The organism is Saccharopolyspora sp. NPDC003752, assembly GCF_053605825.1.
Genome location: NZ_JBSGJZ010000001.1, coordinates 479,642 through 537,312 on the forward strand (window position 1 = coordinate 479,642; position 57,671 = coordinate 537,312).

Below are 57,671 nucleotides of genomic sequence, written 5' to 3' on the forward strand. Positions count from 1 at the left end.
CTCCTCGCCGGACGGCCCGGGCTCCAGCAGCCACTCCGGGGGCGGGTCCACCGGATCGCCCAGCGGTGGGCACGCGCCGGACAGCCACAACACCGCTTTCTCCGGCGACCTCTCCGGCAGCCCCAGCGGCGGCTCCAGCCCGCACGGTGGAGGCTCCAGTCCCGACACGGGTGGCTCGCCGAGCGGCGGCTCCGGCCCGCACGGCGGCGGCATGCCCGGTGGCGGCGGGACGCACGGCGGTGGCTCCGGTGGTGGCGGCAGCCACTCGCCGTCGTCCTTCGACCGGCCGAGCAACCCGTCCGGCACGAGCTCGTCCAGTGTGGATGCTCCGGCAGCTCCGCAGACCGCACCATCGCCCAACGCTCCCCGCACCGATCAGCCGAGCGCCGGAGCCCCGGCGGGCGGCGCGATGGGCGGTGGCGCGCACGGCGGTGGGGCCGGCGGCGGTGGCGCCAGCCCGAGCGGCGGCGGAAGCCGTCCGGGTTCCGGAGGCGGCTGGACCGGCACACCGGGCAGCCCCGGCGCGGCCGGACGCCCACCGTCCACTCCGGACGCTGCGCCGCGCCCCACTGCGGCGCCCCGTGGATCGGCGGGACCGGACGCACCGCCCCGCCCGAACGGCGGACCGACCGGCTCTCCCCGCCCGACGGGCCCCGACGGCCGCGGGCCGGGAGGCCCCGGCGCGCCGCGCACCGACGCGCCGAACCAGCGCCCCACCGGCCCGAACGGCGGTCCGAGCCAACGCCCCGACGCAGGCGGGCCCGGCTCGAAGCCGGACACCACGAAGACCCCGGACACCACAAAGGCACCGGACACCACAAAGGCGCCAGACACCACGAAGGCACCGGACTCGTCCAAGAGCCCGGACCCGACGAAGTCCCCGGACGGCACCAAGTCGCCGGACACGTCCAACCAGCCGGACTCGAAGGGTCCGGACGCGGACAAGCCGAAGGACGGCGCGGACTCCCAACGCGAGCCCGACACGACGGAGAAGCCGAAGGACGGCACCGACTCCCCGCAGGAACCGGACGGGCCGGACAAGCCGAAGGACGACGCGGACAAGCCGCACGAGCCGGACGCCGACAAGCCGGAGCCGGGCACGCCCGAGTACGACCAGAAGATCAACGACGGCGCCGACACCCTCGACAACAACCGCACCGATGCGGGGACTTCCGGCCACACCGACCCGAACATGCAGGACCTGGCGCACCGGGTTCCGGACGACGGCAAGCACTTCACCGTCGACGCGCACATGGGTCCGGACGGCCGGATCGACATCGGCGGGCGCAGCTACTCGCCGGACGAGTTCGCCGACGTGCTGCGCCGCTCGGGCTGGGACGGCCAGAGCCCGGTCCGCCTGGTCAGCTGCAACTCCAGCGACTTCGCCGGCGACCTGGCGAAGAAGCTCGGCGTGGACGTCACGGCCCCGCGCGGCCTGGCCTGGACGGACACCAACGGCAACGTCTTCGCCGGCAGCCGAGCCTCGGACGGCGGCCCTACCTGGCCGCCGGACGGCGGCTGGGACACCCACCATCCGGACGGCACCAACTCCCCGGCCAGCGACGACGCCTTCCACCCGTCCCGCGACGGCGAAGACATCGGCGACCGCCCCGACGACGCCGAAGCGCGCGGGAACCGGGAGAAGCTCAGCGAAGAGGAGATCGACAAGCGCAAGGCGGCCCTGGACAAACCTCCCCACGACAACAAGTACTACCTCTACGGCGGTGGGCACGAAGCACGTCTGCGCGATGGCCAAAGCGGACCGCCGCTGCGATGGGACGAGAACTCCAACGACTGGGTCCAGCGCGAAGGCACGCTCGAACCGACGCCCGACACGCCTGATCACCTCAGGGACGACCACACGTACATGCGCTGGGTCTACGAGGGTGACCGCCCGGCCATCTCGGATGCGACCAAGCAGAGCGTCTACCAGAACACCGAGATGAACCCCGATGGTTCGTACAAGTGCGCAGCGTCCGGCAAGCCCATCCCGGTGGCCGAGGACGGCGCCGGAAAGCCGCAGTTCTACGAACGCACCGGGACGCCGCCGCAGCTCAAGGAAACGACCCCGCCGGACTGGTACACGCGCGGGGAGGAGCCTCCGTCGCCACCGCACGACAAGTTCACCGTCCCGAAGCAGGAAGAGGTGGACGGCAAGGTCCGAAGCGTGGCGGACATGGGCCACCAGCCGGAGTACGAGTACTGGCGGCAGCGGGAGTTCGCGATCCACCACGACGTGACCCGCGACCAGTACAAGTCGATGTACGACCACCCCGACCACTACCGCCTCGAACTCAAGTCGGAGAACCAGAAGCACAGCCACGAATCGACGGCGCCGGGCTTCGGCAAGTACCCGCAACTGTTCGAGAGGCATTTCGGCGACCAGCAGCTGCGACCGATCTCCGCCACTCCCGTCGATCCGCAAACGATCGTCAAGGGAGGACAGAAGCTCGGGGACCCCCGCCGCTGATACGGTCCTGAAACGCTCGCCGGGAAAGCCGCATAATTCCAGGAAGAACGATCGGAGCACCTGTGACGAACGCCCAGCAGCCCCCCGAGCTGCTCGACCACCTCGAGCAGCGCCTCGGGCAGGTTCAACGGATCGAGTCGGCGCAGTCGGACCGCGGCAACCGCGGCTACGACCTGACCTTCTACCAGAACGAGGAGCCGCCGGTCACCACCGTGGTCACCAACGGCCTGCGGTTCCAGAAGGTCACCTCGATGCTCCCCGAGGAGCTGGTCTGCTCGCTGCGTTCCGACCAGCAGCACATCGCGCACTACCTCACCGACTCGATCGCCTCGTTGATCATCAAGAACGAGCGGGGCATGGAGTACGGATCGGTTTTCGAGAACGACCAGCCGATCATCGAGGGCACCGAGATCGTCGGCGTGATCGCGCACACCAGCCCGATGTTCGACGAAGCGTTCAACCTCTACCCGGACAGCACCACGCCCCAGCTGCAGATCATCACCCTGGTTCCGGTCACCAAACCCGAAATCAATTTCGTGGGGCGAGAAGGCGCCGACATGCTCTTCGAGGTCTTCCACCTGAACAGGACGAACATCCTGGACGTGCATCGCGAATCGGCCGTCTAGCCACGGCCCTGCGATCAACGAGGTCGCCCATCCGGCCCGGCAACCCTCGGCCACTCGCAGCGACCGAGGGAGCCCTCAGGGCCGGACTACGCCGTCCTGCCCAGGTGGTCGGCCGTTCGGGTCGTTTCCGGCAGGCGGTACTCCGGTGACAGGCGGAGCACCAGGTCGCAGGCCCCGTCGAGGGTGTAGCGGTGGCCGACGGAGACGAACACCGGCTTGACGCCCCGCTGCGTCCGCAGCGCCCGGCCGACGACTTCGTCGTCCATCTTCAGCGGCGACCACGCCCCGCGCGCCTCGCCCGGCGGCTCGTAGCGGCCCATCCCCGTCTTGCCGACCCCGATGCTCGGGAGGTCGGTCAGCACGCCCAGGTGGCAGGCCAGCCCGAAGCGGCGCGGGTGAGCGAGGCCCTGCCCGTCGCACACCAGGACGTCCGGCACCACCGACAGCTCGGACAAGGCCCGGAGCAACGACGGCGCTTCGCGAAACGCGAACAGTCCTGGAACATAAGGAAAATCGGCCTCACCGCGCACGACGACACTGTCCACAACGGACAGCGTCGCCACGTCGACGACCGTTACCGCCGCGACCAGGCGCTCCGAGTCGTCGCGGTAGGCGACGTCCAGGCCCGCCGCCGTGCGCACCTCCGCGGGCTCGCCGTCGAAGCGCACGAGCGGGCGCAGCTTCTCCTGGATCGCAATGGCCTCGGCTTCCGTCGAGGGCCACGGGTGCGGCTCACGAACTCGGATCACGCACCCGATGCTAAGCCTGGGACCCGTGAGCGCTTCGGGGTGCTATGACGCCCCGAAACACTCACGGGTCCCTGGCCGTCAGCGTTGGATGGACTTGGTTTCGAGGAACTCCTCGATGCCGTGGCGGCCGAACTCGCGGCCGTTGCCCGACTGCTTGTAGCCGCCGAACGGGGCGTTGGGGTTGAAGCGGCCGCCGTTGACGTCGACCTGACCCGTCCGCAGCCGCCGGGCCACCGCCAGGGCCCGCTCGTCCGAACCGAACACCGCGCCCGCCAGGCCGTAGTCGGTGCCGTTGGCGATCCGCACGGCCTCGTCCTCGTCCCGGTACGGCAGGATCGACAGCACCGGGCCGAAGATCTCCTCCTGCGCGATGGTCATCTCCGGCGTCACCCCGGCGAACACCGTCGGCCGCACGAAGAAGCCCTTCTCCAGGCCCTCCGGGCGCTCCGGCCCGCCGGCGACGAGCTTCGCGCCTTCCTCGATGCCCTTGCGGATGTAGTCCACGACGCGGTCCCGCTGCGCCTCCGAAACCATCGGCCCGATCCGGGTGGACTCGTCGGTGGGGTCGCCGACGGTGTACTTCGCGGCCGCCGCGACGGCCAGCTCCACCGCCTCGGCCAGCCGCGACTCCGGCACCAGCATGCGGCTCAGCGCGTTGCAGCTCTGGCCGCCGTTCGGGAAGCAGCCGGCGACGCCGAGCTTCACCGCCTTGGCCAGGTCGGCGTCGTCGAGCACCACGTTCGCCGACTTGCCGCCGAGTTCCAGCGCCACCCGCTTCACCGTCTGCGCGGCCACCTCCGACACGCGCCGGCCGGCCCGGGTGGAGCCGGTGAAGGACACCATGTCGACGCCCGGGTGCGCCGCCAGCGCCTCGCCGACCACCGGCCCGGTGCCGTGCACCAGGTTGAACACGCCCGCCGGCACGCCCGCGTCCGCGACGATCTCGGCGAAGATCGCGGCCGTCAGCGGCGCCACCTCGCTGGGCTTGAGCACCACGGTGCAGCCGACCGCCAGCGCGGGCACCACCTTGGCGACGATCTGGTGCAGCGGGTAGTTCCACGGCGTGATCGCGGCGACCACGCCGATCGGCTCCCGCACGATCAGCGAGTTGCCGACCTCCTCGGTCCAGGCGAAGCCGTTCTCCAGCACGTCGGCGATCCCGGCCGAGGTCGCCACCGGGACGCTCGCGTGCACCTGGGTGGCGAACTTGATCGGCGAGCCCATCTCGGCGGTCACCGTCGCGGCGATCTCATCGCGGCGCTCGGCGATCCCCGCGGAGATCCGCCGGGCCACCGCGATGCGCTCCGCGAGCGGCGTGCCCGACCAGCCGTCGAAGGCGGCCCGGGCCGCGGCCACCGCGGCGTCCACATCGGACGGCGTGCCGGCCGGTACCGAGCCGATCACCTCCTCGGTGGCCGGGTTGAGCACCTCGATCCGCGCCTCGCCGCCCTCGATGTGAGCACCGCCGATGATGTGGCCGGTGTGCGCCATGAAGCCTCCCTGATCCAACGCAGCAGACGTCACGGCGAGCCTGTCACAACGAACGAACCCCGGGAAACCCGCGAAAGTTTCAAAGTCCCGGCTCGTTTTGCGCAGCGGTGCGGGTAGCGGCCCCCTGCGGGAGCTGCCGCGGCCTTCTCGCTGTGGGATCCCCGACTCATGAATGACCAATTCACCACGTCGGGGCTGTTCTCGCGAGAAGACCCCTGAGACCCCGCGGCGGTGCAAGCGGCGAGGGTGGGCCAAGCGGCTTCGCCGCTTCAAAGACGAGCCCACCTGCGGTGATCAGTCGAACCTGGGCGACTCGGTGCGGGTCCGCTTGAGCTCGAAGAAGTACGGGTAGCTGGCCAGCGCGAGCGCCCCGTCGAACAGCTTCGCCGCCTCCTCGCCGCGCGGGATGCGCGTGATCACCGGGCCGAAGAACGCCACGCCATCGACGTGGATGGTCGGAGTGCCGACCTCGTCGCCCACCGGGTCCATGCCCGCGTGGTGGCTGGCGCGCAGTTCCTCGTCGTACTCGGTGCTGCCGGCCGCCCCGGCCAGCGACGCGGGCAGGCCGACCTCCGCCAGCGATTCGGCGATCACCTGGTCGAAATCCTTGTTGCCCTGGTCGTGCAGCCGGGTGCCCATCGCGCTGTAGAGCGGCGACAGCACCTCGTCGCCGTGGTGCTTGGCCGCGGCGATGGCCACCCGCACCGGGCCCCACGCCGTGTCCAGCAGCTCCCGGTACTCCTCCGGCAGGTCGCGACCCTCGTTGAGCACCGACAGGCTCATCACGCGGAAGTTCAGGTCGATGTCGCGGACCTCGGCGACCTCCAGGATCCAGCGCGAGGACACCCAGGCGAACGGGCACACCGGGTCGAAGTAGAAGTCGACCCTGGGTCGGGCAGCGGCGGTCATCAAGCCTCCAACGTTCGAAGTAGCCCGCGGGCGCGTTCCAGCGCACCCCGTCATGGGTACCAACCCCGGTAGAGCCGTTTGTCTTCCCGCCCTGACCGACACGCCGACGGGGGAGCCTGACCCGCCCGGCGGCACGCCCGCACGCGGACGTGATTTGATGCCTGCGCCAGGTACGCCAGGCGTGCCTGGCCTGACGAGTCCCCGACGAGCAACGAGGTGATCCGTGGCCCCGCCGAACCTCACCCGCGAACAGGCCGAGCAGCGCGCGGCCCTGCTGGAGGTCCAGTCGTACGTGATCGAACTGGATCTCACTGCCGGCGCGGGTGGGCCGGACGTGGAGACGTTCGGTTCCACCACAACGGTGCGGTTCCGCAGCAACCAGGCGGGCGCCGACAGCTGGATCGACCTGGTGGCCGACCGGGTCCGCAGCGCCGTCCTCAACGGAGTCGAGCTCGACGTCTCCGACTACGACGAGTCCACCGGCATCCGGCTGCCGAACCTGGCCGCCGACAACGAGCTCGTGGTGCGCGCCGACTGCGCCTACACCAACACGGGCGAGGGCCTGCACCGCTTCATCGACCCGGTCGACGGCGGCGTGTACCTCTACAGCCAGTTCGAAACCGCCGACGCGAAGCGGATGTTCACCTGCTTCGACCAGCCCGACCTGAAGGCCACCTACCAGATCACGGTGGACGCCCCGGAGTCGTGGAAGGTCATCTCCAACGCCACCGCCGAGGTCACCGGCTCGGCGAACGGCAAGCGGCACGAATTCGCCACCACCAAACCGATGTCGACCTACCTGGTGGCGCTGGTGGCCGGGCCGTACGCCGAGTGGCGCGACGTCTTCCCCGGCGGCGACGGCCAGGACGAGATCCCGCTGGGCATCTACTGCCGCGCCTCGCTGGCCGAGCACCTCGACGCGGAGCGGCTGTTCACCGAGACCAAGCAGGGCTTCGGCTTCTTCCACAAGGCGTTCGGGGTGCCCTACCCGTTCGGCAAGTACGACCAGTGCTTCGTGCCGGAGTTCAACGCGGGCGCGATGGAGAACGCCGGCTGCGTGACGTTCCTGGAGGACTACGTCTTCCGGTCGAAGGTCACCGGCTACCTCTACGAGCGGCGCTGCGAGACGGTGCTGCACGAGATGGCGCACATGTGGTTCGGCGACCTGGTCACCATGCGCTGGTGGGACGACCTGTGGCTCAACGAGTCGTTCGCGACCTGGGCCAGCGTCCTCGCGCAGGTCGGCGCGACCCAGTACGACCACGCCTGGACCACGTTCGCCAGCGTGGAGAAGTCCTGGGCGTACCGCCAGGACCAGCTGCCGTCGACCCACCCGGTGGCCGCCGACATCCAGGACCTGCAGGCCGTGGAGGTCAACTTCGACGGCATCACCTACGCCAAGGGCGCCTCGGTCCTCAAGCAGCTGGTCGCATACGTGGGCCTGGACAACTTCCTGGCCGGGCTGCGGGTCTACTTCAACCGGCACGCCTGGGGCAACGCGACCCTCAACGACCTGCTGCGGGCGCTGGAGGAGGCCTCCGGCCGCGACCTGTCGTGGTGGAGCGCGCAGTGGCTGGAGACCACCGGCCTGAACATGCTGCGGCCGCGGTTCACCACCGACGACGAGGGCCGGTTCACCTCGTTCGAGGTCGTGCAGAACGGCGCCCGGCCCGGCGCGGGCGAGCTGCGCACGCACCGGCTGGCGATCGGCATCTACGACGACGAGGGCGGCAAGCTGGTGCGCAAGCACCGCGTCGAGCTCGACGTCACCGGCGAGCGCACCGAGGTCCCCGACCTGGTCGGCGTGCACCGGGGCAAGCTCGTGCTGGTCAACGACGACGACCTGACCTACTGCTCGCTGCGCTTCGACCCGGAGTCGCTGGCCTCGCTGATCGACCGGATCGGCGACATCGACGAGTCGCTGCCGCGGGCGCTGTGCTGGTCCACCGCCTGGGAGATGACCCGCGAGGCGGAGCTGAAGGCGCGCGACTTCGTGACGCTGGTGCTGGGCGCGTCCGTGGACGGCGGCATCGGCGCCGAGAGCGAGATCGGCGTGGTGCAGCGGGTGCTGCTGCAGACCCAGACTGCGCTCGCGTCCTATGTGGACCCGTCGTGGCAGGGCGAGGGCTGGCGGCGGTTCTCCGGCCGGCTCTTCGAGCTGGCCCGCGCGGCCGAGCCCGGCTCGGACCACCAGCTGGCGTTCGTCAACTCGCTGGCCGGCTCGGTGCTCTCCGCCGAGCAGGTCGCCGAGCTGCGCGGCTGGCTGGACGGCTCGGCGCCGCTGGCCGGGCTGGCCGTCGACACCGACCTGCGCTGGCAGCTGCTGCAGGCGCTGGTCGCGCACGGCGCGGCCGGTGAGGCCGAGATCGACGCGGAGCTGGAGAAGGACCAGACCGCGACGGGCCGGCGGCGCGCGGAGCGGGCGCGGGCGCTGATCCCGACCGCCGAGTCCAAGGAGAAGGCCTGGCAGCGGGCCGTCCACGACGACCAGCTGCCGAACGCGGTCAGCGACTCGATCATCGCGGGCTTCCAGCACCCGGCCCAGCGCGAGCTGCTGGCGCCGTACGTGCGGCGCTACTTCGACGAGATCGACGAGGTCTGGCAGCGCCGCTCCAGCGAGCGGGCCCAGCCGACGGTGATCGGGCTGTTCCCGTCGTGGGCGGTCACCGACGACACGGTCGCGGCCTCGGACGCCTGGCTGGCCGGCGAGCACCCGTCGGCGTTGCACCGCCTGGTCTCGGAGGGCCGCGCGGGCATCGTGCGCGCACTGGCGGCCCGGGAGTTCGACCGCTCCTGAGCTGATCGGTCGAGGGGCACCGGCGACTCGGTTCGCCGGTGCCCCTTTCGCGTTGGGCGAGCTTCCGTTCCGGGCGAACACGAATCGTGTCGAAATGGACACGGCGAGTAAGATTTCGTTGTTCTGCCCGACGTGAGGGGGCGTCGATGCCCGAGCTGATCACCGCCATCGCCCAGCTGCTGTGGCCGTTGATCGCGCTGCTGGCGATCGTGGTGTTCCGGCGCGCCATCGGGCGGGTGCTGCGCACCGCCGAGAAGCGGGAGCTGGAGTTCGAGATCGGCGGCCAGAAGCTCACCATGCACGAGCTCAACGATCAGCAGACCGAGATGATCCAGGACCTGCAGCGGCAGCTGAGCATGCTCAGCAAGGAGCTGGCGGACCGCGACCGGATCGGCATCCCGGCGGAAACCCCGCAGCCGCTCCCGGTTCCGGCCCTGCCCGAGGCGCCCGAGATCTCCGGCAACGGCGACGGCCACATCGAGGACGAGGTGCCGCCGGTGGGTTCGGAACCGCTCGCGGTGCTGTGGGTCTCGGAGAAGCCGGAGGCGCACGCGATCCTGGCGGAGCAGCTGAGGGACAACGGCGTGCGGGTGACGATGACGACGAACAACGACGCGGCGCTGGCGGAGCTCTCGCAACGCCAGTACCGGTTGATCGTGGAGGACATGGGCCGCAAGGAGAACGGCCGGTGGCGCCCCGACGCGGGCCTCGCGCTGCTGCGCGAACTGCGCGACCTGGGCGTGGACACCCCGGTGATCGTGTACAGCACCCAGCGCGCCCAGCAGCAGTACGGCGACCAAGCGCGACGGCTGGGAGCGGTCGGCACGACGTCGTCGGCCTACGAGATGTTCCAGAACCTCCAGAGCTTCGACCTGCTCTGAGCCTTCACCGGACAACGGGACGGCGAACCCTTCGTGCCCTCTATCGGTGCAGTGAACGGCCTGTTCACCTCACCTATCGGGACGAACGGGCCGTTCACTCCACACCGGATGGTGCCCACCGGCATCGGGTGGATGAAGTGAACGGCCTGTTCACCTCACCTATCGAGGCGAACAGGCCGTTCACTCCACACCAAGCATCGCGCCCTGCGGGACTCGCGGCCCCGTGCTTGGGGCTCCGCGAGCGCGGCGTCGAGTCTGGGGAAACGGGCCCTAGTGGCGGGCTCGGGACTCTTGGTAGCTGGTGCCTGCCGTGTCGGCCAGCATGCGGAGGGCTCCGATGAGGCCGTCGATCAGCTCGCCCTCCTTGAAGGACGCCACCATGCTCATCGCCGCGAGCTGGCAGCTGCGGTCCGGGATCCGCCGGTGCGCTTCCTCGCCGGTGACGATCTCGAACTTCTGCTGGCCGGGCGACACCGCGATCAGCACGCCGTCCCCGGCCTGCGAGCCGAGGTTCGCGTGCAGTTCCTCCGCCTGCTTGCGGGTGTCCTCGCCGAGGTCGCCGAGGTAGATCGCGAACTCCAGCCCGGTGCTGCGACTGGACAGCGTCAGCGCCTCGTCGAGCCGCGCGAGCTGGCCCGGGCCGAACGGCAGCCGCGGGCGGTCCGGTTCGACGTGGCGCGCGATGGACAGCCGACCGGTGGCCATCATCGCTTCGCCGACGCCGAGCTCACCAGCGTCCACGGCGGATCGCTCCGCGATCTCACCAGTTGCCACGTGCGCCTCCCCGAGCGGTGCTCGGCCGCGCGTCTACCGGCGCGGCCTCCGAATCCACGTCTGCCACCGGCACAGCGGTGTTCACGCCCACCGGGTTGGCCACCCAGTACACCGGCGCGAAATCCCACTCCTGCCCCGCGCGGTAACGCGGACGGGTGAGCCTGGGCCACATCGCGATGAGCACGATCAGGCCGTAGAGGGCCGCTGGGATCACCGCCAGGTAGAGAACAGTCTCCGCCACAGTCACGCGAGTACGGTATCCGATGACCGCCGCTCCGTGCGCCCGACCTGTGGCGCGCATGATCGGCGTCGGTAACCGTCGTCGACCCCCGGCCCGGACACGTTCGAGTGATCCGAAGGCCGCCGCGAGCGCCCCGAGCGCGGTTCCCGCTGGTGGAGAGCGAATCGGGCGACGCCAGGAACTACGTACGGTTACTAGTCAAGAGTGTTATGCATCACTTAAGGTAACTCGTTCAGAGTAACTAGTGCCCCCGAATGGGGTCCAACCAGACGGTTGCAATGCACGGCGACTTGGCGGCTTGTCCCTGAGGGTTCCTGCTCCTAGTTTTTCACCTGTATGGGTCTTGCATATTTGATCACATGCGTTCAAAGCGTCATTTGAATGCGGGAGGCACACTATGTCGATCATCGAAACCGCCACTCAGAGCAGCGCCATCACCCTTCCGACGATTGACCGGCCACTGCTCGAACACGGCGTCCGGATCAGCGGCCGAGACTGCGGCGTGCGCATCAGTGGACAGCAGGGCGTGCGGATTTCCAACGGGGTGCGGATCAGCCGCGGGGTGCGGATCAGTGGTCGACAGGGCGTTCGGATCAGCGCGCGGCACGGCGTCCGGATCAGCCGCGAATCCGGCGTTCGGATCAGCGCGCAGCATGGCGTTCGGATCAGCGCATGCGTTCAGGGCGTTCACATCAGCAACCAAAGCGGAGTCCGCATCAGCAACCAGAGCGGGGTGCGGATCAGCGGGCGGCAGCAGGGCGTGCGGATTTCCAACGGGGTGCGGATCAGCCGCGGGGTGCGCATCAGCGGGCGGAGCGGAGTCCGCATCAGCGGGCTGCAGCAAGGCGTGCGCATCAGCAGCCAAAGCGGTGTGCGCATCAGCGGGCGACAGCAGGGCGTGCGGATTTCCAACGGGGTGCGGATCAGCGGGCGGCAGGGCGTGCGGATCAGCTGATCAGGCTCACCGCGGCGGAACCGCCCGCCACCTCGCGGCACCGCAGCGCGACGGCCGGCCGGACCGGCGCGTCAGGCCGCGGGCTCACCGAGGTACGGCAACCACAGCGGGTCCGTTTCGGACAGACCCGCCAGCAGCCGCCAATGCCGCCCGCGCGGCGCGTGCGGCGCCACCGGCAGGCGCCAGCCCAGCTCGCTCAGCGTCTTGTCCGCCTTGCGGTGGTTGCACTTGGTGCAGCAGGCGACGCAGTTCTCCCAAGTGTGCGGCCCCCCGCGACTGCGCGGGACGACATGATCTATCGTTTCGGCGCGAGCACCGCAGTACACGCACCGGTAGTTGTCCCGCAGCATCAGCGCGGCACGGGTCAACGGCACGCGGCCGCGGTACGGCACTCGCACGAAGTTGCTCAGCCTGATCACGGACGGGACCTCGACGCTGGCGGTGGCGGAGTGCAGCACCATGCCTGCGGAGTCACCGTGCACGACCTCGGCCTTGCCGCAGACCAGCAGCACGATCGCCCGGCGCAGCGGGAGCGCGGTCAGCGGTTCGAAGGTGGTGTTGAGCAGCAGCACCCGGCGTTTTCGCCAGGACGACGCGTGACCGGGAGGCCGGTCGGCCTGCGGCGGCGACGTGCCGGCGCGGCTCGGCGGGCACAGCGGAGCCCGCGGCGCGAGGCTCGTGGCCTTCAGCGCCGGTTGTCGGGTCGGTTGTCGGTCGGGCACGCGACCACCTCCACCGGTGTCGGGCATAGTCGAACATAGAACCCCGCCCGAACGCACGTGTGATTCGACACTCGACGTCGAGTGATCGATTACCGCCATCATTCCCGATCATGCGCCCGTAGAACAACGCTGATCGTTCCGGGTGATTCGATCGGCGTTTCCGGGGAAATGATCACTCCGAGATCGACGAACGGTCGGCGGGTGCACGTATCGTCGCTGCCGTGACCGACGTGCAAGCAGCGCAGCTGACCTACCCCGGCGCCGACCGCGACGACATCGTCGAAGACCTGCACGGCCACCAGGTGGCCGACCCGTACCGGTGGCTGGAAGACCCGGCCGAGCCGCGCACCGAGGCGTGGTCGGCGGCGCAGGACGCGCTCGCCCGGACCTGGTTGGACGCGTTGCCCGGCCGGGAGGCGATCGCGGAGCGGATGCGGTCACTGCTGGCGTCCGGTTCCGTCTCGGCGCCGGCGTGGCGCGCAGGCCGGGCGTTCTTCACCCGCCGGGAGCCCGAGCAGGAGTTCCCGGTGCTGTACGTGCGCGAGGCCGACGGCACCGAACGGGTGCTGCTGGACGTCACCGAGCTGGACCCGTCCGGGCTGACCACCTTGGACAGCTGGACCCCGAGCCTGGAGGGCGACCGGCTGGCCTACCAGATCTCCGTCGGCGGCGACGAGGAGTCGCTGCTGCACGTGCTGGACGTCGCCACCGGCGAACTCGTCGAGGGCCCGATCGACCGGTGCCGCTACTCGACGATCTCGTGGCTGCCCGGCGGCGAGGAGTTCTTCTACATCCGGCGGCTGGCGCCGGAACTGGTGCCCGACGGCGAGGAGCAGTTCCACCGCCGGGTCTGGCGGCACCGGGTCGGTTCCGACCCCGACCAGGACCTGCTGGTGCACGGCGAGGGCCTGGACCACACCTTCTACTACGGCACCCGGGTGTCGCGGGACGGCCGCTGGCTGGTCATCGAGGGCAGCCCGGGCACCGCGCGGCGGGATTCGGTGTGGATCGCCGATCTCGCGGCCGGCGACGTCCCCGAGCTCCGGCAGGTCGTGGACACCTCCGACGGCTACCGCGTCGGCGCCTGGGTGGAGCGCGACGGCCGGCTGTACGTGATGACCACGCTGGACGCGCCGCGCTGGCGGCTGTGCGTGGCCGACCCGGCCCGGCCGGAGCCGGCCAACTGGACGGAGCTGATCGCCGAGGAGCCCGACTCGGTGCTGGAGGCGGTGCGCTGGTTCGACACCGGCGACGGTGACCCGCAGCTGGTCGTGCTCCGCACCCGGCACGCCGTGTCCGAGGTGACGCTGCACGACCCGGCGACCGGGCGGCGGACCGCCGAGGTCCCGCTGCCGAGCACCGGCCAGGTCACCTCTCTGACCACTGTGGACGAATCCACCGACCGCGACCGGGACCGGCTGTGGATCGGCTGGACCGACTTCGCCACCCCGCCCTGCGTGCACGCCTACTCGCGCCGCACCGGGACCACCGAGCTGGACCAGCAGGCGCCGGGCACCGTCGAGCTGCCCGCGGTGCACACCCAGCAGGTCACCTACCGCTCGCTGGACGGCACCCCGGTGCGGATGTTCCTGCTGAGCGCGAACGCCGAACCGGACCGTCCGCGGCCGGTGTTCATGACCGGCTACGGCGGCTTCTCGCTGTCCCGCGAGCCCGGCTACACGCCGTCCGCGCTGGCGTGGGTCGCCGCCGGCGGCGTCTGGGCGCTGCCCTCGCTGCGCGGTGGCGGCGAAGAGGGCGAGGAATGGCACGTCGCGGGCATGCGCGAGCAGAAGCAGCACACCTTCGACGACTTGCACGCGGCGGCGCAGCACCTGATCGACGAGGGCTGGACGACGTCCGAGCAGCTGGCGATCTCCGGCGGCTCCAACGGCGGCCTGCTGGTCGGGGCGGCGCTGACGCAGCGCCCGGACCTCTACCGGGCGGTGGTGTGCTCGGCGCCGCTGCTGGACATGGTCCGCTACGAGCAGTTCCTGCTGGGCCGGACCTGGAACGACGAGTACGGCACCGCCGACGACCCGGAGGAGCTGGGCTGGCTGCTGTCCTACTCGCCGTACCACAACGTGGCCGACCAGACCGACTACCCGTCCGTGCTGTTCACCGTCTTCGAGTCGGACTCCCGGGTCGATCCGAACCACGCCCGCAAGATGTGCGCGGCGCTGCAGCAGGCCACCAGCTCGGACCCGGCGAAGCGGCCGATCCTGCTGCGCAGGGAGACCGAGGTCGGCCATGCCGCGCGCTCGGTGTCCCGTACCGTGGGGCTTGCGACCGACCAGCTCGCCTTCCTCGCGGAGGCCACCGGACTCGCCCTGGACTGAGCCCCGAACTCGGTCCCGGCGGTCAGCTGTTCGGGTCTCGTGCGCAGCGGGGTGCGCACGATGCTCGAGTCCGTCGGTTGCCCACCCGGTGATGTCGCCCCAAAGCACCGGCACCCCCGTGCCGGGTAACCACCGCGGGCCCTGAACGACAGCATGGAGACCCCCGACCCATGGATCTGCCGCTTATGACCCAACCGACCTGTGCCCAGGACTCGTTCTGGTGCGAAACGATCTCCCAGTGGACCGGCAACCAGTGGCTGGCTTCCTACGCCGAGCTGCTCATCGCCAAACCCCTGAACATCCTCCTCATCCTGGTCGTCGCGTTCATCGTGCGATGGCTGGTGCACCGCACCATCAACCGCCTCACGCAGGGCAACGGCCAGCCCCCGAAGCTGCTGACCCCGCTGCGGGAGCGCCGCGCGGACACGCTGACCGCCGAGCTGCTGTCGGAACGCCGCCTCCAGCGGGCGCGGACGATCGGCTCGGTGCTCAAGTCGATCGCCTCGCTGGTGATCTACGGCCTGGCCGTGATCTACGTGCTGCAGGTGCTGAGCATCCAGATCGCGCCGGTGCTGGCGTCCGCCGGTGTGCTCGGTGTCGCCGTCGCCTTCGGCGCGCAGAACCTCGTCCGGGACTTCCTGTCCGGCATGTTCATGCTGGTCGAGGACCAGTACGGCGTCGGTGACGTGGTGGACCTCGGCGAGGCCAGCGGCACCGTCGAGGCGGTGGGCCTGCGCGTCACCACGCTGCGCGACATCAACGGCACCGTCTGGTACGTCCGCAACGGCGAGATCCTGCGGGTCGGCAACTCCAGCCAGGGCTTCGCCGTGGCCGTGGTGGACTTCCCCATCTCGCACACCAGCGATGTGCAGAAGGCCATCGAGGTCGCCGCGAAGGTGGCCACCGAGGCGACGTCGCGGGAGCCGCTGTCCAAGGACGTGCTGAACCCGCCGGAGATGCTCGGCGTGGACCAGATCACCTCGGACACCATCACGCTGCGGCTGACGACCAAGGTCCGGCCGGGCCGGCAGTGGTCGGTGCAGCGGCGGCTGCGCGCGGAGATCAAGCGCGCTTACGACGAGCAGGACATCGAGCCGCCGTACCCGTACGGCCGCCCGCTGCCGCCCTCGCCGGTGGTCTGATCTCAACCGCCGGTCACCGGGGTCGTGCGCACCGTCCATCGGGCCCACGGCCCCGGTGTGAGGCGTTCGGCCACAGGGCCGCCCAAAATCGAAGCCGCCCCTGAGAGGATGGAGCCGTGACTTCCGTGGAGACCTTCTACCAGCAGGTCGGCGGCGAGGCGACCTTCCACCGGATCGTGGCGCGGTTCTACGAGGAGGTGGCCAAGGACGAGCTGCTGCGGCCCCTCTACCCGGAGGAGGACCTCGGGCCCGCCGAGGAGCGGCTGCGGCTGTTCCTGATCCAGTACTGGGGCGGCCCGCACACCTACTCCGACCGGCGCGGGCATCCGCGGCTGCGGATGCGCCACGCGCCGTTCAAGATCGGCCCGGCGGAGCGCGACGCGTGGCTGCGCTGCATGCGGATCGCGGTCGACGAGGTCGATCTCCGGCCGGAGCACCGCGACCAGCTGTGGCAGTACATGGAAATGGCCGCCAACAGCATGATCAATTCGTGGTTCTGAGCAGAAGGACCTGGTGATGCGGCGGGCAGACGCGCTGGCGGGCCACGGCGAGCGGCCGTGGTGGTGGGATGCGGTGTGCTACCAGGTCGACGTCGGCTCGTTCGCCGACGGCGATGGTGACGGGATCGGCGACCTCGCCGGGCTGGCCGGGCGGCTCGGCTACCTGGAACTGCTCGAGGTCGACGCGATCGTGCTGGCCGGCGCGGCCGGGCTGGATCCGGCGGCGGGTCCCTTCGCCGAGCTGCTCGGCGAGGCGCACGACTCCGGGATGCGGGTGATGCTCTCGCTCGACGTGGATCCCGCGCGCGGCGACCCGGCAGCGGTGTTGTTGCCGTGGCTGGAGCACGGGGCCGATGGTTTCCACCTGGCCCCGCGCCCCGATCCGGCCGATGCCATCGGCGCCGCGCTGGCCGGTCACCGGGATCGCGTGGTGATCGGCAGCGGCCCTGGCGACTGGCACCTGTCGTTCAACCTCGACCTGGCCGTCGCCGGTTTCGACGCCGACCAGGTCCGCAAGGCGATCACGGACGTGCTCGCCGCCCCCGGGCCGCGCCCGGCGTGGGCGATGGCCAGCCGCGACACCCGGCAGAGCCGGGACGACGCGGCGCTGACGCCGGTGCGCGCGATGGCGTTGGTGCAGTTGGCGCTGCCCGGCGCGGTCTGCCTGCGGCACGGCGAGGAGCTCGGCCTGCCCGGGACGCAGCGCGTCCGGATGCCGTGGGAAGGCGAGCAGCCGCCGTTCGGCTTCTCCGCCGCCGCCGCCGACTGGTCGTCGATCCCGGCGGATTGGGTGTCCTTCACCGTGGAGGCTCAGCTGGAGGACGAGGCGTCCACGCTGTCGCTGTACCGGCACGCGCTGGAGACCCGGGGCACGCATCCGGCGTTCGCCGGCGACGAGGTCGAGTGGTTCGGCGCGCCGGCGGGATGCTTCGCGTTCCGGCGCACCGGCACCACCCTGATCTGCGCGTTGAACACTTCGCCGGAGCCGGTGCCGCTGCCGCCGGGCGAGGTGCTGCTGTCGTCGCGACCGGTGGGCCCCGGGGAGTTGCCGCCGGGCACCGCGGCCTGGCTGGTGTGAGTCTGGCCTCCAAAGGCGACCGGGCGCGAGTGGGCCGGAACGGGTGGCGGTAAATTTTGGTAAAACCATCCCGCTGACACCCACTGGATGCTATGACTGCCGTCGCGCCAGCGCTGAGCTCTCATCGGACGGAACGCACCCGTCGGCTGGTCGGCATCGACATCGCCAGGTTCTTCGCGGTGTTCGGGATGTTCTGCATCCACTTCGGCGTGCCGTTCGCGCACGGCGACGTGGAGGTGTGGATCGCGCAGTTCTCCAGCGGCCGGTCGACCGCGCTGTTCACCCTGCTGGCCGGGGTGTCGCTGGCGATGATGACCGGGCGCAGCGAGCCGCCGACCGGAGAGGCGCTGCGGCGGGCCCGCATCCGGATCGCGGTGCGCGCGTTGCTGTTGCTGGTGGTCGGCCTCGCGCTGGCGAAGGCGACCGCGGCGACGGGTTTCCTGCTCACCGTGATCATCCCGTTCTACGGGCTGTACTTCCTGCTCGCGGTGCCGTTCATCCGGTTGCGGGCGCGCGGGCTGCTGATCGCCGCGGTGGTCGCGGCCGCGGTCGGCCCGCAGCTGTCGTTCGTGCTGCGGACCTGGATCGCCGGGGACACTCCGATGCGCGCGATCGTCGACGCGGTCGACCTGGTCGACCCGGCACACCTGATCGCCGACGCCGGGCTGTTCGACCTGCTGCTGCTCGGCTTCTACCCGGCCGCGTCGTACCTGCCGCTGGTGCTGGCGGGGATGGCCGTCGGGCGGCTGGACCTGCAGTCGACCAAGGTGCGGTGCTGGCTGGCCGCGACCGGGCTGGCGGTGACGACGGTCGGCTACCAGGTGTCGAGCTGGCTGGTGAAGACCGTCGGCGGGGTGCCGCAGGGGCAGATCGAGGGCACCGTCCCGATCGAGCACCCGGAGTGGCTGGTGGCCGCCGCCGCGCACAGCGGCACGACGTTCGAGCTGCTCGACTCCGGCGGCATCGCGCTGGTGTTCGTCGCGGTGTGCCTGGAGCTGGCCGATCGGACGGGGCGGCTGCTGAAACCGCTGGCCGCGGCCGGTTCGATGGCGTTGACGCTGTACGCGATCCACGCGCTGGTGCTGGCCTGGCAGATCGTCGTCGGCGGCTGGCCGCTCAGCGGCGTGCCGGACACCCTGGCGCAGCTGGCCAGCATGGGCCCGGCGCTGCCCACGGACGTCCCGAACATGCCGGCGTTCCCGCGCGACGGCCACCACCCGGACGGCGTGGTGGCGTTCGTGAACACCTACATGCCCGAGGTGTTCCTGATCTTCTCGATCGTCTTCCCGCTGATCTGGCGGCGGTTCTTCCGCCGCGGGCCGCTGGAGGCGGCTGTCAGCGAGAGCGTCCGGCACATCACCGATCACCTGTTCCGGCGGCGCTGAGCCCGGTTTCGGCACCGGAGGGACTTTCGCCTCTTAACAGCCGCGCGGCGCGCATCGTTGCGTGGACGGATGGCGTCGCTCATCCGGAGGTGATCTCGAATGAATTTCCGGCACCGGACCGACAACGCATCGGACGCGGTCGGAATCCCACCCGCGCTCGGCAAGGCCATGGCCAACTACCGCTCCCTGCTCGACGAGCTGGAGGCGGGCAGCATCGACGACTCGACCTTCCGCCGCCGCGCGCTGGGCATCGGGCTGATCGTGCGCGAGCACGACGCCTGGATCCTGGACCTCTCGACCGAGCGGTGGTGGCGCTACGACGGTGTGGCGCTGTCGAGCATTCGGTTCGGGGAAGCCGAGGACTGAGCCATGTCCAAGCCGACCGACCCGGCGATCCTCCGGGAACGCCTCGACCACCTGGCCGGCCTGGTGCGCGAGGCGGCCTTGCCGGCCGAGATGGCCGGACCGCTGTCGACCAGCCCGCTCCCGGTGGCGGCGCTGCAGGACCACCTGGGCAATGCGACGACGTGGCTCGGCCGGGTGTGGGCCGGGTTCGCGCGGGACGGCGCCGCGGTGCGGCGGTGGCTGGTGGACGAACCGCTGGCCTCGCCCGTTCCGGGCGAGGCGCTCCGCCCCCTGCCGTTGCGGAGGCAGTTCCGCCTCTCGCTGGCGACGGCGGCGTTCGGGGCCGCGGTGGCGGCGGCCAGCTACACGCTGACGGCGCCGTTCCCGGACCCGTTCCTCGGCCTGATCCCGCCGGGCCTGCTGGACCGGCTTCCGCCGTTCGCCGAGAGCACCGCGCCGGAAGCACCCCGGTACTCGCCCGACGCGGCGACCCCGGAACTGCCGCTGGCCGGCCAGGTCCCGGGCACTCCCCCGCCGCCCCCGCCGTCGGGTGCTCAGCAGCCGCTGGCCGCGCCGCTCACGCCGGGCACACCGGGCACGCCGGGGACCCCGGGGACGCCGGGGACGCCGGGGATCGGCACGTCGGGCGTCAGCCCGGGCACTCAGGGCACGAGCGGATCGGACGAGACGGTGACCAAGGTGCCGGTGCAGGCTCCGGGAACGACCGAGGACACCGCTGCGCCTCCGGCGAAGCCCGTGGCCCCGGGACCGGTCGCCCCTGCGCCGATCACCGAGACCACCACGGTGCCGACCACCACGACGAACCCGACGACCACCGATCCGCCGACGACCACGACGCAGGAACCGACGACGGAGCCGACGACGACCGGAACGCGTCCGACCACGACCGAGCCCACCACCACGGCGACGCCCACCACCACCGGCGAGCCGACGGGCACCACCGGTCCCGGCACGCCTTCGGAGCCGCCCAGCAGCGACTAAATCGTGAAACAATCTCAGGTATTGGGAAGTTCCGGCCGGAACCTTGCCGCCGGGCACTGTGATCGTCTTCACTCCCTACTCATTGGTAGGCGAATGGTGGAGGCGCTCAGATGGGTCGGTCCGGGCTTGCACGCAGAGCTGGTGCGATCGCGTTGTCGGCATTGACGGGCCTATCGCTCGGCGCCGCCCCGGCGACCGCCGAGCCCGGGTACCGGCACTACGTAGCCCTCGGCGACTCCTTCACCTCCGCCCCGCTGGTCCCGTGGATGCGCCTCGACCCGCTGCTGTGCGGGCGCTCGACGAACAACTACCCGGCGCTGCTGGCCCGCGAGATCGGGCCGGCCGAGTTCACCGACGTCAGCTGCGGCGGCGCCGACACCACGGACATGCTCCGGGCCCAGGACTGGTACTCCGGGCCGCAGTTCGACGCCCTCGACGAGGACACGGACCTCGTCACGCTGGGCATCGGCGGCAACGACCTGGGCGTCTTCGGCGACACCATCGCCACCTGCACGGCCCTGCGCGCCGCGGACCCGACGGGATCGCCGTGCCGCGACCACTTCGCCGATGACGACGGTGACGACCTGCTCCGCCGCATCGAGATCACCGGACACCGGGTCGCGGACGTCGTCGAGGGCGTCCAGGAGCGCTCGCCGGGCGCGAAAATCCTGGTCATCGGCTATCCGCGCATCGTGCCGGAGACGGGCTACTGCCCGGACGTCCTCCCGCTGGCCGACGGCGACTACCGCTACGCCGACGAGATCGAGCAGGCGCTCAACGCCGCCATCGAGGGCGCTGCCGAGCGAACCGGCGCAACGTTCGTCGACACCTACGGGCCGTCGCTGGGCCACGACGCCTGCGCCACCGGCGGGGCAGCCTGGATCAACGGCCGGCAGCTGCGGCCGGACGCGGCGCCGTACCACCCGTTCGCATCGGCGATGGCCGCGGAAGCCAGCATCATCGCGAAGGTCCTCAATGGACAACTGCCCGATGTCGCGGAAGCCGAACGAGCCGCGACCCGAGCCGCCGAAGAGGCCGAGGCAGAAGCGGAACAGGCCGGACCGCAGGAGAAAGCGGCCCGGGCCCAGGTCGCCGAGCACCTGGCGACGTTCGAGCGCTGAGGTGTCGTGAGTACTGGAACGGCGATCGCTGACGCGCTCCCCGCAGGCCGCCTCCACACGCTCGACGGCCACCCGCACGACGCCGCCCCGGAGGTCCTCGGGCAGTTCTTCAGCGGGGATCCGGCGGTAGGTGGACCGTCATGATCAGGTTGCAGGTTTCGGTGCCCGCGCCGCGGTAGGCGTGCGGGGCGTCGCCGTCGAACGTCGCGGTCTGCCCGGCTTCGACGGAGTGCTCCTCGCCGTCCACCACCAGGGTCATCCGGCCGGCGGTGACGCTGATGGTTTCCACGACTCCGGCCTGGTGCGGGTGGCTGGGGTACTCCTCGCCCGGCTCCAGACGCCAGCGCCAGACCTCGACGGGGGCCGGGCCCGAGGTCGTCAGGACGAGCCGGGCCTCACCGCCCCGCTCCCCGGTCCACAGCGGCGCCACGTCGCCGGAGGCCACGACGCGGACGCGGCCCTCGGGCGGCCCCTGCATCAGGGCGGACACCGAGATGCCGAGGGTGTCGGCCAGCCGGACCAGGGTGGCGAGGTTGGGGTTGCCCTGGGCCTTCTCCAGTCCCACCAGGGCGCCCTTGCTGACCTGGGCACGCCTGCCGAGCTCCTCCAGGGACAGACCCGCGCGGACGCGGGCCGCCCGGACGTTGTGCGCGACCGTCCGCAGGGCTGCGGCCGTCTCGGTCATCTGAGCACCATCCTCGGGACTGGACCATTCCAATGAACTTCGCGGTCGGTCGATTGAGCTCGACGATCAATCCGTTGTACCGTGTAGTCGTTCCAATGAAATGATAGGGGATTCGTCGTGTTCGCTCTGCTGCTGGCCGTCGGCAGCTCGCTCGCTTACGGGTGCGCCGATTTCCTCGGCGGCCTCGGCGCCCGCAAGGCTCATGTGCTGCGCACCGTGATGATCGCGGCCCCGGCCAGCCTCGCGGTCGAACTGCTGCTGTGGCCGCTGCTCGGCGCGTCGTTCGGCACCGCGACCTTCGCCTGGGGCGCGGCCTCGGGGGTCGCCTCGGCCGCCGCGTTCGCCCTGCTCTACCGCACCCTGGCGATCGGCCCGATGAACGTGCTGTCGCCCGTGACCGCGCTGGTGTCGGCCGCGTTGCCCGTCGGCGTGGGGCTGCTGCAGGGCGAGCACCTGGCCGCCGCCGGAATGGTCGGCCTGCCGCTCGCGCTGGTGGCGGTCGTGCTGGTCAGCGCTGGGCACGGCGCGAGGTCGTCACGCCCTTCGCGCACTGCGCTGCTGCTGGCTTTCGGCGCGGGCACCGCCATTGCGCTCCAGCTGGTCTTCTTGCACCAGGCACCATCCGACAGCGGGGTGGCTCCGCTGCTCGTGGGGCGGGCGGTCTCGTCGGCCGTCGTCCTGGCCGCGGCGGCGCTGATGCGCCGCAGGCTGGGGCCGGAGCGGCCCGCGTACGCGATATCGGCGGCCGCGGGCGCGCTGGACTCGGTGGCGAACCTGCTGTTCCTGCTGGCCGCGCGGAGCGGCGACCTCGCCGTCGTCGCGGTGATCGTCGCCCTCTACCCCGCCGGCACGATCCTGCTCGCCCGCGGCGTGGTCGCCGAGCGGATCCACCGCGGCCAGCTCGTCGGCCTGGGCACCGCAGCGCTGGCCGTCAGCCTCCTCGCCCTGACCTGACCACCCACCCTGTCGACGAGATGATCCCGCCGATCACCTCCGCGACCGATTCACCCGGCGATCGCGAGGACCAGCGATGCGACGGCCATGGCGAGGAAGACTCCCGGGGCCGCGATGGTGTTGATCTGCCGGGCGCGCACGTGGGCGATGATCGCGCCCACGTAGAACGCGACGAGCCCGATCGCGGCCGCGACGCCGATGGCCTGGAATCCGAGCAGGCCCAGCAGGAGCCCCACCGCGCCGGCCGCCTTGAGCGTTCCCAGCACCGGCAGCCACGATCGCGGGACGTCCACCTTGGCCGAGTTGGCGAGGACGAAGTCCGCCTTCGCCAGGTCCGCGACGGCGATCCCGGCGTTCGCCGCGATGGTGACGACCGTGACGACGACGTAGGTGATGACCATGGTTTCTCCTCGCTAGTCGGTGATGCGCAGCCGGGCGAGGCGGGCGGGATCCCCGACGACGTCGTAGTGGACGATTCGCCCGGCCGCGATGCGGAAGAGCAACGCGATGCGCGGGCCGTGATCGGCCATGACCGCGATTCCGGGCCGCCCGTTGATCGACACCACGCGCGCTTGCCGGGCGTTGGCCCGCAACGCCCGCGTCTCGTCGACGACGGTTCGAGCGCCCCGCACCCGCAGCTCCGCGCCGGGCGGAAGCGCCTGCGGATCGGCCGTTCTCGTCACCTCGGGGTGCAGGACCCCTACGAGACCGTCGATGTCGCCCTGCTGCGCCGCTTTCAGGAAGGCGGCCACGACGGGCCGCGCGGCGCCGGGATCGGCGTCCGCCGCACCGGCCGGCCGCACCCGCGCCCGCGCGCGGCTGGCCAGCTTCTTGGCCGACCCGGGCGTCGTGCCCAGCACGTGCGCCACCTCGTCGAACGGCGTGCCGAACACGTCGTGCAGGATCAGCGCGACCCGTTGCGGCGGCGTCAACTGGTCGAGCAAGATCGCGATGGCCTCGCTCAGGTCTCCCGCGAGGAGCGCGACCTCCTCCGGGCCACCGACTGGGTCCGCCGGTTCCGGCATGTCGGCCGGCTCCTGCGGAAACTCCCGCGATCGGCGCAGGAGGTCCAGGCACAGCCGGGTCACCACGGTGGTCAGCCAGGCGGGCAGGTTCTCGATGCCATCGACATCGGCCCGCAGATACCTGATCCACGCCTCCTGCACGACGTCCTGGGCATCGGCATCCGACCCGAGGAGGCGGAACGCCACCGCGAGCAGGTGCGGTCGCTCGCGGTGGAACACCTCGTCCCCGCCCGACGCCGTTTCGAACCCGAACATGCGTTCTCCGCCTCCCGCCACGCACAGCTCCTACCCTTCTGACGGGCGAGCGGCGCAAAAGGTGACTCACCCACGCGGGGCGTCGTGGAACGGTGCTCAGCCCTGGGTCTGGGTGCTGGAGACGGCGCAGGAGTCGCACCAGAAGCCGAAGAGCAGCTCTTCGAAACCCATCCGGCCGAACGGCGTCGGGCCACCTTCGATGGACACCAGGAACGGCATGAAGTTGCCGCACACCGGGCAGATCGGGTGCGTCTCCGGCGACGGCCAGCGCGGCAGCCCGCCCACCTGGTGCTTCGTCCTCGGCAACGCCGGGAGGCTCACGCCGTGCTGGTTGGGGTGCGGCTCCAGGACCAGCGACCGCTCCCCCGGGATCAGGCGGGATTCGCCGCTGCTCGGCCCCTGGGGGTTGAAATAGACCTCCGGGCCCGCCGGGGTGAAGCGCACGGTGATGCGATCCACTTCGGCGCAGTCGCAGGTGAACCAGTAGAACGACGGGTCCCGGCTCAGCGCGTTCGGCATCGCCTCGGCGGAAAGGGTCAGGATCCGTTCTGCGGGCATCCGGCAGTCCGCGCAGAGCGGAACATCCCCGCCGGGGTCTCCGCCCATGACGTGGGCGCTCTCGCCCGCATCCGCCACGAATCCCAGGAAAGCGGGCGGGAAACCCGCCGGCTTCCGGGTGTCCGGCAGGCGGCCGGCCAGCGGCATCAGCCAGTCCCAGTCGTTCGGATCCGCGACCTCGTCCACCACGGACTCGATGAGATCGGCGGCGTGCGGGGTGCGGATCAGCGCGAGCGTCCAGAGGTCGTTCAGATCCTGCTCCGCTCGCCACCTCTCCAGCAGCGAGTCGGCGAACTCGTCGGGCGCGCCGGACAGCAGACTCCGCTTCATCGCAGCGCTTTCGACGCGGTCGGCGTAGGGCCGGAGGCGTTCCGGGCGGTGCATCGCGATGGTGAAGACGACGCTGGACACCGCAGAATTCGGGTCCGGCGACGCCAGGTGGTCCTGGATGAACGCGTCGATCAGGGCATCCGGCATCCAGGGCACGAGCCTCGCCGCCGACGCCGCGACTTCACCGGCACCGCGCAACCTCTCCGCCACGCGCGCCTTCTCCTCGCGCGCCCCGTGGATCAGCTCCAGGTAGGCGGCGACGAACTCGGAGACGCGGTGATCGGAGGTCGTCATGAGGCACTCGACGGCCGCCAGCACCCCGCGATCTTCCGACTGGGCCAGGAAGGCGATGATGCGCTCGTCCTTCTCCGGCACCGACAGAGCCGGATCCAGCGCGATCCGCTCGATCTCCTCGGTCGCGCCCATGCCCGCCCCACTTCGCCACGTCTGATCGGCATCGAGTCTAGGTCCCCGGTTCACCGGTCACGTTCTCCCTTCGCCAGGTGTCGACGTGGTGGAGCACTTCGAGCGATTCGGGAGGCGGTCTGTGGACGTGTACGAAGCGGTCCGGAGTCGACGGGCAGTGCGGGGATTCACCGACGAGCCGGTGCCGAAAGAGCTGCTTGCGCGCGTCCTCGCCGCTGCTGCCCGTGCGCCGTCCGGAGGGAATCTCCAGCCGTGGAAGGCTTTCGTGCTGACGGGCGCAGCGCTGGCCGAGGTGAAGAAGCGAACCGCCGAGCGCCTGGCCTCGGGAGATCCCGGCGACGAGCGCGAGTTCGAGATGTATCCGCCCGATCTGAAATCCGCCTACCGCGAACGCCGGATCGCCGCCGGTGAGCAGCGCTACGCCGCGCTCGGCATCTCGCGGCGGGACGAGCAGGCGCGACGGGAAGCCGTTGCCGCGAACTGGAATTGCTTCGGGGCTCCGGCCGCGCTGTTCTGCTACATCGACCGCGGCATGGGCTCGGCGCAGTGGGCCGACATGGGCATGTACCTGCAGACCGTCATGCTGCTGCTCCGCGCCGAAGGACTGCACAGCTGCCCGCAGATGGCGTGGTCGGTCTACCGCCGAACCGTCGCGGAAGTCGTTTCGCCGCCGGACGAACTCGTGCTGTTCTGCGGCATGTCGATCGGATTCGAGGACATCTCGGTGAAACACGCCCGCACCGACCGCGCCCCGCTCGCCGAGACCGTCACCTTCCTCGACTGAGGACGGACGCGGATTCCGCCGCACCGCACCGAGAACTGGCATGAACCTGCCTCGCCGGTGTCCAGGACGAAGGCGTGGACGCCACCGTCCAACGCCACGTTGACGAAGCCGACGAGTACGTGATCGTCATGCCACGAGCGTATGCGGCCCACGGCAACGACTGTGCCCGTCCGCCAAGGCTGCTCAACGTTCGAGAACGGTCCCGCACCGGGCTCCGGACGGTCTCGGATGCCGCAATTTCCATTGAAATCGAACCTTCGATTTCAATGAGCCTTTTTCATCCTGGTCGGCCCGCAGCCGCGGGTCGCAAAGCCACACGTCGATAGGGCACCGCATGCGCCGCAGGCGCATAGCCCACCTACGACACTGGCACCGCCGCGGGTTCTCAGAGGCTTCCTGGCGAGGACGGCCCCTCCGCCGTGTATTGGGCATACATCAGGAGGGGCACCCACAGTCCAGGGAGCCTCTGAGGTTCCGCTACCCGCACCGCCACGCAAAACGAGGTTGGAAAAACCTCAATGGAAATTGCGGGCCCGTCAGACCAGCAGCGGGAGTAGGGCGTGGCGGCGGCGGACCACCGCGCCGTAGCGGGAGTCCAGGCGGAGCCAGGCGTCCGTCGCGCTGACCCGGACGATCTCGGACTCCGCCGGCTTCGACACCAGGAAACCCATGCCCGACAGCACGAACAGGCAGCGCAGCGGGACCTTCACCTGATAACCCGCGCCGCTGACCGTGAAGACCTCCTGGTCCAGCAGGGAAGCCGGCGGTGTCCCCTTCGGGCCGACGTTGTCCTTGGCCACGTCGATACCGCGCTCCGCGACCTCGCCGACCAGCTTCGCCGGCAGGTCGTCCACCCGCTGCCAGCCCACCGCCGGCGGCAGCTCCGAGCGCCACAGCAGGTCCCGCGGCGGGCCCGGATCCATCACCGGGGCGCCCGCCACCGTCAGCGTCGCCAGCAGTTCGTTGCCCGACACCGTCAGGTCCGCCGGCTCCACCTCGCCCTCGACCGACCTGGTGGACAGGGCGTCGAACGGCGTCGCCGCCCAGACGTCGACGCGGCCCGTGCCCGGCCGGTTGCGCAGGCGCACCAGCGCCTGGCCGTCCAACCGCACCGCGCGGGCGACGAACGCGCCGAGGTCCTCGCGCTCCACCGCATCGGGCATCCGCAGCTCAGACACGACCCAACTCCGGCTTCTGCGCATCGAGCTGCCACTCCGCCAGGAAGTCGCGCTCCTCCTTGGTCATCCGCCGGGGCCGCCCCGCCCGCAGGTCGTAGGGCACCATCAGCGTCTCCGCGGTGGCGACCGCTTCCTGCGCGTAGGCGGTGTAGTCGACGATGAACGACGCGGCCTTGAGCTCGCGCACCGACATCTGCACCTGCAGCGACTTCGACGCGTAGACCAGCGGGCTGTGGTAGTCGATCACGATCCGGGCCACCACCATGCCCTCCGCCATGCCGAGCAGGCCCTGCCGCTCCGCCTCGGTGAACAGCAGCTCGGCCCGCGCCTCCTCCAGCAGCGTGATCGTCCTGGCGTGGTTGACGTGACCGAACGCGTCCATGTCGGACCAGCGCAGGGCCACCTCGGCTACGAACGCGCCCACCGGCGAGCTTCCTTTCTGCCGTTCGGGTGGCTTGCGGCCGGTGCGACCGCAAGCCACCCGATCATGCCGTCACCGCACCATGCTGCGCAGCTGGCGGGCCGCCACCGACAACGTGGCCAGATCCAGCCGACCGGAGTTCTTGATCTGCTCCAGCGACGAGTTGGCCCGCGCCAGTCGCGACTCGTTGGTGGATTCCCAACGAGCGATCTTCTCCTCCGGGTCGTCCTCCGGATCGCTGGTCCGCAGGACGTCGATGGTGATCGCACGCAGCGACGCGTAGAAATCATCCCGCAACGCCAACCGGGCCAGCGAGTGCCACCGGTTCCCGCGCTCCAACTCGTTGACCGCCAGCAGCATCCGCTCGACGTCGAGGTGCTCGGCCAGCGAGTAGTACAGGTCGGCGCTCTCCCGCGGGCTGCGCTCGGCCGCGACCCCGGCGTCGCGCTCCGCGAGCTCGGCGATCTCCCGGACGTCCAGCAGCGCGAACGAATCCAGCAGCACGCCGACGCGTTCCGCCACGTCCTCCGGGACGCCGGCCGCCGTCCAGCGGTCGATCATCTCGGTGGCGCCCTCGGCCGCCCGGCCGCGCAGCAGGCCGCGCACCGAAGCGGACAGCTCCGCGACCACCGGCTGGAAGCGGGCGATCTCGGCGCCGATCGCCAGCGGCTGCGGCCGGTTGGTCAGCATCCAGCGCGCCGCCCGGTCCAGCAGGCGGCGGCTTTCCAGCACCAGCTCGTCGGCCACCGAACTCGGCACCGAGCCGCCCAGCGCATCGATCTGCGCCCACAGCTCCTGCAGCCCGAAGACCTCGTCGACCACCGCGAACGCCCGCACCGCGTCGGTCGTCGAAGCGGTGATCTCCTCGGACAGCCGGTACGCGAAGGAGATGCCGCCGCCGTCGACCATCTCGTTCACCAGCAGCGTCGTGATGATCTCCCGGCGCAGCGGGTGAGCCGCGATCGCGTCGGCGTAGCGCTCCCGCAGCGGCTTCGGGAAGTACTCCGGAAGCCGGTTGCTGAACGCCTCGGTGTCCGGCAGACCGCTGGCCAGCACATCGCGCTTCAACGCCAGCTTGACGTGCGCCATCAGCGTCGCCAGCTCCGGCGAGCTCAGGCCCTCGCCGGCCTTCTCCCGGTCGCGGAACTCCTTCGACGTCGGCAGCGCCTCCAGCGCGCGGTCCAGGCCGGCGTTCTTCTCCAGCGCCAGGACCTGCCGGGCGTGCACCGACACCATCGGGGCGGCGTGCGCCCGCGAGATGCCCAGCACCGCGTTCTGCGCGTGGTTGTCGGCCAGCACCAGCTCGCCGACCTCGTCGGTCATGTCCGCGAGCAGCTCGTTGCGCTGCTCACCGGTCAACCGCCCGTCGGCCGCCAGGTGGTCGAGCAGGATCTTGATGTTGACCTCGTGGTCGGAGCAGTCCACCCCGGCGGAGTTGTCCAGCGCGTCGGTGTTGACCTTGCCGCCCGCGCGGGCGAACTCGATGCGGCCCAGCGACGTCAGACCGAGGTTGCCGCCCTCGCCGACGACCTTCACCCGCAGGTCGGCGCCGTTGACGCGGACCGCGTCGTTGGCCTTGTCGCCGACGTCGGCGTGCGTCTCGGTCTCGGCCTTGACGTAGGTGCCGATGCCGCCGTTCCACAGCAGGTCCGCCGGCGCCAGCAGGATCCGCTTGATCAGCTCGGCCGGCGCCAGCTTGCGCACCGACTCGTCGATGCCCAGCGCCTCCCGGATCTGCGGGTTCAGCGGGATCGACTTCAGCGACCGCGACCACACGCCGCCACCGGCGCTGATCTTGCTGCGGTCGTAGTCGTCCCAGGTCGACCGCGGCAGCTCGAACAGCCTGCGACGCTCGGCGAAGGACACCGCCGGGTCCGGATCGGGGTCGATGAACACGTGCATGTGGTTGAACGCGGCCACCAGCCTGATGTGCTCGGAGAGCAGCATGCCGTTGCCGAACACGTCGCCGGCCATGTCGCCCACGCCGACCACGGTGAAGTCCTCGGACTGGGTGTCCACGTCGAACTCGCGGAAGTGCCGCTTGACGCTCTCCCACGCGCCCTTGGCGGTGATGCCCATCGCCTTGTGGTCGTAGCCCACCGAGCCGCCGGAGGCGAACGCGTCGCCCAACCAGAAGCCGTAGGACTTGGCGACGTCGTTGGCGATGTCGGAGAACGTCGCGGTGCCCTTGTCCGCCGCGACCACCAGGTAGGTGTCGTCGCCGTCGTGGCGCACCACGTCCTTCGGCGGGGCCACCTCGCCGCCGACCAGGTTGTCGGTCAGGTCCAGCAGACCGGAGATGAACATCCGGTAGCAGGCGATGCCCTCGTCGAGGGTGGCCTTGCGGTCCACCGCCGGGTCGCCGGTGGGCATCGGCGGGCGCTTCACCACGAAGCCGCCCTTCGCGCCGACCGGCACGATCACCGCGTTCTTCACCGCCTGCGCCTTGACCAGGCCCAGGATCTCGGTGCGGAAGTCCTCCCGCCGGTCCGACCAGCGCAGACCGCCGCGGGCCACCGAGCCGAACCGCAGGTGCACGCCCTCCACCCACGGCGAGTACACGAAGATCTCGAACTGCGGGCGCGGCTCCGGCAGCCCCGGGATCTCCCTGGGCTCCAGCTTCAGCGCCAGGTAGGAGCGTTCCCGCTCCCCGTCGGCGGCGAAGTAGTTGGTGCGCAGCGTGGCGCGGATCAGGCTCAGGTAGCTGCGCAGGATCCGGTCCGCGTCCAGGCTGGTGACCTCGTCGATCAGCTTGGTGACCGCGTCGGTGAGGTCCGCTTCGCGGGTCGCCCGGTCGTCGGCCTCCAGCGCCGGGTCGAACCGCGTCTCGAACAGCCTGACCAGCGTCGTGGTGGTGAGGCGGTGCGCCAGGATGGCGTCCTCGATGTAGTCCTGGCTGTAGGCCACGCCGACCTGCCGCAGGTACTTGGCGTAGGCGCGCAGCACCGACGCCTGCCGCCAGTTCAGCCCGGCGCGCAGCACCAGCGCGTTGAACCGGTCGACCTCGGCGTCGCCGAGCCAGGCCGCGCGGAAGGCGTCCTCGAAGCGCTCCCGCAGGGTTTCCAGCAGGCCGTCGCTCGTCGCGGTGTCCAGCGTCGCCGGGTCCAGCCGCAGCCCGAAGTCGTAGATCCAGAACTGCTGGTCGGTGTCGCCGACGATGACCTCGTAGGGCCGCTCGTCCACGACCTCGACGCCCATGCTCTGCAGCACCGGCAGCACCCGCGACAGGGTCACCCGGCCGCCGACGTAGAGCTTGAAGCGGCGCTGCCCCGCGCTGGCGTCGCGCGGCGCGTAGAACGACATCTTCAGGTCGCGCGGACCCGACAACGACTCCAGCCGCCGGAGGTCGGTGAGGCCCTCGCTCGCGGTGAAGTCCTCCTTGTAGGCCTCCGGGAAGCTCGACGCGTAGCGCTGGCCGAGCTGGCTCATCGCCTCCGACAGGCTGCGCCCCGCGTGACCGTCGCGGCCGCCGCCGGACTGCTCGGCGTCGACCTCCTCGATCATCTGGTCGTCCCAGGTGTGGATGGCATCGGACAGCCGGTGCTGGATGCGCACCAGGTCCGGCTCCACCTGGTCCTCCGGGTCGGTGTGCACCACGAAGTGCACCCGCGCCAGGGTGGACTCGCCGACCCGCGTGCTGTACTCCAGGCCGGTGCCGTTGAGCTCCTCCAGCAGCACCTCCTGCATCGCCAGCCGCGAGCTGGTGGTGTAGCGGTCCCGCGGCAGGTACACCAGGCAGGAGTAGAAGCGGCCGTAGGCGTCGCGGCGCAGGAACGGCTTGAGCTTGCGGCGCTCGGCCAGCGCCAGCACGCCGGTGATGGTGTCCTGCAGCGTGTCCGCGTCGGTGGAGAACAGCTCGGTGCGCGGGTAGTTCTGGATCTCCTCCAGCATCCGCTGGCCGGAGTAGGACTCCATCGGGAACCCGGCGCGGTGGATGATCTCCCGCACCCGCCGCTCGATGAACGGGATGTCCAGCACGTCCTCGTGCAGCGCGGTGGTGGTGAACAGTCCGAGGAAGCGGTGTTCCCCGTTGACGTTCCCGGCCTCGTCGAAGGTCTTGACGCCCACGTAGAACGGGTGCACCGGACGGTGCACTGTGGACGGTGCGCTGGCCTGCGTGAGCACCAGCAGGTCCTTGGACAGCGCGCTGGCGCGGGCGTCCGGCCCCGCGGTCAGGCTGCGCGCGGCGACGCTGTCGCTGCGCAGCACGCCCAGTCCGGAGGCCAGCACGGCCTGCAGCGCGGGCTCGGTGCCGTCGTCGACCAGCTCGTAGTGCCGGTAGCCGAGGAACGTGAAGTGCCCGTCGGCCAACCACCGCAGGAGCTCGGCTCCATCGTGGACGTCGGCGCCCGGCAGCGGCGGCGGGGTCCGGTCCAGCTCGTCGGCCAGCGACCGGGCGGTGGCGTGCATCCGCTCGGTGTCCTCGACGACCTCGCGCACGTCGTTGAGCACGTTGGCCAGGCCCTGCTTCAGGTCGGCGATCCGGTCGGTGTCGACGACCCGGTCGACCTCGACGAACATCCAGCTTTCGGCCATCGCGTCGGCGGGCGGGGCCGCCGGGTCCGCGCCCGGCAGCACCTCCAGCAGCTCGCCGGCCACGTCGCGGCGCACCACGACGATGGGGTGGATGATGCGCTGCACCTCGGCGCCGTAGCGGCCGAGCTCGGCGATCACCGAATCCACCAGGTACGGCATGTCGTCGGTGACGGTCTGGACCACCGTCGCCTGGCTCCCCCAGCCGTCCTCGGCCCGATCCGGGTTGAAGATCTGCACCAGCGGGCGCCCCGCGACCCGCTCCGCGGCGAGCCGGTGGTGCGACCGCAGTGCCCCGACGAGGTCGGCGGGCTCGTCGTCGACGAGCTCCTCGGCGGGCACGTGCCGGTAGTAGGCGCGCAACAGCTCGGCGAGTTCCGGTGCGGACTCAACCGCTCTGTCCAGCAGACGGCGCTTGGCCAGTTCGGGGTTCTCGGACCGCTCGCCGACCGCGTCGTCCCCAGCGACTCGCGGGCGTTCTCCGGTCTTCAACTGTCCGGGATTCGAGGTCATCTTCAGGCAGCTCCACGCTTGACGGCACCTCTTTGTGCCAACAGGTTCCACCTTAAGACTGCCAGTTCCAGCGCCGGGCAGAGGGCGGTAGCGCGGTCGGGCACGTGAAAAGCGGCACAATGATCGATGACTTTGACGTTTCAGAAAACGGTCTTGATCGCGATTCGCACCCGACCGGAAGGTGGTGTGGAATGTCGCGCGTCACGTCCGCGCAGGCCGCGGCGCACGTCGGCGCGTGCCTGCGCATTCGGACCGAGTCGTTGCGCCGCTTCGGTGAAAGTGCTCAGAACAGCGGATCCACCGCCGTGGAGTCGCCCGCCGCCCGGCGGTGCCGAGGGGCCACGGCGGTACCTCGATCGTCCGATGTGGACGATCGAGCGGAACGGGAAACCTGGGAACGGCCGGTGACTCCGGACACACGCGCTTCGCTGTGCCGGCCCGACGGCGCGGCCTCCTCGACCTCGGGTTGCTCGCGCCGACCGCTCTCGTAGGCCATCAGCGCCTCGGTGAGCAGCTCCGCGAGGCCGATCTTCTCCGCTGCCCCCGCATCCGCCGCCGGTGGTTCCACCGCGGGCAGTGTTGCGGGAGGTGTCGTTGCGACGGGCGGTTCCGGGGCCTCGCGTTCGCCTGCCGGCTCGGACGTTCCCGCGGCGAGCGGTGACGGCTGCGGTTCGACGGCCGGGAGGTTCGGCTCGGTCGCCCAGTCCTGGCGGTGCCTGCCGAGCAGCTCCGCGGCGGGAGTTGGCGATGTGACCGCAGGGGCGGACGGTTCTGGTGGTTCGATCGGTTCTGGTGCTTCGGCCGGTTCGGCATGCCTGGCGCGGCGGCGGCCCGGGCGGGGCTCCGCGGACAGTTGGAGACCGGCGCGGATCTCGGCCAGCGACTTGCCGCGCGATCGGCGGCCGCCTTCGCGCTCCCCCGTCCCCGCCGTCGAAGCCCCGGCAGACTCGGCCGCCGGCTCGTCCGCCGCCCACGTGCCCGGGGTCAGGACGTCTGCCGGCGATGTCTGGATCGTCTGGGGCTCGGTCGCCGGGGCGGCTTCACTCGCTCCGTAGGACGGTTCGAGCGGCAGCGCGTCGTCGGCCCGGTGTCCGCCCGGCCGTTCGGCAGCGGGTTCGGTCGCCGTCGGGTCCTGGCCGTACTGCGATTCGAAATCGGCTCGCGTCGCCTCCGGCAGCGGATCGGCCACCGGGGAATCCGCTGCCGATCCGGTTCCCGGCCAGTCTCCGATCACCGGCATGATCGTGGTGACATCCGCAGCGCTCGAGTCGCGGCCGGCAGCGGCCGCCGTGCGGCGGAGGTTGTCCAACGTCGCGGCGAGCGCGCTCGTCTCGGCCTGGAGACCTGCGCCACCCGGCTGGTCCTGCTGCGGCTCGTACGCCACAGGCACCTCGGGAATGGTGCGCTCGGCGCCGGACGGCTGGTTCGAGGCTTCCGAAGGCCACCAACTCGCCTGCGACGAGGCCGACGCCTGCTCGGTGTGCTCTTCCGGCTCGGGCTCCCCGCCGGGAACGCCCTGATCGGCGAGCGGCGGAAAGGCAACGCTCTCGGTGCGTGCGAACTGGGCTTCCTCGGCCTCCGCCGTCTCGGTGCGCGCGAACTGGCCGCCGCCCTCGGCCTCCGCCGGCTCGGTGGCCGGGAACGCCGCCGCGCCGGACTGGTCCGCCTCGGGCTCGGCCGGTTGGATCGTCGACGGGTCGAGCACGACCGTCGGCTGCGCCGACTCCTCGGAAATCCGGGGCTCGGGCATCTCCTGCCGACGGCGCCTGCCTTCGCTCTGTCCTGCGGCCCTGCTGGTAAGCGTCTCCATCAGTCGACGCGCCGCGTCGTGCGCATCTCCGTGCTCGGGCTTCGCGTGCTCCGATTCGGCCTGCTCGACAGCATCCGGCTCGGGCTGACGAGGTTCCGGGGGCCAGTACGCCGGCTGCTCCGGCACGACCGCGCGGGCCCCAACCGGATCGGGGCCCTGCGGCACCGGCTCGTGCGGTGCGGGCCGAGATGGACCGCTCGAACGCGGAGGCGCCTCGACGTCGCCCGCGAGCACCGGGTACTCCGCGAGCAACCGGACCCGCGCGTTGTGCACGGCCGCGCGCCAGCGCCGGTCGGCGGCGTATGCGCCCCGCAGCGCGCGAAGCGCTTCGGGGAACTCCGCTCCTCGTTCGTGCACATGGGACAGGGCGTTCAGCGCCTCAGCGAGCAGCCCGTCCAGCTTGTGCCGCTCCGAGATGGCCGCGGTGTCGTTGAGCGTCCGCACCGCTGCCCCGTGGTTGCCGTCCGGCAGGTGCACGCGCGTCGCCATCGCGAGCCCCAGCCAACCGACCGGCCCGGCCGCCGCGGCGCGAACCGGCTGCGCCAGCACGGCTTCCGTCGCCTGGACGGCCTCCGGACGGCGCCCCAGCTCCAGTAACGACTGCACCCGCTCCAGGACGAGACGGGTCCGGATCTCCCCGCTGTCCGCGGCCGGATCGCCGAGCTGCCTGAGCAGCGCAAGACCGGCGTCGGCCTCGGCGACGGCCTCGCCGAACTCGCCCAGCCTGCGGTGATGCCCCGCTCGCGCAGCGCGAACCCGAGCTTTGAGCAGCCGGGCGGTGTCCCGGCTGAGGCCGCACGTCTCGTACAGCCGCTCGGCCTCGTCGAGCGCCTCGGAGCGCTGTCCGTCCTGCTGGTGCGCGGGCAGCGACGCGGCCAACGCCAGCAGGGCGTGCGCTCGCACTTCGGGCTCGATCCGCTCCTGCTCCAGCACCGGGTCCAGCACCCGGACCGAGACCTCGCAGTTTCCCGCGCTGCGCGCGCACCACGCCAGCTCGACCCGCAGCTCCGCCACGACCTCGGCGTCACCCGCGGCCTCCGCGTCGCGGACCGCCGCGAGCGCCCGGACGGTTGCCGGGACGCCCCGGCCCAGCCGGTTCGAGGCGAACAACGCGAGAGCCTCGGCTCTCAGGCGAGCCGCCTGGTCACCGGTGCGCCTGGCGAGCGCGACCGCACGATCACTGAGCACCAATGCCAACTCGGGTACTCTCCACCGCATCTGCCGTGCGGGTTCGAGCAATCCCTGTGCCGAGCTTGTGTTCGGTGAAGCGGGCACGCTCGCCAAAGCGCCTCCGTTCAGCCCCTGGTCAGCTTGCGATGCGTCACTCGGTGCGGACGGGCCGCCTCCGCGCCCATCCTCTCGATCTTATTCGCTTCGTAGCCCTCGAAGTTGCCTTCGAACCAGAACCACTTCGCCGGGTCCTCGTCGTCGCCCTCCCACGCGAGGATGTGGGTGGCGACGCGGTCCAGGAACCAGCGGTCGTGGGAGATCACCACAGCGCAGCCCGGGAACTGTTCGAGCGCGTTCTCCAGCGAGCTCAACGTCTCCACGTCGAGGTCGTTCGTCGGCTCGTCCAGCAGGATCAGGTTGCCGCCCTCCTTGAGCGTCAACGCCAGGTTCAGGCGGTTGCGCTCACCACCGGAGAGCACCCCGGCCGGCTTCTGCTGGTCCGGGCCCTTGAACCCGAAGGCGCTGACGTAGGCGCGCGACGGCATCTCGACCTGGCCGACCTGGATGTAGTCCAGCCCGTCGGACACGATCTCCCAGACGTTCTTGGCGGCGTCGATGTTCGCCCGGTTCTGGTCCACGTAGGACAGCTTGACGGTTTCGCCGACCTTGACCGTGCCGGCGTCCGGCTGCTCCAGGCCCACGATGGTCTTGAACAGCGTCGTCTTGCCGACCCCGTTCGGGCCGATGACGCCCACGATGCCGTTGCGCGGCAGCGTGAACGACAGGCCGTCGATGAGGAGGTTGTCGCCGAAGCCCTTCTTCAGCTTCTCGACGTCGACGACGACGTTGCCCAGGCGCGGGCCCGGCGGGATCTGGATCTCCTCGAAGTCGAGCTTGCGAGTGCGCTCGGCCTCCGCGGCCATCTCCTCGTAGCGGCCCAGTCGGGAACGCGACTTGGTCTGGCGTGCCTTGGCGTTGGAGCGGACCCACTCCAGCTCGTCCTTCAGGCGCTTCTGCAGCTTCGCGTCGCGCTTGCCCTGCACGGCGAGCCGCTCGGCCTTCTTCTCCAGATAGGTCGAGTAGTTGCCCTCGTACGGGTAGGTGCGGCCGCGGTCCAACTCCAGGATCCAGCCGGCGACGTTGTCCAGGAAGTACCGGTCGTGGGTGACGGCGAGGACGGCGCCCGGGTAGGTGGCCAGGTGCTGTTCCAGCCAGAGCACGCTCTCGGCGTCCAGGTGGTTGGTCGGCTCGTCGAGCAGCAACAGGTCGGGCTTGCTCAGCAGGAGCTTGCACAGGGCGACGCGGCGGCGCTCACCACCGGAGAGGTTCTTGACCTCCGCGTCCGGCGGCGGACACCGCAGGGCGTCCATCGCCTGCTCCAGCTGGGAGTCCAGTTCCCACGCGTCCGCGTGGTCCAGGTCCTCCTGGAGCCTGCCCATCTCTTCCATGAGCTCGTCGGAGTAGTCGGTCGCGAGCAGCTCGGCGATCTCGTTGAAGCGGTTGAGCTTCTGCTTGATCTCCCCGACGCCCTCCTCGACATTGCCGAGGACCGTCTTCTCCTCGTTGAGCGGAGGCTCCTGCTGCTGGATGCCGACGGTGTAGCCCGGCGTGAGGAACGCTTCACCGTTGTTCGGCTGGTCGAGTCCCGCCATGATGCGCAGCACGGTCGACTTGCCAGCCCCGTTCGGCCCGACGACGCCGATCTTGGCGCCCGGGTAGAACTGGATGGTCGCGTTGTCGAGGATGACCTTGTCACCATGCGTCTTGCGCACGTTTTTCATGGTGTAAATGAACTCGGCCATGCCATGAATCGTAGTTGCGCCCCGTGGCGGACCGCGCACGCGGTCCCCCAGCACCTCGCCGGCGGCGCCCGGCCGCCCCGCACCGGCGGTTATCACCTCCTCGGAACCGAAATCCGCAATGGCCGGGAAGAAAGATCGCGATCAACCGCCGGGCAGCGAGACGAGCCCGCGGTCCACCTCCGACCACGGCCGGGGCACGCCCGGCGCCTCCGGTGGCGAGGCCCGCGCCAGGTCTAGGCCGACCGCGGTGGCTTCCAGCTCGACGACGGCGCGCCACTGCCCGCCCGCCTCGTACTCGCGGGTGCGCAACCGCCCGGTCGCCACCACCGGATCGCCCTTGCCCAACGCCGCGGCGACCCCGTCGGCCAGCCGCTTCCAGCAGTTCACCGTCGCGAGGAACCGGTCGCCGTCCACCCATGCCCCGGTGCCCTGGTCGAACCGGCGGGAGGTCGCCGCCACCCGGAAGCTCACCACTCGGTTGCCGTTCTGCGTCTCCCGCGCGACGGGCTCGGTGATGACGTAGCCCACCACCGTCACCTGGGTCTCGAACATCTCTGCCGCTCCTCTCGGTCCTGCGCGGCCGACTTCCGGCCCGCGAACCAAGACTGCCCGAAGATCGTCACGCAGCGCGACCGATTTACCGCGTTCCGTGACAACTCCGGCCTATCGGCCAGGTCAACTACGCCGAGGGGTGTCCTTGTCGGAGAGCTGCTTGAGCATTTCGTTGTAGGCGGCCAGATCCGCATCGCCGTCCGCATCGGCCTTCCGGTCGATTCTCCGGGCGGCCCGGGAGTCCGCGCGGGACCACTGGATCAGCAGCGCCAGCATCACCACGACCAGCGGCACCTCGCCCGACGCCCATGCCAGCCCGCCGCCGAGCCGCTGGTCGGCGAGCAGATCGGTCATCCAGGGCAGGTCCAGGCCGCGGTAGAAGCTCGCCCCGATGACGGTCTGCGACATCATCAGCGCGATCCCGAAGAACGCGTGGAACGGCATGGAGGCGAAGACGAGGCCGACCTTGCCCAGCGCGGGCAGCGGGCGCGGCGCCGGATCGATGCCGATCACCGGCCAGTAGAAGATGTAGCCAACCAGCAGGAAGTGCGCGTTCATCGCCAGGTGCGCCCAGTGCTCGGTCAGCGCCACGTCGAACAGGCCGGTGAAGTACAGCGCGTAGAAGGACCCGACGAACAGGGCCAACGCGACAAGCGGGTTGGTCAGCAGCCGCGTCACCGGCGAGTGCACGAAGGCCAGCAGCCACTCGCGCGGCCCCGGCGGCTGCGACTTCCCGGCGGGCTTGAACACCCGCAGCGCCAGCGAGGTCGGGCCGGCCATCACCAGGAAGACCGGCGCCAGCATGGACATCAGCATGTGCTGGCCCATGTGCACGCTGAACACGGCGGGCGCGTACTTGCCGATCCCCGACGAGGTGGCCACCAGGATCGTCGCGCAGCCGCACAGCCAGGCGATGGTCCGGCCGACCGGCCAGGCGTCGCCGCGCTTGCGCAGCCGGTGGACGCCCACCAGGTACAGCGCGGCCAGGGTCAGCGCGAGCGTGCCGTAGACCAGGTCGAACCGGCCGTCGAACAGCAGGCGGAGGAACGTCGGCGGCTCGTCGAGCGGATAGCCGATCAGCAGCTCGGTCCGGCCGGGCACCTCCTTGGCCCCGTCCGGCGGCGGCGTGCGCCCGAGCGCGACGGCGATGCCGATCGTGGCGAACATGACCAGCACCTCGCCCGCGCCCAACCGCAGCAGCGCCGACCTGCCGGCCCCCTCGTCCAGCCGCTGCACGACGCTGCGGCGCTGGAAGAAGCCGAACACGCCGAGCGCCACCAGGCCGACGGTCTTGAGCACCAGCAGCACGCCGTAGGTGGAGGTGAACAGCTGCTCCGGCGAAACCCGGACCAGCGAGTTGATCACGCCGGACAGCGCCATGGCCGCCCAGCAGACCAGGGCGACCAGCGAGAACCGCCTGGCCACCAGCGGCAGGTGGGCGCCGCCGCGGGCGGCGTGCGCCAGCAGCGCCACCAGGCCGCCGACCCAGATGACCGCCCCGAACAGGTGGAAGAGCAGGCTGTTGGTCGCGATGTCGTGCGCGCCACCGCTGGCCGAGTGGCCGGTGGCGATCACCGGGAACAGCCCGGCGAGCCCCAGGCCGAAGGTCACCACGGTCCAGCCCCAGGACAGCACCACCCGGCAGGCCAGCGCGACCACGAACGCGAACAGCGCGGTCAGCGCCCATGCCTTGGCTTCTTCCAGGGCATCGACGAGGCCGAACAGCACCTCGGCGCTGAGCACATCGGACACCGGGCGTCCGGTGGCGTCGGCGGCGATGAACGGCACCATCAGCGCCGCGCCCAGGCACCAGACGGCCGCCGCCCAGCCGGCGGTCCGCACGGCCGCGTACCCATCGGCGGCCAGCGCGCCCGAGCGCTTCGCCGGGATCCCGAACGCCGCCAGCAGCAACGAGCCGATGCACACCACCGCACCGGACTCCGCCAGCACCCGGACCACCGGCAACCCGTACTTCGTGACCGGCCCGGGATCGGGCAGGCCGAGCAGGGCGTATGAGGCACCGGCGGAAAGCGTGGTGAGCGCGGCGGCGATCAGGGCCGCCAGCACCCCGGCGGTGACGACCAGCACGCCCACCGCGCTGGCCGTGCCGCGCCGTTCCGGTGCTGGTACGGGGGTTTCGGATGGCACACACCGAGCGTAACGGCCGACGCGTGGCGGCCACGCCGCAGGATGGCGCGCGGGAACGTGGTCTGCCGCACCCGCGGGCCGCTACGGTAACCGCGTGACCATTGTCCGTCGCTGTGCGTTCCTGCTGCCGATGTTGCTGCTGTTCGCGGCGACCGCCTGCGCCGCGCAGGTTTCCGGCGAGCCGGTACCGGCAGCGGGGTTCTACGACGCCACGACGCCGCCTCCGCAACCGCCGTCGGCCGCCGTGACCCAAGTGCGCATCGCCACCCCGCGCAACATCGAGGGGATCGACGCCTGCGGTCTGCTGACGCCGGTGGACCTCGCGGAGGTCGGCGGCCCGGTGGGACCGCCGCACGCGAACAACCCGATCGCGGGCGCCTGCGCCCACCTGCTGGCCAGCGGCCCGGAGAACACCGCCGCGGCCGGCTTCTACGAACCCTTCGACGCCGCCTTCCGCCGCCAACCGCGAGGCGTGCCCAGCGACATCGAGGGGCATACGAGCTTGTTGTACTGCGAACTGGTGAGCAACCACCAGACCTGCACCGCGGCCACCGCGATCCGGTCCGACCGGACGCTGCTGACGATGCTCTCGATGCAGGGCGCCTCCGCGGCCGATACCGCTGACCAGCTGTTCCGGCTCACCGCGGCCGCCCTGCACAAGCTGCCGCCCGCCTGATCGGGTCGCGTTCGGCAGTCGATCAGCTTGCCGTTAGGTACCGGCTCGGCAACGGTGCGGCGTCAGTCCCACACCTGCCCCCGCGTACGGCTACCCTGCTTGCTGCAGCTCAGGCGAGCCGCAGCCCGATCGGCCCCCATAGCTCAGCTGGATAGAGCAAAGGACTTCTAATCCTTAGGTCGCAGGTTCGAGTCCTGCTGGGGGCGCAACGGCGCAGGTGTGCGTGACGGGGGTTGCTCCGGTTCAAGATCAACCCCCACTTTATCCCCCATCTTCGCTTCAGCCGCCCGTTCGCAGGTTCGAGCCCCTGCTGGGGAAGGCGCGGATCTTCCTCCGGACCCGCCAAGGGATCAGCGGACCGGTTCGAGTTCTTCCTTGCCGTCGGCTCCGATGACGATGTTCCCGGCCGAGACCGCACGAAGTCCCAGATCAGGTGTCCGGCTCGCGGTGCGCCAGACCAGCGCCCAGCGCGCCAACGCGGCGCCGCGGATCGAGGCGAAGGCGATGTCGGGCCGGGCGAAGGACACGGCTTCGCCGGAGGCGAGGGCCGGGATCAGGGGCGGCGAAGTGCGGTTCCTCGCCGGGGCGCGGAAGATCTCGGTCTCGCGCAGCTCCACGCCCGGCCTCGTTCTCCCACCCATCGGTTCGGCGAAATGCGCCCTGGTCGTATTCGGCGTTGTCGCTGGCAGATCCGCTGAAGTCCGCGGCACCGCCACCGCTGGAGCGGGCGTGTCCGGATTGGGAAGTTCCTCGCGCGGAAACGCCTACGTCGTAGGGGCAACACCGCGGAGGAGGGCAGTCGTGTGACGCACGACCATTCGGATCGACTGGGCGGGATCGCGTTGTCCGTGACGCGGATCGTCGTGTCGTTCATGTTCATGCTGCACGGTGTGGCCGGCCTGTTCGGCGTGCTGGGCGCGCCGTACGCCGCGCCGCTGTTCGCTTGGCCGTCCTGGTGGGCGGGGGTCATCCAGTTCGTCGGCGGCGGCCTGGTCCTGCTCGGGCTCTTCACCAGGCCGGCCGCGCTGGTCTGCTCGGGCGCGATGGCCTTCGCGTACTTCTCCGTGCACCAGCCCCGGGGCCTGCTCCCCATCCAGAACGCCGGCGTTCCGGCCGCGCTCTACGCCTGGTTCTTCCTGCTGATCGCCGCGCTCGGTGCCGGACCGTTCGCGCTCGATGCGTTGTTCCGCCGAGTCCCGCGCACACCCGAGCACGCGGCGCGCTCGGACTGAGCTCGTCAGGCGTTGACGCCGGTGAGGGCGAAGAACTCCTGCCGGGAGCGCGCGTCCTGCCGCAGTGTGCCCAGCAGCGTCGAGGTCACGGTGTTGGAGCCGGTGGCCTGCACGCCGCGCAGGGTCATGCAGGTGTGCTCGGCTTCGATCACGACGCCGACGCCCTTGGGGTCGAGCTGCTCGCACAGCCAGTCGGCGACCTGCTTGGTCAGCCGCTCCTGGACCTGCGGGCGGCAGGCGAAGTGCTCGACGATCCGCGCCAGCTTGGACAGCCCGAGGATCCGGTCGCCCGGCAGGTAGCCGACGTGCGCGACGCCGACGAACGGCAGCAGGTGGTGCTCGCAGACCGAGCGCACCGGGATCGACCGCGCGAGCACGAGCTCGTCGTACTGCTCCTCGTTCGGGAAGGTCGTCAGGTCGAACGGCCGCGGCGAGAACAGCTCCGCGTACGCGCGGGCCATGCGGCCCGGCGTGCCGACCAGGCTCTCGGAGTCCGTGGAGATCCCCAGCGCCCGCAGCAGGTCGCCGGCGGCCTTCTCGGCGGCGGCGAGGTCGATCTCGCCATCGGGCTCGTGGACGACGTGCGGGGACAGGGCGGACATCGGGCGTTCCTCCGGTCGGTTGTGCCAGGCCGGACCTGGTTTCACCAATGAACGTTAGTCTTATTCCGGAAGCCGGGTCAATGCAGCAGCATGTCGATGTTCCGGTGCGATTTCGGACACCGCATTGGGCGCGGGAAGCGTTACCGTTAGGACATGGTGCCCAGCGACGAGCCGGTGGCGGGCTCGATGGCGGCGATCGCCGTGTTGGCGGACGACCTGCGACGCGGGATGTACGAGTTCATCCGTCGCGCCCGGCGGCCGATCGGCCGGGACGAGGCCGCCGCCGCGGTCGGCATCTCCCGCAAGCTCGCCGCCTTCCACCTGGACAAGCTCGTCGACGCGGGGCTGCTGTGCGCGCGGTTCGAGCCGGTGGGCGGCATCCGCAAGGTCGGCCGCACGCCGAAGGTCTACGAGCCCACCGATGCCCACATCGGGGTGAGCATCCCGCCGCGGCGCCCCGACCTGCTGGCCGACATCCTGCTCGACGCGGTGCTCTCCGAGGGCGATCAGGAGACCGCGATCGAGGCGGCGATGCGCACCGCGCGCGAACGCGGGCACCGCCTGGGCACCGAGGAGCGCATCCGCAGCCGCCCCGGCCGGCTCGGCGCCGAACGCGCGCTGACCAGGACCGAGGACGTGCTGGCCCGCTACGGCTTCGAACCGGACCGGGAGACGCCGACCTGCGTCCGGCTGCGCAACTGCCCGTTCCACCCGTTGACCGCCAGGTCGCCGGAGCTGGTGTGCGGGCTCAACCACGCCTTCCTGCGGGGATTCCTCGCCGGCCTGGAGGCCCGGTCCGTGGAGGCGATGCTCGAACCGCGGCCCGGGGAGTGCTGCGTCGCGTTGCGCAGCACCTGAGGGTTCACCAGCGGGCGCGAGACTGGGGGTGCGCCCGCTGATGAACGGCTCAGCTCACGGACACCGGCTCCTTCACCTCGGGTTCGGCGACCTCCCGCCGGAAGGGCGCCGTGAGGGTCGGCAGGATGTAGCGGCGGTTGCGGATGATCGCGGCGATCGCGATCACGGCGTAGATGCCGCACAGGACGTAGCGAGCGGTCTGGCCGGGCAGCGCGAACTGCGCCGCGAACAACGCGAGCAGCGTCCACGCCGCCCAGCGCGGAAAGCGCAACGCCAGCAACGCGGCCACGCCGAGCACCGTTTGCGTCGCGGTGAGCAGGAACTCCTCCACCTGGCGGGCGTCGAGGTGCAGTGCCGTCCCGCCGCCGCCGAGCAGGTAGGCCACCGGCAGGCTGCCCACCAGCAGGGTCCACTGGTTGACCTTGCTGGAGATCAGCGTCCCGATGGCGGCGGCGCCCTTGCCGCGGACGGCGAAGAGGATCGCCACGATGAACTCGGGCGCCTCCGAGGCCAGCGGCGCGAGCCACTGCACCAGCAGGAACTGGTCGATGCCCAGTTGGGTGCCGGTTTCGATCAGCGAGTGGGCGAACGGTTCGGCGCAGGCGACGATCACCGCGGCGGAGAACACGAACAGCGCGATCACCAGCGGCCGGCGGACGTGCTTGGGCAGCCCGCCGATGGTGGCCGCGGTGCCGACCAGATCGGGTTCTTCGGCCTCGGCGCGCGACACCTTCCACAGGTAGAACACGAAGAAGCCGAGCAGCGCGAACCCGAGCAGCAGGGAGATCTGCCCGGTCGCGGGCACCACGAAGGCGACCACCGAGGCGATCGCGAGGAACCCGAGCTCCACCCGGTTGCCGGACTCCAGGGTCAGCTCCCGCACGGTCTTGCCGGTGCGCCGCTTGGCCAGCGCGAGCGCCACGATCACCACCAGCGACCAGCCCAGGCCGAGCAGCAGCCGGTTGGAGCCGGTCATGTTCGCCGCGGCGTAGGCGACGTAGGTGGGATCGCTGCCCGCGGTGTAGGCGAAGAAGAGGTCGACCGCGTACTCGGGCAGCACGGCGATCACGGCGAGGATGGCGATCGCTAGGCCGCCGGAGATGTCGACCTGCGCCGCCTCCGCGGCCCAGGCCAGGACGAACGACGAGGCGACGACGGCCATGCCGAACAGCAGCAGGCCGAGCACCGGGCTCACCGGCAGCCCGGCGAACCGGATGATCAACGCGGGCACCGCCAGCGCTCCGCAGAGCGCGAGCGGACGCAGCAACTTGGTGGACATCGAGCACCTTCCCGGACCACGGCCTGCCTCGGCCGGGACGTCCAGGGGGTCTCGGCCAGGCACAGATCAGCTGGCCGAAGGTCTCGTCCACCCGCATCGCGGGCGCCACCGCCGGAGACGGATCTCAGCGTGTCGACGGTGGTCTTGCGGACTACTCCCCTTCGGAACGAGGACCACCCTCGCAGTCATTTCGTAGTTTTCGCAACCAACGAAGTGTTTGCGCGGCGGCCACCCCGGGGTTGTGCGATGCGGAAGAATCGAACTCGCCATGCCGAAAAATCCCGCGCTGCCCACCGCAGAACCCGGCCTGCCCAGGCAGGAGGCCGAACCGACCGAGGCCCAGCTGGCCGCCGCAGCGGCGACGTTCGCCCTGCTCGCCAGCCCGCCGCGGCTCCACCTCGTGTGGTTGATCACACACGGCTCGTACGACGTCGGCACGCTGGCGAAGCGGGTCGGCATCAGCATCGCGACGGTCAGCCAGCACCTGAGCAAGCTCCGGCTGGCGGGCGTCATCACGGCCCGCCGCGACGGCCGCCGCCACCTCTACACCGTCGACGACCCGCACGTCGTGGCGCTGGTGGACCAGATCTTCGACCACATCGCCCCGGACGGAACCCTCGCCCCGGACCCGCCGCGGGAGCGCTGAACCGGCCCCGAGGCATAAGCAGGGCTTATGCCCACCTCGGGAATCGGCCCCTACTCGGGCCCGGCGGCCGGAGGTTTGATGCCTGCTATCCCTACGAGGAGGTAGCGCGATGGCATCACCCCCGGACACGGCATCGGCGGAGCACGTGGTTCCCGCCGAGCGGCACCGGTCCATCTGGTCGGTCCGGATCGGCGTCATCCCGCTGCCGTTCTACGCGCTGCTGGTCGTCGTGCTCGCGGTGCTCGCCTGGCAGGACGACCTGAAGGCCGACATCCCGACGATGGCCGCGCTGCTCGGCGTCTGCAGCTACACCTGCTACGAGGTCGGCAGGCGCATTCCCGGCTTCCGCTCGATCGGCGGGCCCGTCATCCTGGTGACCTTCCTGCCCGCATTCCTCGTCGCCGCGGAGTGGATCCCCGCCGACCTGGCCAAGAGCATCTCGACGTTCTACAAGTCCACGAACTTCCTGTACGTGTTCATCGCCGGGATCATCGTCGGCTCCATCCTGAGCATGAACCGCACCGTGCTGATCAGGGGCTTCCTCAAGATCTTCGTGCCGCTGGCCGCGGGTTCGGTGGCCGCGCTGGTGGTCGGTTCGCTGGTCGGCTGGGCGATCACCGGCGACCTGCACCGCACCGTCTTCTTCATCGTCGTGCCGGTGATGGGCGGCGGCCTCGGCGAGGGCGCCATCCCGCTGACCCTCGGCTACTCGCAATCCGGCGCGGGACCGGCGGAAACGCTGCTGGCGCAGGTGCTTCCGGTGGTGCTGCTGGCCAATGTCTGCGCGATCGTCTTCTCCAGCGTGCTGTCCATGATCGGGCAGCGCTTCCCGCGGACCACCGGCTTCGGCAAGATCCAGCCCGCCGAGGGCGACGGGCTCGACGTCGCCGCGAGCGAGCAGCCCGCGTTCGACATCCGGCAGCTGGCGGCCGCCGGGTTCATGGCCGTCGCGCTGTACCTGCTCGGCGAGGCCACGCACGCGCTGTTCGGCTGGCCGGCGCCGATCGTGATGCTGGTCGCCGCGATCGCGCTGAAGCTGACCCGCTGGCTGCCGCGCAGCCTGGAGCACCACTCCGGCCTGGTCTACGGCTTCATGTCGACCGCCGTGACCTACCCGCTGCTGTTCGCCATCGGGGTGTCGTCCACGCCGTGGAACGAGCTGCTCAAGGCGTTCACCGTCGGCACCGTGGTCACCATCGTCGCCACCGTGATCACCATGATGGCCACGGCATTCCTGGTGGGCCGGTGGATCGGCATGTACCCGGTGGACACCGCGATCGTCGTCGGCACCCACACCGGCATGGGCGGCACCGGCGACGTCGCGATCCTCAGCGCCACCCGCCGGATGGCCCTGATGCCGTTCGCGCAGATCGCGACGCGCATCGGCGGCGCGATCACGGTGACCATCGCGCTCATCGCGCACGCCAACCTGTCCTGAGAGGTGGAAAGCCAGTGCAACCCCTCCGCGGCGTGACCGTGGTGGCCCTCGAACAGGCCATCGCCGCGCCTTATGCCAGCAGGCAGCTCGCGGACCTCGGCGCGCGGGTGATCAAGGTCGAGCGGCCGGGGGCCGGCGACTTCGCGCGCCAGTACGACTCCCGCGTCAACGGGTTGAGCTCGCACTTCGTGTGGGTCAACCGCAGCAAGGAATCGCTGACGCTCGACATCAAGGACCCGCGCGGCATGGCGGTGCTGCGGCAGCTGCTCGGCACCGCGGACGTGTTCATCCAGAACCTCGCCCCGGGCGCAGCGGCCCGCATGGGCCTCGGCGCCGACGAGCTGCAGGCCGGCAACCCCGGGCTGGTCGTGTGCGACATCTCCGGCTACGGCAGCGGCGGACCGTACGAGTCGATGAAGGCCTACGACCTGATGGTGCAGAGCGAGGCCGGGCTGCTGTCGGTGACCGGTTCCGGCGAGGACATGGCCAAGGTCGGCATCTCCGTCTCCGACATCTCCGCCGGGATGTACGCCTACAGCTCGATCCTCGCGGCGCTGCTGGAACGCGCGAACACCGGCAGGGGCGCGCACATCGACGTGTCGATGCTGGAATCCACGGTCGAGTGGATGGGTTTCCCGCTCTACTACACCTACGACGGCGCCCAGCCGCCGCCGCGCGCGGGCGCGGCGCACGCCACGATCTACCCGTACGGCCCGTTCACCGCGGGCGACGGCAAGGTCATCATGATGAGCATCCAGAACGAGCGGGAATGGCGGGCGTTCTGCGACCGGTTCCTCGGCAGGCCGGAGCTCGCCGAAGATCCCGGCTACGCGGGCAACGCCAACCGCAACGCCAACCGCGAGGAGCTGGGCCGGATCATCGCCGCCCGCTTCGCGGCCCTGACCGGCGACGAGGCGACCGCGCTGCTGACCGCCGTGCCGGTGGCCTGCGCTCGGGTCAACACCCTCGCCGACGTGTGGGAGCACCCGCAGCTGGCGGCGCGCGGCCGGTGGCACGAGGTGCAGACGCCGCGCGGCCCGGTGCCCGCGCTGGCGCCTCCCGGGCCGGTCGATCCCGCGCCGCGGATGGATCCGATCCCGGACGTCGGCGAGCACACCAGGAAGATCTTGGCCGAGCTCGGCCATGGCGAGTCCGATGTGGACGAGCTCGTTCGAGATGGGGTGGTGTGATGGAGAACGCGGTCACCTGGCTGTTCGTGCCCGGGTCGCGTCCGGAGCGGTTCGCCAAGGCCGTCGGCGCGGGGGCGGATGCCATCATCGTCGACCTGGAGGACGCGGTCCCGGCGGACGCCAAGGCATCGGCGCGGGAGAACCTGCGCACCGCGTGGCCGATCGGCTCCGGCGTGGCGGTGCGCATCAATGCGCGCAGCAGCCCGGAATTCGACGCCGACGTGCAGCTCTGCCGGGAGCTCGGCCCCGACGCGATCGTCCTGCCGAAGACCGAGAGCGCGGAGGACGTGCGGGTGACGGCCGAGGCCACCGGCCGGCCGGTGCTCGGGCTCGTCGAAACCGCGCGTGGATTCGTGAACCTCGGCGAGATCTGCGCGGCTCCCGGCCTGGCCCGGCTGGTGTTCGGGAGCATCGACCTGGCGCTGGACCTCGGCGTGACGGCCGACGCGGCGCTGGACGCCTCGCGGGCGGATCTGGTCCGCTGGTCCGCGGCGAGCGGGCTGCCCGCGCCGGTCGACGGTGTCACGCCGTCGATCAGCGACACCGACGTAATCGAGCGGGATTCGCGCCGCGCCAAGGAATGGGGCTTCGGCGCGAAGCTGTGCATCCACCCCGCGCAGCTACCGATCGTCCGCGACGCCATGCGCCCGAGCGCAGAGGAGATCGCGTGGGCGCGACGCGTGGTCGACGCGGACGAGCAGGCGAACGGCGCGGCGGTGTCGCTGGACGGCGCGATGATCGACCGGCCCGTGGTCGAGCGCGCCCGGCGGTTGCTGCGCGCGGCGGAGTAGCCGCGCGGAGATCGGTTCGGCGGTTTCGCGCGAAACCGGCGTTCCCCATGAGGGCGGGTGGCGGTTTCGCGCGAAACCGGCGTTCCGGGACGGGGCGGGCGGAGCGTGGTTGAATCCCGGACGAGTGGACAGGCAGCGGGAACGGGGGCGACGTGGACATCGCTCACCTGCGCGACTTCATCACCGTCGTCGACTCCGGCAGCCTCACCCGCGCCGCCGGCCGGCTCTACGTCTCGCAACCGGCGCTGAGCCAGCGGATCGCCCACCTGGAGGCCGAGCTCGGCGTCCGGTTGCTGGAGCGCGGGCCGCGCGGCGTGACGCCCACCGCCGCCGGCCGCGCCCTCTACCGCGACGCGCAGCGGCTGGTGCGGCAGTTCGACCGGATCGCCGGCGACGTGCTCAGCGGCGACCAGATCCACGGCCCGGTCGCCGTCGGACTGCCGACGACCGTCTCGGTGCGCCTGGCGCCGGCGCTGTTCTCCTGGACGAAGGCGCACCACCCCGGCATCCACCTCCAGCTGTTCGAGTCGATGAGCGGCTACATCCAGGAACTGCTCACCCTCGGCCGCCTCGACCTGGCGGTGCTCTACCGCGACGACGACACCGTCCGGCCGGCCGAAACCCCGCTGTACTCGGAAGACCTCTTCCTCATCGGGCAGCCGAAACCGCCCGCCGCCGACGAGGACGAGATCCGGCTGGTGGACCTGCACGACACGCCGCTGGTGGTGCCCGGCGGCCGCAGCAACCTGCGGGCGCTGATCGACCGGGCGTTCGCCGCGCAGGGCCTGGTGCCGTCGATCGTCGCGGACGTGGACTCGCTGGGCTCGATGATCCGCATCGCGGCCGGCGGCGAGGCGTGCACGATCCTGCCGCTGTCGAGCGTCGCGGACCAGGAGAACCACCGGGAGCTCGGCGTTCGGCGAATCCGCAACCCGGTCATCACGCGCAGCGTCGCGGTCTGCAATGCCGTCGAGTACTACCCGGCCCGGGACGCGGTGGCCGCGGTGCAGGAGGGCATCACGGTGGTGACGCGGCAGATGGCCGCCGCCGGTGAGTGGCCCGGGATCCGGCTCGCCTAGCGCTTTTCCGCGCGCCCGTCTGGCAATCTGTTCGGGTGCTGGAGATCGCGGACAAGCTGGGCTCGGTGCTCTCGGCCCTGATCGGGGTCGTCGGGCTGGCCCTGACCGTGCACGGGCTTCGGCTGCAACGCCGCGCGACGCGGCCGACCGCTCCCCCGCCGATCGCGAACGCCCCGCTTCCGCCAGACCCGACCGGCCCGCCGCCGACCGGCCCGACCCGGCTGGAAGTCCCGGACCGCTCGGCCTGGGTGCCACCGTCGGAACACCTGCCGCCCGGCTCATCCTGGCCGGCGCCCGGCTTCGGCCACCCGCCGCAGATGCAGCAGCCGCACCTCCCGAGGCAGGCGGCGCCGCGCCGAACGGTCCTGGTCACCGGCCTGGTCCTGCTCGCCGTCGCGATCGCGCTCGGCGTCGCCACCTGGATCCGGTAGCGATTCCGGCTGGCCAGCGAGATCATCGGCGGCCCCGCATGGGCTTGCACCGTTCAGGGCTTGCGGGCTACTCCACCGAGGAGGTTGTGCTCCGCGTCGGAGGGTTCCTTCAGGCGGGGGCCGTCGGGCCACCAGTCGAACAGGTACGTCAGGCCCGGTTCGATCATTTCCAGACCGTCGAACAGCGCTTCGATCTCGTGGCGCTTCCGGTAGAAGCAGGTGCCCATCATCGCTTTGAACGCGGCTTGGGCCTCTTCCGCCAGCCTGGCCCGGGATGTGCCGTCGTCCGGGTCGTAGAGGTGCGAGATCGCGAGGAACGAGCCCGGGGCCAGGGCGTCGACGTAGGTCGACATGATGCCGGCCGGATCCCGGTCGGTCGCCACGTGGTGCAGGGTGTTGCCCTGGATCAGTGCCACCGGGCGGCTCAGGTCCAGGTACTTGGTCACCACCGGGTTCTGGAGGATCTCCGCGGGGTTTCGCATGTCCCCGAACTCGAAGTGCGTGTACTCGTTGTCGACCAGCAGCGCTCGGCCGTGCGCGACGACCGACGGGTCGATGTCGAAGTAGACCACCCGCGCCTCGGGGTTGATGCGCTGCGCCGCCTGGTGGGTGTTCTCCGCGCTCGGCAGGCCCGAGCCCAGGTCGAGGAACTGGTCGATGCCGGCCGGCCCCGCGAGGTAGCGGACCACCCGGATCAGCCAGCCCCGGCACTGCTTCCCGACCTGCACCGCGTCCGGAGCGATCTGCAGGATCTGCTGCAGGACCTCGCGGTCCACCTCGAAATTGTCCTTGCCGCCGATGAAAGCGTCGTACACCCGCGCGATGCTCGGCTTGGAAGTGTCGATCTGCGGCCTGTCAACAGATGCCATGGTCGAATCCACTCGGTCCTCGTGGTGTTGATCACGACAGGGTAGGCCCGTTCGGGCAATTCCCATGGCGTTTCGGGAGAAATCCTGTTCGGGGTACGACCTGGCGGTGAAGGGCCGGTCCAGTTGCAGTCCCTCGCTCGGCAAAGGCGGGGCGGCGGCCGGCCAGCCGTCATGGGCCGACGGGGTCTGCGCGTGTGCTGCGGGAGGCAGGATCGAAGAAGGCGGCGTGACGCAGGTGTTCGGCGAGCGAGGCGACGGCCGTCGAGGCGGCATGGTCCTTGACGCCCCAGGCCAGCAAATGGTGGCGGCGAGCCCAGGGATCTTGCAGTTCGCACACCTCGAGCGGCTGGTGGGGGTCGATGGCGGGACGCGGTACGACGGCGAGCCCGACTCCGGCGGCGGCGAGGGCGACGAGGACGTTGAGATTGGCGACGGTGGTGCGGTAGCGCACCACCGGGGCGTGTGGCGCGAGGTGCTTCTCGATCCAACGGCGCAGCGAGGAGTCGGCGTTGAGTCCGATCAGAGGGTGTTCGGCGACCTCGCCGTAGGTCAGCGCGGTCCGCTCGGCGAGGATTCCGCCGGCCTGGCCGATCACGACGAGGGAGTCGTCGCCGAGGGGCTCCATGTGCAGACCGCAGTCACGGGCCTCGCCGTCGAGGACCACGCCCAGGTCCGCCTCGCCGTCGGCGAGCATCCGCACGGTCTGCGGGGTGCGGCTCTCGGACACCGTGACGTCGACGTCCGGGTGTGCTCGGAGGAACGAGACCAGGGCCCTCGGCACGAGCCGGTGCATCGCGGAGCCGCCGCCCAGCAGCGTCAGGGGAGCGGCGGGAGACCGGGTATAGCTCGCGACGGCACTTTCGAGTCGCGCGGTCTGCGCGAGCACGTCCCGCGCGTGGCGGGCCAGGGTCGTCCCGGCCGGTGTCGGCCGCACGCCCCGCCGGCCGCGGATCAGCAGTGCCACGCCGGCCTGGCCTTCCAGCGAGCGCACTCTGGCGCTGGCCGAAGGCAGGCTCAGGTGCATCCGGCGAGCACCCGCCGTGATCGACCCCTCGGTCACGACGTGGAGGAAGAGCCGCAGGTCGTCCAGGTCATAGCGCACCGCCTCAGCCTAAGCCCCAGCCTTAGGCAGGCTACGTCGATTGCGCATTGTGGATCCACTGGTCACGGGACGATGCTCGGGCTGTGATCGAGACTTTGCTCGTCCTGCTGACCGGCATCGCCGCAGGAGTGCTGAACGCCATCGGTGGTGGGGGTACGTTCGTCGCGCTGCCCGCTCTCGTCGCGTTCGGCCTGCCACCGGTGACCGCGAACGCGTTGTCGCGGGTCGCCCTCGTGCCCGGGGCCGTGGCCAGCGCGTGGGTCTACCGACGCGAGCTCACCCCGGTCGGTGGAACGTCCACGAAGGCGCTGACGGCGATCAGCATGGTCGGCGGCGGGATCGGTGCCGGCCTGCTGCTGGCACTGCCGGCATCGTCGTTCGACGCCGCGGCGCCCTGGCTGCTCGCCTCCGCCACGCTGATCCTCGCTTTCGGGCGGCGCCTCCCCCAGGCGTTGAGCACCGTGCTGGGCCGCTCGGTCGGCATGAGTCCCCGAGCCGTCCTGATCGGTCAGTTCTTCCTCGCCATGTACGGCGGATACTTCGGCGGTGCCGTAGGCATCACGATGCTCGCGCTGTGGAGCGTCGGGCTCGGACTCGACGCCGCGACCAGCAACCCGATGCGGGTCGTGCAGCTCGCGGCCGTCTTCCTCAGCGCGGCCGTGCTGTTCCTCTTCGCTTCGGACGTGCTGAGCGCTCCGCTCGTCCTCGCGGCCATGCTGGTCGGCGCGGTGGCCGGCGGCTGGGCCGGCGCCCACCTCGCCCGCCGTCTCCCCGCCTCGCTGCTGCGGGGCAGCATCCTGGCCATCGCTGTGGTCATGACCGTCATGTACTTCCTGCACGGCTGATCACGGGCTATCGCGAGCAGAAGCCCGACGGCACCACCTGTTCTCCCTGGCACCGCGCCGACTTTCGCCGGCCCGGTCCCAAGTTCACGGCATACCGGGAAGCACTCCTGATCGTTCGGAGGAAAGAGATGGTCACACCGTCGTCCGGCACACCGTCCGATGTCGCCCGGCTGCAGCGACAGTTCGCCGTGCGCGCTTTGGCCCTCGCGCTCCTGCTCGGCATCACGGGCGAAATGCTGCTGACCATTCTCGCCGCGCTCATCGGTCTCGGACTCCTCGTGCTGTCGGCCGAGTGACCCGCGGGCTACCGACCCGGTCGGACTGCGGCCGCCCGTGCGTCTGAGAGCACCAGTACCTCCACCTCGACCGTGATCCCGGCGCGGAGGTTGGAGTGGATCGGCGGGCCGGCCCGGGGAGGTTCCCGGGCCGGATCTCACCGGTCAGCGGGGCACGCTGTAGAGCACGCGTTTGCCTGGGTGCTCCGTCACCGTCCAGACCTCGTTCTTGCCCGGCCAGTACGACAGGTCCTCGACGCCGATCGCCACCTCGCGGTCCGGACCGTCCACTGTGAGCACTCCGGCACCGGTCTGCTTGTCCGGGAGCGCCGCTTGGAAGTGGCCCGGACCGGTTGTTCCTCCGCCGGTGCTGCTGAGGTACCAGCGGCCGTCCGTCGCCGTTGCTCCCTGCACTCGGGGTTTCGGCAGGCGGAGTGCCGACTTCGCCCGCCAGATGCCGTCGCCGTCCGGGCTCGGCAGGCCCGTCGCTCCGTCGAGGTTCCAGCGCGCCACCCGGCCGTTCAGGTTCGGGTCGCCCTGGTCACCGCAGTACTCGCCGGTCAGCAGCGTGTCCGGGGTGGTGCTGCGGTCCAGCGACACGTACGAGTAGCGCTGGCGGCCGCCCGCCAGGCACTTGTAGTCGGCCGGGTGGTCGACCACGCCCTCCGGGTTCGACCAGCCCGCCACCTGCGGCATCACGTAGCGGTAGCCGAAGCCGTAGTACACGTTGTTCTGTCGGCCCACCTGGTTCTGGTCGGCCGTGTCGCCGTTCGTCGCCGACTTCAGGTCGAAGATCGAGCGCATGTCGAACACCCGGATGCCGCGGGCCGTGTCGACGAGGTAGAGGTAGTTGCCGTACCAGACGATCCCGCCCGCGTGGACGCTGCCGCCGTCGCCCGCCTGCGGCGTGGTGACCGCCTCGTAGGACGGGTTCCCGTTGCTGTTGATGTACGGGTAGACGAGCAGCACGTGCTGGTACTTGCTGGTCGCCGGGTCGAGGAAGGAGACCCGCACGCCCTTCGCCGGGCTGGTGTCCTTGTTGTACCAGCTGACCAGCAGGGCCTGCTTCGTCCCCCACTGCTGGTCTTCCTGCGCGTCCGCGACGGTCGTGACGCCCTGCGGCATCCACACCGTCGTGTCGGTGTCGCCCGCGTTGAAGCAGAACTTGCGCAGCGTCGGTTCCTTCATCGTGTCCAGCGCCGGGGAGGTGCAGGCGCTTCCCGTGCTGCCCTGGCGGTTTGCCTGGTCCAGGATGTTCTGCACGCCGAGCTTCGGCAGTTGGGCGTCCAGCTTGTCGACCCTCGACTGCAGGTCACCGCTGGTGTTGTTGAGCACGAAATCGTTGAGGTTTGGCGCATCCGCCGGGACCGCCGCGGCGGGTGAGGCGGCCAGCGTCGCGGTCACCACGGCCGCCGATAACGCTGCGGCCAACAGGTTTCGTCTGCTCACCGGTGTCTCCTTCTGGTCGAGAGCGGCGAACATCGGGAGGCTACGCGGACAAGCGCTGCGGCAGAACGGAATTCACCTGTTCGACCGCCACCGTTCGGCCACGTGGCGGGTGCCGGGCGGGTGCCGGGCTGGTCCCCATTCCGCAATTTCCATTGAAATCGAACCTTCGATTTCAATGGAAATTGCGGACCGACCTCGGGGTGGGGGCATCGGCGGGGCCTTAGGGTGGGTTCTCGATCGGTTCGGGGAGGTTCGGTGACTGTCGATCCGGCGGAGCTCGACGAGGCCATCGCGCAGCGGTACGCGCAGCTCACCGAGGAACTCGACGACGAAACCGCCTACCAGGTCCTGGTGGAGCTGGCGGACTTGCTGCTGCACCGTGCCGAGAGCGCCGACATCGACGACGTCATCGAGGTCGCCGGGAACCTGCTCGACGCCCTCGCCGACGACTCCCCCGCCCGCGCCGCGCCGCTCTACCAGCTGGGCCTGGCGCACGCGATGCGCGCGGAGCGCGGCGCCCAGGAGGAGTTCCGCGCTGCCGTCGGCTACCTGCGGCAGCTGCGGCCGCTGCTGCCCGACGATTCCGCCGAGATCGTGGCCAGGATCGGCCTGATCACCGCGCAGGCGGCGCTCGTCCTGGAAGCCTTCGAGCACGTCGACGACGCACTGGCCGATCTCGACGCGGCCTTCGCGCAGCTGCCGGACTCGTTGCTGCGGAACCAGATCCGCTTCCGGCGCGGCGCGATGCACCTCATCCGGTACCTGTCGATGGGCGGCGGCGAAGCCGATCACCGGACCGCCACCGAGGACCTCACCGCGACGCTCGACGTGCCGTCCGACGCGCGCACCTCGGACGCCTGCCACATCGGCCTCGCCTTCCTGCTGCTGACCGCGGAGATGCCCGCCGAGCTGCGGCAGGGCCCCATCGCCGCCGATGTCGCCGACCGGATCACGCTGACCGCCCCGGCCGAGGACCTCGCGGAGGTGCGCCGCCACCTGGACGCGATCTCCCCCGACGGAGCCGGCGACGGGTCCGTGACCACCTTGAAGGTCATCGTCAACGCGGTGGGGAACCTCGACGGCTCGACCACCGAGGACTGGACGACCGCGATCGGCGAACTCGACGACGCGAAGAATGCATGGCCCGACGAAGAACCCGGCAAGCGGGAAATCGCCGCGCTGCAAGCGGGTTTGGCCACGAAGCTCGCCGAGGTCAGCGGCAGCGCCGAGGACGCCGACGCCGCGACCGCCCAGATCGCCGCGGCAGCCGCGGCCTTGCCCGCCGACCACCCCATGCGTTCGCTGCTGCTCACCGGGCTGCGCTTCGCCTCCAACCCGCCCGGCAAGGCCGCCCCGGACCTCGACCCGGCCGAGAACGCCGCGGTGATCCGGCGGCTGGAGCAGGCGCTGGAGCAGTTCTCGGACGATGACCCGGACCGGGCGACGGTGCTCACCCAGCTGACGTCGACGCTGTTCAGGTCCGTCGCGACCGACCGCGCGCAGTCGCCGGCGTCCCTTTCCCGGGTCCGGGAGCTGAGCGAACAGGCGATCCGCCGCGGCGGCGCCGACCGGGTCAACGCCGGGATCAACCACTTCCTGCTGGGCGCCGCCGAGAGCTTCCAGGTGGTCAACGACCGCGCCGAGGAGAAGCTCGGGGCCGCCGTGGCGAACATGCGGCGCGCCGACGAGCTGCTGCCCGCCGACCACAAGTTGCGGCCGCTGATGATGCCGTGGCTGAGCTGGCTGCTCACCCAGCGGTTCATGGCCTTCGGCGGCCAGGAGGACCTCGACGCCGCCCGCTACTACGCGGTGGCGGGCGGCGGGAACGACCAGGTCACGCGCTTCGCCGCCGCCGTGAGCCGGCTTTCGCCGAACCGGCTCGACGCCGCCACGCTGGACGGAGTGGCCGCGGAGCTCGAAGCGCTGGCATCGGAGATGTCGCCGGGGGACTTCCTCCAGCCCAGGATCGCGAGCGCGCTGGGAACGGCGCGAATGCTTCGCAACCTCCTCGACGGCGACGAGTTGAGCTTCGCCGGTGCCGACTCCGGCGGGGCGCGCGACGCGATGAACGCCGTCCTCGACGCCGTGGCCCGGGTTCCGGAGCACCACGTCGACCAGCCGAACGAGGCCCTCGGCGCCGCGAACGCGTTGGTCGTGCAGGGCATGGCCACCCGGGATCTCACGCTGCTCAACCGCGGCGTCGGCCTGATGGTCGAGGTCTGCGGGAAGACCGACCTGTTC

The 57,671-nt window shown here is 70.8% G+C and carries 50 protein-coding genes, 1 tRNA gene and 3 pseudogenes (1 of these 54 cut by a window edge); 29 read left to right on the forward strand and 25 right to left on the reverse strand.

From position 1 onward, the window contains the following. Positions 1-360 (reverse strand): annotated as a pseudogene (locus ACWEV3_RS02335) (hypothetical protein); the annotation flags it as partial. Between the two features lie 49 nt (positions 361-409). Here ACWEV3_RS02335 and ACWEV3_RS02340 point away from each other — a divergent pair. Beyond that, on the forward strand, positions 410-2,470 hold the full coding sequence (locus tag ACWEV3_RS02340) for a GH-E family nuclease (protein ID WP_452612130.1): 2,061 nt from the start codon (positions 410-412) through the stop codon (positions 2,468-2,470). 62 nt (positions 2,471-2,532) lie between these two features. Further along, a complete protein-coding gene (locus tag ACWEV3_RS02345; RefSeq protein ID WP_452612131.1) occupies positions 2,533-3,096 on the forward strand; it encodes a suppressor of fused domain protein in 564 nt (187 codons plus the stop codon). A gap of 86 nt (positions 3,097-3,182) precedes the next feature. Here ACWEV3_RS02345 and ACWEV3_RS02350 read toward each other — a convergent pair whose 3' ends face one another. The 3 genes from ACWEV3_RS02350 to ACWEV3_RS02360 all read right to left on the reverse strand — a co-directional run bounded on the left by ACWEV3_RS02350 (position 3,183) and on the right by ACWEV3_RS02360 (position 6,245). Then, positions 3,183-3,842 (reverse strand): endonuclease V, encoded by a 660-nt coding sequence (locus ACWEV3_RS02350; protein ID WP_452612241.1) that lies wholly within the window; start codon positions 3,840-3,842, stop codon positions 3,183-3,185. Between the two features lie 81 nt (positions 3,843-3,923). After that, complete coding sequence (locus tag ACWEV3_RS02355) at positions 3,924-5,336, reverse strand: aldehyde dehydrogenase family protein (protein ID WP_452612132.1); 1,413 nt, start codon at positions 5,334-5,336, stop codon at positions 3,924-3,926. Positions 5,337-5,630: 294 nt separating this feature from the next. After that, positions 5,631-6,245, reverse strand: coding sequence for a mycothiol-dependent nitroreductase Rv2466c family protein (locus tag ACWEV3_RS02360; RefSeq protein WP_452612133.1), 615 nt, complete (start codon positions 6,243-6,245; stop codon positions 5,631-5,633). A gap of 223 nt (positions 6,246-6,468) precedes the next feature. Here ACWEV3_RS02360 and pepN point away from each other — a divergent pair, with 223 nt between their 5' ends. Together pepN and ACWEV3_RS02370 are read left to right on the forward strand one after the other, a co-directional pair. Then, on the forward strand, positions 6,469-9,042 hold the full coding sequence (gene pepN, locus ACWEV3_RS02365) for an aminopeptidase N (protein WP_452612134.1): 2,574 nt from the start codon (positions 6,469-6,471) through the stop codon (positions 9,040-9,042). Between the two features lie 146 nt (positions 9,043-9,188). Then, complete coding sequence (locus ACWEV3_RS02370) at positions 9,189-9,923, forward strand: response regulator (protein WP_452612135.1); 735 nt, start codon at positions 9,189-9,191, stop codon at positions 9,921-9,923. A 270-nt stretch (positions 9,924-10,193) separates the two neighbouring features. Here the strand turns inward: ACWEV3_RS02370 and ACWEV3_RS02375 are convergent, their stop codons facing one another. From ACWEV3_RS02375 to ACWEV3_RS02385, 3 genes are all read right to left on the reverse strand, one after another. Further along, positions 10,194-10,697 carry a DUF5130 family protein gene (locus ACWEV3_RS02375; RefSeq protein WP_452612136.1) on the reverse strand — a complete coding sequence of 168 codons (504 nt, stop codon included), beginning with the start codon at positions 10,695-10,697 and terminating at the stop codon, positions 10,194-10,196. Further along, positions 10,684-10,944 (reverse strand): aa3-type cytochrome oxidase subunit CtaJ, encoded by a 261-nt coding sequence (gene ctaJ / locus ACWEV3_RS02380; RefSeq protein WP_452612137.1) that lies wholly within the window; start codon positions 10,942-10,944, stop codon positions 10,684-10,686. Before ctaJ ends, ACWEV3_RS02375 begins: the two co-directional genes overlap by 14 nt. Before the next feature lie 367 nt (positions 10,945-11,311). Next, positions 11,312-11,629 carry a hypothetical protein gene (locus ACWEV3_RS02385; protein ID WP_452612138.1) on the reverse strand — a complete coding sequence of 106 codons (318 nt, stop codon included), beginning with the start codon at positions 11,627-11,629 and terminating at the stop codon, positions 11,312-11,314. A gap of 42 nt (positions 11,630-11,671) precedes the next feature. Here ACWEV3_RS02385 and ACWEV3_RS02390 point away from each other — a divergent pair, with 42 nt between their 5' ends. After that, entirely contained in the window at positions 11,672-11,893 is a 222-nt protein-coding gene (locus tag ACWEV3_RS02390) for a hypothetical protein (RefSeq protein ID WP_452612139.1), read from the forward strand. Between the two features lie 71 nt (positions 11,894-11,964). Here the strand turns inward: ACWEV3_RS02390 and ACWEV3_RS02395 are convergent, their stop codons facing one another. Next, on the reverse strand, positions 11,965-12,615 hold the full coding sequence (locus tag ACWEV3_RS02395; RefSeq protein ID WP_452612140.1) for an HNH endonuclease: 651 nt from the start codon (positions 12,613-12,615) through the stop codon (positions 11,965-11,967). 221 nt (positions 12,616-12,836) lie between these two features. On the opposite strand from ACWEV3_RS02395, the gene ACWEV3_RS02400 reads away from it, so the two are divergent. The 9 genes and pseudogenes from ACWEV3_RS02400 to ACWEV3_RS02440 all read left to right on the forward strand — a co-directional run bounded on the left by ACWEV3_RS02400 (position 12,837) and on the right by ACWEV3_RS02440 (position 21,524). Next, positions 12,837-14,951 carry a prolyl oligopeptidase family serine peptidase gene (locus ACWEV3_RS02400; RefSeq protein WP_452612141.1) on the forward strand — a complete coding sequence of 705 codons (2,115 nt, stop codon included), beginning with the start codon at positions 12,837-12,839 and terminating at the stop codon, positions 14,949-14,951. Positions 14,952-15,121: 170 nt separating this feature from the next. Continuing rightward, positions 15,122-16,093, forward strand: coding sequence for a mechanosensitive ion channel family protein (locus ACWEV3_RS02405; protein ID WP_452612142.1), 972 nt, complete (start codon positions 15,122-15,124; stop codon positions 16,091-16,093). 116 nt (positions 16,094-16,209) lie between these two features. After that, positions 16,210-16,593 carry a globin gene (locus tag ACWEV3_RS02410; RefSeq protein WP_132486907.1) on the forward strand — a complete coding sequence of 128 codons (384 nt, stop codon included), beginning with the start codon at positions 16,210-16,212 and terminating at the stop codon, positions 16,591-16,593. A gap of 16 nt (positions 16,594-16,609) precedes the next feature. Beyond that, a pseudogene (locus tag ACWEV3_RS02415) lies at positions 16,610-16,777 on the forward strand (DUF3459 domain-containing protein); the annotation flags it as partial. 435 nt (positions 16,778-17,212) lie between these two features. After that, positions 17,213-17,671: pseudogene (locus tag ACWEV3_RS02420) on the forward strand (DUF3459 domain-containing protein); the annotation flags it as partial. 92 nt (positions 17,672-17,763) lie between these two features. Then, positions 17,764-19,056 (forward strand): heparan-alpha-glucosaminide N-acetyltransferase domain-containing protein, encoded by a 1,293-nt coding sequence (locus ACWEV3_RS02425; protein WP_452612143.1) that lies wholly within the window; start codon positions 17,764-17,766, stop codon positions 19,054-19,056. 99 nt (positions 19,057-19,155) lie between these two features. Then, positions 19,156-19,422: a hypothetical protein gene (locus ACWEV3_RS02430; RefSeq protein ID WP_132486913.1), complete on the forward strand. Its 267-nt coding sequence runs from the start codon at positions 19,156-19,158 to the stop codon at positions 19,420-19,422. Positions 19,423-19,425: 3 nt separating this feature from the next. Beyond that, positions 19,426-20,403, forward strand: coding sequence for a hypothetical protein (locus ACWEV3_RS02435; RefSeq protein WP_452612144.1), 978 nt, complete (start codon positions 19,426-19,428; stop codon positions 20,401-20,403). A 152-nt stretch (positions 20,404-20,555) separates the two neighbouring features. Then, positions 20,556-21,524 (forward strand): SGNH/GDSL hydrolase family protein, encoded by a 969-nt coding sequence (locus ACWEV3_RS02440; RefSeq protein WP_452612145.1) that lies wholly within the window; start codon positions 20,556-20,558, stop codon positions 21,522-21,524. 109 nt (positions 21,525-21,633) lie between these two features. Here ACWEV3_RS02440 and ACWEV3_RS02445 read toward each other — a convergent pair whose 3' ends face one another. After that, complete coding sequence (locus tag ACWEV3_RS02445) at positions 21,634-22,209, reverse strand: helix-turn-helix domain-containing protein (protein WP_452612146.1); 576 nt, start codon at positions 22,207-22,209, stop codon at positions 21,634-21,636. A gap of 117 nt (positions 22,210-22,326) precedes the next feature. Here ACWEV3_RS02445 and ACWEV3_RS02450 point away from each other — a divergent pair, with 117 nt between their 5' ends. Then, positions 22,327-23,163, forward strand: a complete 837-nt coding sequence (locus ACWEV3_RS02450) for an EamA family transporter (RefSeq protein WP_452612147.1) — start codon at positions 22,327-22,329, stop codon at positions 23,161-23,163. A gap of 50 nt (positions 23,164-23,213) precedes the next feature. Here the strand turns inward: ACWEV3_RS02450 and ACWEV3_RS02455 are convergent, their stop codons facing one another. The 3 genes from ACWEV3_RS02455 to ACWEV3_RS02465 form a co-directional block, all read right to left on the reverse strand. Continuing rightward, on the reverse strand, positions 23,214-23,564 hold the full coding sequence (locus ACWEV3_RS02455; RefSeq protein WP_452612148.1) for a DoxX family protein: 351 nt from the start codon (positions 23,562-23,564) through the stop codon (positions 23,214-23,216). Positions 23,565-23,576: 12 nt separating this feature from the next. Beyond that, positions 23,577-24,443 (reverse strand): sigma-70 family RNA polymerase sigma factor, encoded by an 867-nt coding sequence (locus ACWEV3_RS02460; protein ID WP_452612149.1) that lies wholly within the window; start codon positions 24,441-24,443, stop codon positions 23,577-23,579. 96 nt (positions 24,444-24,539) lie between these two features. Next, positions 24,540-25,757, reverse strand: a complete 1,218-nt coding sequence (locus tag ACWEV3_RS02465) for a hypothetical protein (RefSeq protein WP_452612150.1) — start codon at positions 25,755-25,757, stop codon at positions 24,540-24,542. Between the two features lie 121 nt (positions 25,758-25,878). Between ACWEV3_RS02465 and ACWEV3_RS02470 the strand changes: the two genes are divergently transcribed. Next, complete coding sequence (locus ACWEV3_RS02470; RefSeq protein WP_452612151.1) at positions 25,879-26,541, forward strand: nitroreductase; 663 nt, start codon at positions 25,879-25,881, stop codon at positions 26,539-26,541. Between the two features lie 536 nt (positions 26,542-27,077). Here the strand turns inward: ACWEV3_RS02470 and ACWEV3_RS02475 are convergent. The 7 genes from ACWEV3_RS02475 to ACWEV3_RS02505 form a co-directional block, all read right to left on the reverse strand. Further along, positions 27,078-27,719 carry a hypothetical protein gene (locus ACWEV3_RS02475; protein WP_452612152.1) on the reverse strand — a complete coding sequence of 214 codons (642 nt, stop codon included), beginning with the start codon at positions 27,717-27,719 and terminating at the stop codon, positions 27,078-27,080. After that, entirely contained in the window at positions 27,712-28,143 is a 432-nt protein-coding gene (locus ACWEV3_RS02480; RefSeq protein ID WP_452612153.1) for an acyl-CoA thioesterase, read from the reverse strand. The genes ACWEV3_RS02475 and ACWEV3_RS02480 overlap by 8 nt, the downstream gene beginning before the upstream one ends. A gap of 69 nt (positions 28,144-28,212) precedes the next feature. Continuing rightward, complete coding sequence (locus ACWEV3_RS02485; protein ID WP_452612154.1) at positions 28,213-33,186, reverse strand: NAD-glutamate dehydrogenase; 4,974 nt, start codon at positions 33,184-33,186, stop codon at positions 28,213-28,215. A 283-nt stretch (positions 33,187-33,469) separates the two neighbouring features. Continuing rightward, on the reverse strand, positions 33,470-36,184 hold the full coding sequence (locus ACWEV3_RS02490) for a hypothetical protein (RefSeq protein WP_452612155.1): 2,715 nt from the start codon (positions 36,182-36,184) through the stop codon (positions 33,470-33,472). A 107-nt stretch (positions 36,185-36,291) separates the two neighbouring features. Next, positions 36,292-37,968, reverse strand: a complete 1,677-nt coding sequence (gene ettA, locus ACWEV3_RS02495; protein ID WP_452612156.1) for an energy-dependent translational throttle protein EttA — start codon at positions 37,966-37,968, stop codon at positions 36,292-36,294. Between the two features lie 141 nt (positions 37,969-38,109). Continuing rightward, on the reverse strand, positions 38,110-38,520 hold the full coding sequence (gene ssb, locus ACWEV3_RS02500) for a single-stranded DNA-binding protein (RefSeq protein WP_452612157.1): 411 nt from the start codon (positions 38,518-38,520) through the stop codon (positions 38,110-38,112). 123 nt (positions 38,521-38,643) lie between these two features. Beyond that, on the reverse strand, positions 38,644-40,668 hold the full coding sequence (locus tag ACWEV3_RS02505) for a cytochrome c oxidase assembly protein (protein WP_452612158.1): 2,025 nt from the start codon (positions 40,666-40,668) through the stop codon (positions 38,644-38,646). Positions 40,669-40,762: 94 nt separating this feature from the next. On the opposite strand from ACWEV3_RS02505, the gene ACWEV3_RS02510 reads away from it, so the two are divergent. Together ACWEV3_RS02510 and ACWEV3_RS02515 are read left to right on the forward strand one after the other, a co-directional pair. Beyond that, positions 40,763-41,344 carry a DUF3558 family protein gene (locus ACWEV3_RS02510; RefSeq protein WP_452612159.1) on the forward strand — a complete coding sequence of 194 codons (582 nt, stop codon included), beginning with the start codon at positions 40,763-40,765 and terminating at the stop codon, positions 41,342-41,344. 132 nt (positions 41,345-41,476) lie between these two features. After that, a tRNA-Arg gene (locus tag ACWEV3_RS02515) sits at positions 41,477-41,550 on the forward strand. 144 nt (positions 41,551-41,694) lie between these two features. On the opposite strand, the gene ACWEV3_RS02520 is transcribed toward ACWEV3_RS02515, so the two are convergent. Then, positions 41,695-41,961 carry a hypothetical protein gene (locus tag ACWEV3_RS02520; protein ID WP_452612160.1) on the reverse strand — a complete coding sequence of 89 codons (267 nt, stop codon included), beginning with the start codon at positions 41,959-41,961 and terminating at the stop codon, positions 41,695-41,697. Positions 41,962-42,147: 186 nt separating this feature from the next. Between ACWEV3_RS02520 and ACWEV3_RS02525 the strand changes: the two genes are divergently transcribed. Next, positions 42,148-42,576, forward strand: coding sequence for a DoxX family protein (locus ACWEV3_RS02525; RefSeq protein WP_452612161.1), 429 nt, complete (start codon positions 42,148-42,150; stop codon positions 42,574-42,576). A gap of 5 nt (positions 42,577-42,581) precedes the next feature. Here ACWEV3_RS02525 and folE read toward each other — a convergent pair whose 3' ends face one another. Then, on the reverse strand, positions 42,582-43,178 hold the full coding sequence (gene folE, locus ACWEV3_RS02530; RefSeq protein WP_358576257.1) for a GTP cyclohydrolase I FolE: 597 nt from the start codon (positions 43,176-43,178) through the stop codon (positions 42,582-42,584). A gap of 153 nt (positions 43,179-43,331) precedes the next feature. Here folE and ACWEV3_RS02535 point away from each other — a divergent pair, with 153 nt between their 5' ends. Beyond that, entirely contained in the window at positions 43,332-44,036 is a 705-nt protein-coding gene (locus tag ACWEV3_RS02535) for a helix-turn-helix transcriptional regulator (protein WP_452612162.1), read from the forward strand. A 49-nt stretch (positions 44,037-44,085) separates the two neighbouring features. On the opposite strand, the gene ACWEV3_RS02540 is transcribed toward ACWEV3_RS02535, so the two are convergent. Continuing rightward, positions 44,086-45,315 (reverse strand): sodium:proton exchanger, encoded by a 1,230-nt coding sequence (locus ACWEV3_RS02540; RefSeq protein ID WP_452612163.1) that lies wholly within the window; start codon positions 45,313-45,315, stop codon positions 44,086-44,088. A gap of 268 nt (positions 45,316-45,583) precedes the next feature. Between ACWEV3_RS02540 and ACWEV3_RS02545 the strand changes: the two genes are divergently transcribed. From ACWEV3_RS02545 to ACWEV3_RS02570, 6 genes are all read left to right on the forward strand, one after another. Further along, positions 45,584-45,961, forward strand: a complete 378-nt coding sequence (locus ACWEV3_RS02545) for an ArsR/SmtB family transcription factor (protein WP_452612164.1) — start codon at positions 45,584-45,586, stop codon at positions 45,959-45,961. 109 nt (positions 45,962-46,070) lie between these two features. Further along, the gene (locus ACWEV3_RS02550) at positions 46,071-47,399 is read left to right on the forward strand and encodes a 2-hydroxycarboxylate transporter family protein (RefSeq protein WP_452612165.1); all 1,329 of its coding nucleotides are present in this window, start codon (positions 46,071-46,073) and stop codon (positions 47,397-47,399) included. Between the two features lie 14 nt (positions 47,400-47,413). Beyond that, entirely contained in the window at positions 47,414-48,589 is a 1,176-nt protein-coding gene (locus ACWEV3_RS02555) for a CaiB/BaiF CoA transferase family protein (protein WP_452612166.1), read from the forward strand. Further along, complete coding sequence (locus tag ACWEV3_RS02560) at positions 48,589-49,380, forward strand: HpcH/HpaI aldolase/citrate lyase family protein (RefSeq protein WP_452612167.1); 792 nt, start codon at positions 48,589-48,591, stop codon at positions 49,378-49,380. Before ACWEV3_RS02555 ends, ACWEV3_RS02560 begins: the two co-directional genes overlap by 1 nt. 152 nt (positions 49,381-49,532) lie before the next feature. After that, positions 49,533-50,459, forward strand: coding sequence for a LysR substrate-binding domain-containing protein (locus tag ACWEV3_RS02565; protein ID WP_452612168.1), 927 nt, complete (start codon positions 49,533-49,535; stop codon positions 50,457-50,459). Positions 50,460-50,494: 35 nt separating this feature from the next. Next, positions 50,495-50,890: a hypothetical protein gene (locus ACWEV3_RS02570; RefSeq protein ID WP_452612169.1), complete on the forward strand. Its 396-nt coding sequence runs from the start codon at positions 50,495-50,497 to the stop codon at positions 50,888-50,890. A 53-nt stretch (positions 50,891-50,943) separates the two neighbouring features. Here the strand turns inward: ACWEV3_RS02570 and ACWEV3_RS02575 are convergent, their stop codons facing one another. Next, positions 50,944-51,759, reverse strand: a complete 816-nt coding sequence (locus ACWEV3_RS02575; RefSeq protein WP_452612170.1) for an SAM-dependent methyltransferase — start codon at positions 51,757-51,759, stop codon at positions 50,944-50,946. 169 nt (positions 51,760-51,928) lie between these two features. Beyond that, a complete protein-coding gene (locus ACWEV3_RS02580; RefSeq protein ID WP_452612171.1) occupies positions 51,929-52,861 on the reverse strand; it encodes a LysR family transcriptional regulator in 933 nt (310 codons plus the stop codon). Positions 52,862-52,944: 83 nt separating this feature from the next. On the opposite strand from ACWEV3_RS02580, the gene ACWEV3_RS02585 reads away from it, so the two are divergent. Together ACWEV3_RS02585 and ACWEV3_RS02590 are read left to right on the forward strand one after the other, a co-directional pair. Continuing rightward, on the forward strand, positions 52,945-53,706 hold the full coding sequence (locus ACWEV3_RS02585; protein WP_452612172.1) for a sulfite exporter TauE/SafE family protein: 762 nt from the start codon (positions 52,945-52,947) through the stop codon (positions 53,704-53,706). 128 nt (positions 53,707-53,834) lie between these two features. Continuing rightward, positions 53,835-54,002, forward strand: coding sequence for a hypothetical protein (locus tag ACWEV3_RS02590; RefSeq protein WP_177226889.1), 168 nt, complete (start codon positions 53,835-53,837; stop codon positions 54,000-54,002). A gap of 144 nt (positions 54,003-54,146) precedes the next feature. Here ACWEV3_RS02590 and ACWEV3_RS02595 read toward each other — a convergent pair whose 3' ends face one another. After that, on the reverse strand, positions 54,147-55,430 hold the full coding sequence (locus ACWEV3_RS02595; protein ID WP_452612173.1) for a hypothetical protein: 1,284 nt from the start codon (positions 55,428-55,430) through the stop codon (positions 54,147-54,149). A 255-nt stretch (positions 55,431-55,685) separates the two neighbouring features. On the opposite strand from ACWEV3_RS02595, the gene ACWEV3_RS02600 reads away from it, so the two are divergent. Beyond that, positions 55,686-57,671 carry the 5' portion of a CHAT domain-containing protein gene (locus ACWEV3_RS02600; protein ID WP_452612174.1) on the forward strand. 1,776 nt of this gene lie beyond the right edge of the window, so only the first 1,986 of its 3,762 coding nucleotides appear in the window; its start codon is at positions 55,686-55,688; its stop codon lies off the right edge, out of view.

Coding starts and splice junctions, on each gene's coding strand:
- ACWEV3_RS02340 (WP_452612130.1), top strand. CDS start 410: ATGGGCGGTGGCGCGCACGGCGGTGGGGCCGGCGGCGGTGGCGCCAGC.
- ACWEV3_RS02355 (WP_452612132.1), bottom strand. CDS start 5,336: ATGGCGCACACCGGCCACATCATCGGCGGTGCTCACATCGAGGGCGGC.
- ACWEV3_RS02360 (WP_452612133.1), bottom strand. CDS start 6,245: ATGACCGCCGCTGCCCGACCCAGGGTCGACTTCTACTTCGACCCGGTG.
- ACWEV3_RS02370 (WP_452612135.1), top strand. CDS start 9,189: ATGCCCGAGCTGATCACCGCCATCGCCCAGCTGCTGTGGCCGTTGATC.
- ACWEV3_RS02405 (WP_452612142.1), top strand. CDS start 15,122: ATGGATCTGCCGCTTATGACCCAACCGACCTGTGCCCAGGACTCGTTC.
- ACWEV3_RS02425 (WP_452612143.1), top strand. CDS start 17,764: ATGACTGCCGTCGCGCCAGCGCTGAGCTCTCATCGGACGGAACGCACC.
- ACWEV3_RS02430 (WP_132486913.1), top strand. CDS start 19,156: ATGAATTTCCGGCACCGGACCGACAACGCATCGGACGCGGTCGGAATC.
- ACWEV3_RS02435 (WP_452612144.1), top strand. CDS start 19,426: ATGTCCAAGCCGACCGACCCGGCGATCCTCCGGGAACGCCTCGACCAC.
- ACWEV3_RS02445 (WP_452612146.1), bottom strand. CDS start 22,209: ATGACCGAGACGGCCGCAGCCCTGCGGACGGTCGCGCACAACGTCCGG.
- ACWEV3_RS02455 (WP_452612148.1), bottom strand. CDS start 23,564: ATGGTCATCACCTACGTCGTCGTCACGGTCGTCACCATCGCGGCGAAC.
- ACWEV3_RS02460 (WP_452612149.1), bottom strand. CDS start 24,443: ATGTTCGGGTTCGAAACGGCGTCGGGCGGGGACGAGGTGTTCCACCGC.
- ACWEV3_RS02465 (WP_452612150.1), bottom strand. CDS start 25,757: ATGGGCGCGACCGAGGAGATCGAGCGGATCGCGCTGGATCCGGCTCTG.
- ACWEV3_RS02485 (WP_452612154.1), bottom strand. CDS start 33,186: ATGACCTCGAATCCCGGACAGTTGAAGACCGGAGAACGCCCGCGAGTC.
- ettA (WP_452612156.1), bottom strand. CDS start 37,968: ATGGCCGAGTTCATTTACACCATGAAAAACGTGCGCAAGACGCATGGT.
- ssb (WP_452612157.1), bottom strand. CDS start 38,520: ATGTTCGAGACCCAGGTGACGGTGGTGGGCTACGTCATCACCGAGCCC.
- folE (WP_358576257.1), bottom strand. CDS start 43,178: ATGTCCGCCCTGTCCCCGCACGTCGTCCACGAGCCCGATGGCGAGATC.
- ACWEV3_RS02535 (WP_452612162.1), top strand. CDS start 43,332: ATGGTGCCCAGCGACGAGCCGGTGGCGGGCTCGATGGCGGCGATCGCC.
- ACWEV3_RS02540 (WP_452612163.1), bottom strand. CDS start 45,315: ATGTCCACCAAGTTGCTGCGTCCGCTCGCGCTCTGCGGAGCGCTGGCG.
- ACWEV3_RS02545 (WP_452612164.1), top strand. CDS start 45,584: ATGCCGAAAAATCCCGCGCTGCCCACCGCAGAACCCGGCCTGCCCAGG.
- ACWEV3_RS02550 (WP_452612165.1), top strand. CDS start 46,071: ATGGCATCACCCCCGGACACGGCATCGGCGGAGCACGTGGTTCCCGCC.
- ACWEV3_RS02560 (WP_452612167.1), top strand. CDS start 48,589: ATGGAGAACGCGGTCACCTGGCTGTTCGTGCCCGGGTCGCGTCCGGAG.
- ACWEV3_RS02575 (WP_452612170.1), bottom strand. CDS start 51,759: ATGGCATCTGTTGACAGGCCGCAGATCGACACTTCCAAGCCGAGCATC.
- ACWEV3_RS02590 (WP_177226889.1), top strand. CDS start 53,835: ATGGTCACACCGTCGTCCGGCACACCGTCCGATGTCGCCCGGCTGCAG.